This is a genomic window from Gelidibacter sp., assembly GCF_053579655.1.
This window is the reverse complement of sequence record NZ_JBMDWE010000007.1, coordinates 1-57,671: the sequence shown is the minus strand read 5'-3', so window position 1 is coordinate 57,671 and position 57,671 is coordinate 1. Positions and strand designations below refer to the sequence as shown.

The 57,671-nt window shown below is 36.9% G+C and carries 57 protein-coding genes and 1 pseudogene (1 of these 58 running past the window's edge); 28 read left to right on the top strand and 30 right to left on the bottom strand.

Going from position 1 to position 57,671, the window contains the following annotated elements; all coding sequences use genetic code 11:
- The 30 genes and pseudogenes from ACOH2D_RS05525 to ACOH2D_RS05380 all read right to left on the bottom strand — a co-directional run.
- On the bottom strand, positions 1 to 1,835 hold the 5' portion of the coding sequence (locus ACOH2D_RS05525; RefSeq protein ID WP_449534669.1) for a copper-translocating P-type ATPase. 271 nt of this gene lie to the left of the window's left edge; the window shows 1,835 of its 2,106 coding nt (coding positions 1–1,835); its start codon is at positions 1,833 to 1,835; its stop codon lies beyond the left edge, outside the window.
- 507 nt (positions 1,836 to 2,342) lie between these two features.
- A pseudogene (locus ACOH2D_RS05520) lies at positions 2,343 to 2,525 on the bottom strand (heavy-metal-associated domain-containing protein); the annotation flags it as partial.
- An 85-nt stretch (positions 2,526 to 2,610) separates the two neighbouring features.
- Positions 2,611 to 2,904 carry a phosphoribosylpyrophosphate synthetase gene (locus tag ACOH2D_RS05515; protein ID WP_449534628.1) on the bottom strand — a complete coding sequence of 98 codons (294 nt, stop codon included), beginning with the start codon at positions 2,902 to 2,904 and terminating at the stop codon, positions 2,611 to 2,613.
- A gap of 6 nt (positions 2,905 to 2,910) precedes the next feature.
- Positions 2,911 to 3,555 carry a hypothetical protein gene (locus ACOH2D_RS05510; RefSeq protein WP_449534627.1) on the bottom strand — a complete coding sequence of 215 codons (645 nt, stop codon included), beginning with the start codon at positions 3,553 to 3,555 and terminating at the stop codon, positions 2,911 to 2,913.
- Positions 3,552 to 4,445, bottom strand: a complete 894-nt coding sequence (locus ACOH2D_RS05505; protein WP_449534626.1) for a ribose-phosphate pyrophosphokinase — start codon at positions 4,443 to 4,445, stop codon at positions 3,552 to 3,554. The genes ACOH2D_RS05510 and ACOH2D_RS05505 overlap by 4 nt, the downstream gene beginning before the upstream one ends.
- Positions 4,446 to 4,770: 325 nt before the next feature.
- Entirely contained in the window at positions 4,771 to 5,172 is a 402-nt protein-coding gene (locus tag ACOH2D_RS05500; RefSeq protein ID WP_449534625.1) for a DUF6796 family protein, read from the bottom strand.
- Between the two features lie 32 nt (positions 5,173 to 5,204).
- Positions 5,205 to 6,707, bottom strand: a complete 1,503-nt coding sequence (locus ACOH2D_RS05495) for a thymidine phosphorylase family protein (protein WP_449534624.1) — start codon at positions 6,705 to 6,707, stop codon at positions 5,205 to 5,207.
- A 29-nt stretch (positions 6,708 to 6,736) separates the two neighbouring features.
- Positions 6,737 to 8,113 (bottom strand): MBL fold metallo-hydrolase RNA specificity domain-containing protein, encoded by a 1,377-nt coding sequence (locus ACOH2D_RS05490; RefSeq protein ID WP_449534623.1) that lies wholly within the window; start codon positions 8,111 to 8,113, stop codon positions 6,737 to 6,739.
- Positions 8,114 to 8,168: 55 nt separating this feature from the next.
- A complete protein-coding gene (locus ACOH2D_RS05485) occupies positions 8,169 to 8,423 on the bottom strand; it encodes a hypothetical protein (RefSeq protein WP_449534622.1) in 255 nt (84 codons plus the stop codon).
- A 42-nt stretch (positions 8,424 to 8,465) separates the two neighbouring features.
- Positions 8,466 to 9,308, bottom strand: coding sequence for a restriction endonuclease (locus tag ACOH2D_RS05480; protein ID WP_449534621.1), 843 nt, complete (start codon positions 9,306 to 9,308; stop codon positions 8,466 to 8,468).
- A gap of 2 nt (positions 9,309 to 9,310) precedes the next feature.
- Complete coding sequence (locus tag ACOH2D_RS05475) at positions 9,311 to 10,141, bottom strand: universal stress protein (RefSeq protein WP_449534620.1); 831 nt, start codon at positions 10,139 to 10,141, stop codon at positions 9,311 to 9,313.
- 26 nt (positions 10,142 to 10,167) lie between these two features.
- A complete protein-coding gene (locus ACOH2D_RS05470; protein ID WP_449534619.1) occupies positions 10,168 to 10,941 on the bottom strand; it encodes an SDR family oxidoreductase in 774 nt (257 codons plus the stop codon).
- Between the two features lie 168 nt (positions 10,942 to 11,109).
- Complete coding sequence (locus ACOH2D_RS05465; protein ID WP_449534618.1) at positions 11,110 to 13,494, bottom strand: phosphoketolase family protein; 2,385 nt, start codon at positions 13,492 to 13,494, stop codon at positions 11,110 to 11,112.
- Positions 13,495 to 13,511: 17 nt separating this feature from the next.
- Positions 13,512 to 14,696, bottom strand: coding sequence for an acetate/propionate family kinase (locus ACOH2D_RS05460; protein ID WP_449534617.1), 1,185 nt, complete (start codon positions 14,694 to 14,696; stop codon positions 13,512 to 13,514).
- Positions 14,686 to 16,938: a glycosyltransferase gene (locus tag ACOH2D_RS05455; RefSeq protein WP_449534616.1), complete on the bottom strand. Its 2,253-nt coding sequence runs from the start codon at positions 16,936 to 16,938 to the stop codon at positions 14,686 to 14,688. The genes ACOH2D_RS05460 and ACOH2D_RS05455 overlap by 11 nt, the downstream gene beginning before the upstream one ends.
- Before the next feature lie 80 nt (positions 16,939 to 17,018).
- Positions 17,019 to 18,086 (bottom strand): glycoside hydrolase family 130 protein, encoded by a 1,068-nt coding sequence (locus tag ACOH2D_RS05450; protein WP_449534615.1) that lies wholly within the window; start codon positions 18,084 to 18,086, stop codon positions 17,019 to 17,021.
- Between the two features lie 117 nt (positions 18,087 to 18,203).
- Positions 18,204 to 19,265: a class I fructose-bisphosphate aldolase gene (locus ACOH2D_RS05445; protein WP_449534614.1), complete on the bottom strand. Its 1,062-nt coding sequence runs from the start codon at positions 19,263 to 19,265 to the stop codon at positions 18,204 to 18,206.
- Positions 19,266 to 19,276: 11 nt separating this feature from the next.
- The gene (locus tag ACOH2D_RS05440; RefSeq protein ID WP_449534613.1) at positions 19,277 to 20,290 is read right to left on the bottom strand and encodes a type II glyceraldehyde-3-phosphate dehydrogenase; all 1,014 of its coding nucleotides are present in this window, start codon (positions 20,288 to 20,290) and stop codon (positions 19,277 to 19,279) included.
- 123 nt (positions 20,291 to 20,413) lie between these two features.
- Positions 20,414 to 20,668 (bottom strand): heavy-metal-associated domain-containing protein, encoded by a 255-nt coding sequence (locus ACOH2D_RS05435; RefSeq protein ID WP_449534612.1) that lies wholly within the window; start codon positions 20,666 to 20,668, stop codon positions 20,414 to 20,416.
- 12 nt (positions 20,669 to 20,680) lie between these two features.
- The gene (locus tag ACOH2D_RS05430; protein ID WP_449534611.1) at positions 20,681 to 22,030 is read right to left on the bottom strand and encodes an APC family permease; all 1,350 of its coding nucleotides are present in this window, start codon (positions 22,028 to 22,030) and stop codon (positions 20,681 to 20,683) included.
- Between the two features lie 231 nt (positions 22,031 to 22,261).
- Positions 22,262 to 22,723, bottom strand: a complete 462-nt coding sequence (locus tag ACOH2D_RS05425) for a universal stress protein (protein WP_449534610.1) — start codon at positions 22,721 to 22,723, stop codon at positions 22,262 to 22,264.
- A gap of 299 nt (positions 22,724 to 23,022) precedes the next feature.
- Complete coding sequence (locus tag ACOH2D_RS05420) at positions 23,023 to 23,301, bottom strand: DUF5676 family membrane protein (protein WP_449534609.1); 279 nt, start codon at positions 23,299 to 23,301, stop codon at positions 23,023 to 23,025.
- A gap of 17 nt (positions 23,302 to 23,318) precedes the next feature.
- On the bottom strand, positions 23,319 to 23,537 hold the full coding sequence (locus tag ACOH2D_RS05415; RefSeq protein WP_449534608.1) for an SHOCT domain-containing protein: 219 nt from the start codon (positions 23,535 to 23,537) through the stop codon (positions 23,319 to 23,321).
- A gap of 296 nt (positions 23,538 to 23,833) precedes the next feature.
- The gene (locus ACOH2D_RS05410; RefSeq protein WP_449534607.1) at positions 23,834 to 24,220 is read right to left on the bottom strand and encodes a DUF302 domain-containing protein; all 387 of its coding nucleotides are present in this window, start codon (positions 24,218 to 24,220) and stop codon (positions 23,834 to 23,836) included.
- Positions 24,221 to 24,225: 5 nt separating this feature from the next.
- Positions 24,226 to 24,315: an SHOCT domain-containing protein gene (locus tag ACOH2D_RS05405; RefSeq protein WP_449534668.1), complete on the bottom strand. Its 90-nt coding sequence runs from the start codon at positions 24,313 to 24,315 to the stop codon at positions 24,226 to 24,228.
- Positions 24,316 to 24,617: 302 nt separating this feature from the next.
- Positions 24,618 to 25,178, bottom strand: a complete 561-nt coding sequence (locus tag ACOH2D_RS05400; protein ID WP_449534606.1) for a hypothetical protein — start codon at positions 25,176 to 25,178, stop codon at positions 24,618 to 24,620.
- Positions 25,179 to 25,240: 62 nt separating this feature from the next.
- A complete protein-coding gene (locus ACOH2D_RS05395) occupies positions 25,241 to 25,444 on the bottom strand; it encodes a membrane or secreted protein (RefSeq protein ID WP_449534605.1) in 204 nt (67 codons plus the stop codon).
- 95 nt (positions 25,445 to 25,539) lie between these two features.
- Positions 25,540 to 26,013 (bottom strand): hypothetical protein, encoded by a 474-nt coding sequence (locus ACOH2D_RS05390; protein WP_449534604.1) that lies wholly within the window; start codon positions 26,011 to 26,013, stop codon positions 25,540 to 25,542.
- 75 nt (positions 26,014 to 26,088) lie between these two features.
- Positions 26,089 to 26,670: a helix-turn-helix domain-containing protein gene (locus ACOH2D_RS05385; RefSeq protein WP_449534603.1), complete on the bottom strand. Its 582-nt coding sequence runs from the start codon at positions 26,668 to 26,670 to the stop codon at positions 26,089 to 26,091.
- A 170-nt stretch (positions 26,671 to 26,840) separates the two neighbouring features.
- On the bottom strand, positions 26,841 to 27,239 hold the full coding sequence (locus tag ACOH2D_RS05380) for an HYC_CC_PP family protein (RefSeq protein WP_449534602.1): 399 nt from the start codon (positions 27,237 to 27,239) through the stop codon (positions 26,841 to 26,843).
- 298 nt (positions 27,240 to 27,537) lie between these two features.
- Between ACOH2D_RS05380 and ACOH2D_RS05375 the strand changes: the two genes are divergently transcribed.
- From ACOH2D_RS05375 to ACOH2D_RS05240, 28 genes are all read left to right on the top strand, one after another.
- Positions 27,538 to 27,954 carry an HYC_CC_PP family protein gene (locus ACOH2D_RS05375; RefSeq protein WP_449534601.1) on the top strand — a complete coding sequence of 139 codons (417 nt, stop codon included), beginning with the start codon at positions 27,538 to 27,540 and terminating at the stop codon, positions 27,952 to 27,954.
- A gap of 135 nt (positions 27,955 to 28,089) precedes the next feature.
- Entirely contained in the window at positions 28,090 to 31,875 is a 3,786-nt protein-coding gene (locus ACOH2D_RS05370; RefSeq protein WP_449534600.1) for an efflux RND transporter permease subunit, read from the top strand.
- Complete coding sequence (locus ACOH2D_RS05365; RefSeq protein ID WP_449534599.1) at positions 31,872 to 33,101, top strand: TolC family protein; 1,230 nt, start codon at positions 31,872 to 31,874, stop codon at positions 33,099 to 33,101. Before ACOH2D_RS05370 ends, ACOH2D_RS05365 begins: the two co-directional genes overlap by 4 nt.
- A 119-nt stretch (positions 33,102 to 33,220) precedes the next feature.
- The gene (locus ACOH2D_RS05360) at positions 33,221 to 33,646 is read left to right on the top strand and encodes a hypothetical protein (RefSeq protein WP_449534598.1); all 426 of its coding nucleotides are present in this window, start codon (positions 33,221 to 33,223) and stop codon (positions 33,644 to 33,646) included.
- Between the two features lie 702 nt (positions 33,647 to 34,348).
- On the top strand, positions 34,349 to 34,981 hold the full coding sequence (locus tag ACOH2D_RS05355; protein WP_449534597.1) for a DUF3347 domain-containing protein: 633 nt from the start codon (positions 34,349 to 34,351) through the stop codon (positions 34,979 to 34,981).
- On the top strand, positions 34,982 to 35,434 hold the full coding sequence (locus ACOH2D_RS05350) for a heme-binding domain-containing protein (protein WP_449534596.1): 453 nt from the start codon (positions 34,982 to 34,984) through the stop codon (positions 35,432 to 35,434).
- 57 nt (positions 35,435 to 35,491) lie between these two features.
- A complete protein-coding gene (locus ACOH2D_RS05345; protein ID WP_449534667.1) occupies positions 35,492 to 35,956 on the top strand; it encodes a DUF3347 domain-containing protein in 465 nt (154 codons plus the stop codon).
- 683 nt (positions 35,957 to 36,639) lie between these two features.
- Positions 36,640 to 37,227, top strand: a complete 588-nt coding sequence (locus ACOH2D_RS05340) for a DUF2911 domain-containing protein (protein WP_449534595.1) — start codon at positions 36,640 to 36,642, stop codon at positions 37,225 to 37,227.
- A 258-nt stretch (positions 37,228 to 37,485) separates the two neighbouring features.
- Positions 37,486 to 37,965, top strand: a complete 480-nt coding sequence (locus ACOH2D_RS05335; RefSeq protein WP_449534594.1) for a DUF305 domain-containing protein — start codon at positions 37,486 to 37,488, stop codon at positions 37,963 to 37,965.
- A gap of 11 nt (positions 37,966 to 37,976) precedes the next feature.
- Positions 37,977 to 39,719, top strand: a complete 1,743-nt coding sequence (locus ACOH2D_RS05330; RefSeq protein WP_449534593.1) for an efflux RND transporter periplasmic adaptor subunit — start codon at positions 37,977 to 37,979, stop codon at positions 39,717 to 39,719.
- 261 nt (positions 39,720 to 39,980) lie between these two features.
- Positions 39,981 to 40,547, top strand: coding sequence for a helix-turn-helix domain-containing protein (locus ACOH2D_RS05325; RefSeq protein ID WP_449534592.1), 567 nt, complete (start codon positions 39,981 to 39,983; stop codon positions 40,545 to 40,547).
- Between the two features lie 426 nt (positions 40,548 to 40,973).
- Positions 40,974 to 43,232 (top strand): heavy metal translocating P-type ATPase, encoded by a 2,259-nt coding sequence (locus ACOH2D_RS05320; RefSeq protein ID WP_449534591.1) that lies wholly within the window; start codon positions 40,974 to 40,976, stop codon positions 43,230 to 43,232.
- A 23-nt stretch (positions 43,233 to 43,255) separates the two neighbouring features.
- Positions 43,256 to 43,468 (top strand): heavy-metal-associated domain-containing protein, encoded by a 213-nt coding sequence (locus ACOH2D_RS05315; protein ID WP_449534590.1) that lies wholly within the window; start codon positions 43,256 to 43,258, stop codon positions 43,466 to 43,468.
- 15 nt (positions 43,469 to 43,483) lie between these two features.
- On the top strand, positions 43,484 to 44,263 hold the full coding sequence (locus ACOH2D_RS05310) for a M90 family metallopeptidase (protein WP_449534589.1): 780 nt from the start codon (positions 43,484 to 43,486) through the stop codon (positions 44,261 to 44,263).
- A gap of 125 nt (positions 44,264 to 44,388) precedes the next feature.
- Entirely contained in the window at positions 44,389 to 44,763 is a 375-nt protein-coding gene (locus ACOH2D_RS05305) for a hypothetical protein (RefSeq protein WP_449534588.1), read from the top strand.
- A 103-nt stretch (positions 44,764 to 44,866) separates the two neighbouring features.
- Positions 44,867 to 45,745, top strand: a complete 879-nt coding sequence (locus tag ACOH2D_RS05300; RefSeq protein ID WP_449534587.1) for a DUF3347 domain-containing protein — start codon at positions 44,867 to 44,869, stop codon at positions 45,743 to 45,745.
- A gap of 32 nt (positions 45,746 to 45,777) precedes the next feature.
- The gene (locus tag ACOH2D_RS05295) at positions 45,778 to 48,060 is read left to right on the top strand and encodes a multicopper oxidase domain-containing protein (protein ID WP_449534586.1); all 2,283 of its coding nucleotides are present in this window, start codon (positions 45,778 to 45,780) and stop codon (positions 48,058 to 48,060) included.
- A 247-nt stretch (positions 48,061 to 48,307) separates the two neighbouring features.
- Positions 48,308 to 48,745 (top strand): hypothetical protein, encoded by a 438-nt coding sequence (locus ACOH2D_RS05290; protein ID WP_449534585.1) that lies wholly within the window; start codon positions 48,308 to 48,310, stop codon positions 48,743 to 48,745.
- A 94-nt stretch (positions 48,746 to 48,839) separates the two neighbouring features.
- The gene (locus tag ACOH2D_RS05285) at positions 48,840 to 50,024 is read left to right on the top strand and encodes a TolC family protein (RefSeq protein WP_449534584.1); all 1,185 of its coding nucleotides are present in this window, start codon (positions 48,840 to 48,842) and stop codon (positions 50,022 to 50,024) included.
- Between the two features lie 18 nt (positions 50,025 to 50,042).
- Positions 50,043 to 50,330 (top strand): hypothetical protein, encoded by a 288-nt coding sequence (locus ACOH2D_RS05280; protein ID WP_449534583.1) that lies wholly within the window; start codon positions 50,043 to 50,045, stop codon positions 50,328 to 50,330.
- Between the two features lie 110 nt (positions 50,331 to 50,440).
- A complete protein-coding gene (locus tag ACOH2D_RS05275; RefSeq protein ID WP_449534582.1) occupies positions 50,441 to 51,943 on the top strand; it encodes an efflux RND transporter periplasmic adaptor subunit in 1,503 nt (500 codons plus the stop codon).
- A 12-nt stretch (positions 51,944 to 51,955) separates the two neighbouring features.
- Positions 51,956 to 55,066: an efflux RND transporter permease subunit gene (locus ACOH2D_RS05270; RefSeq protein ID WP_449534581.1), complete on the top strand. Its 3,111-nt coding sequence runs from the start codon at positions 51,956 to 51,958 to the stop codon at positions 55,064 to 55,066.
- Between the two features lie 120 nt (positions 55,067 to 55,186).
- Positions 55,187 to 55,480, top strand: a complete 294-nt coding sequence (locus ACOH2D_RS05265; protein WP_449534580.1) for an MFS transporter — start codon at positions 55,187 to 55,189, stop codon at positions 55,478 to 55,480.
- A gap of 51 nt (positions 55,481 to 55,531) precedes the next feature.
- Positions 55,532 to 55,699, top strand: coding sequence for a hypothetical protein (locus ACOH2D_RS05260; protein WP_449534579.1), 168 nt, complete (start codon positions 55,532 to 55,534; stop codon positions 55,697 to 55,699).
- A gap of 57 nt (positions 55,700 to 55,756) precedes the next feature.
- A complete protein-coding gene (locus ACOH2D_RS05255; protein ID WP_449534578.1) occupies positions 55,757 to 56,317 on the top strand; it encodes an MFS transporter in 561 nt (186 codons plus the stop codon).
- A gap of 42 nt (positions 56,318 to 56,359) precedes the next feature.
- Positions 56,360 to 56,608 carry a (2Fe-2S) ferredoxin domain-containing protein gene (locus tag ACOH2D_RS05250; RefSeq protein ID WP_449534577.1) on the top strand — a complete coding sequence of 83 codons (249 nt, stop codon included), beginning with the start codon at positions 56,360 to 56,362 and terminating at the stop codon, positions 56,606 to 56,608.
- A gap of 513 nt (positions 56,609 to 57,121) precedes the next feature.
- Positions 57,122 to 57,268 (top strand): hypothetical protein, encoded by a 147-nt coding sequence (locus ACOH2D_RS05245; protein WP_449534576.1) that lies wholly within the window; start codon positions 57,122 to 57,124, stop codon positions 57,266 to 57,268.
- 4 nt (positions 57,269 to 57,272) lie between these two features.
- Positions 57,273 to 57,671 (top strand): DUF2231 domain-containing protein (locus ACOH2D_RS05240; RefSeq protein ID WP_449534575.1); only part of this gene is annotated, 399 nt, incomplete at its 3' end.

Sequence of the window (57,671 nt, the reverse complement as noted above, 5' to 3'; positions counted from 1 at the left end):
GCTACATCTGTACCCGAACCAACGGCTATACCAACGTTTGCTTGCGCTAATGCTGGTGCATCGTTTACACCATCTCCCGTCATAGCCACAAACTCGCCTTTTCCTTGTAATTCTTTAACTAGCTCAACTTTCTGATGAGGTAAAACCTCTGCATAGTAGCCGTCTAAACCAAGCTTATCGCTCACTGCTTTTGCCGTGATCTCATTATCTCCAGTTGCCATTATGACTTTGATATTGTTCTTTTTGAATATTTTAATAGCTTCAGCAGATTCTGGTCTTATTTCATCAGCAAGAGCAATATATCCAGCTAGTTGCCCATCAATTAATACAAATACAACAGTTTCAGCAGCATCACTAAAAGCATCTTTTGGAATTTCTATTTTTTCATCCCTTAAATAACCAGGACTAACCACTTTTACTTGCTTCCCTTCTACATTTGCCTCCACACCTTTACCAGTAATCGCATTAAAGTTTTCAAGTTTTGGGATGTCAATTTTGTCTTCTCTGACTTTTTTTATAATTCCCACGGCAATAGGATGTTCTGAACTTTGTTCCAAGGCACTGGACAGTCTCAAAATTTCTTCGTTTGAATAGGAATCATTTACAGATTCAATTCTGGTAACACCAAAATCTCCTTTGGTCAATGTTCCTGTTTTGTCAAAAAGCAGCACTGAAATTTTACGTGATTCTTCAAAAGCCGTTCTATTACGAATCAATAATCCATTTTGTGCAGATACTGAGGTAGAAATAGCAACTACTAGAGGAATTGCAAGACCAAGTGCGTGTGGACAAGCAATGACCATAACAGTAACCATTCGTTCCAATGCATATACAAATGGGAAGCCTAAAAGCAACCAAACTGCCAATGTTCCAAAACCGATACCCAAAGCAATATATGTCAACCATTTTGCAGCCCTGTCCGAAAGGTTTTGCATTTTGGACTTGGTTTTTTGAGCTTCCTCAACCATTGTGATTACTTTGTTGAGGTAACTGTCTTTACCTGTATGTTCTACTTTTACCTTTATGCTGCCATTACCGTTAACTGAACCGCCAATTACTTTATCTTTTTCATCTTTTTTTACTGGTTTCGATTCTCCGGTAAGCATAGATTCGTTTAGATAACTTGAGCCTTCTATTATAATACCATCAGCAGGAACCTTCTCTCCGGGTTTTACCAATATCACATCGTCTTTTAATAAATCTTCAAGTGAAATATCTTCAATAGTATCTCCTTTTACCCTATGAGCTTCAGCAGGCATCATGCTTACGAGAAGCTGTAATGCTTTAGAGGCTCCTAAAACACTTTTCATTTCTATCCAATGGCCAATAAGCATAATTGCGATTAGAGTCGCCAATTCCCAGAAAAAGTCAACACCTTGCAGACCAAATACAGTTGCAGAACTATAGAAATAAGCGACACTTATGGCCATAGATATAAGCGTCATCATTCCTGGTGCACCATTCTTTATTTCTGAAACAAAACCTTTAAGAAATGGCCATCCACCATAGAAATACACAATAGTAGAAAGAGCAAAAAGTATATATGGATTACCCGGAAGTAAAAATTCATATCCGAAAAATCCTTGGATCATTGGCGAGAATATCAATATGGGAATTGTAAGTGCAACCGTTACCCAAAAGCGTTTCTTGAAGTCGGCAATCATCATTTTATGATGGTCATGGCCTGCCATTCCCATAGGAATAGCATCGTGATCTCCATGATCCATCTTTGAATGGTCCATTTTAGAATGGTTCATCTTACTATGATCGTTTGATTTTGGATCTTTCATTTTCGAGTGGTCCATCTTTGAATGATCCATTTTTGAATGGTCCATTTTACTTTGATCGATACCAGCATTATCTGCCTCTTTCTTCTCCCCAATTGTTGTTGATTTGACTTTAGGTTTGTCCTTTTCTTCTTGTTGTAAGGTTGCAGATGATTTCTCATCATCTTTTAATTTTTCAGATTTACCTGCCGTTTTACTAGATGGAGTAACATCGAGATTTTCGATCTCTGAAGTTGGTTTGACTTCAGGTTTGTCATTTTCTTCTGGTTGTACGGTTACAGATGATTTTTCTTCATCTTTTACTTTTTCAGATTTGCCTGCCGTTCCACTGGGTGGAGTAACATCAAGATTTTCGGTCTCTGAAGTTGGTTTGGTCTCAGATTTGTCCCTTTCTTCAGTCTGTTTTATCTCAGATGAGTTTGTTTTCTCTTCTTTTTCGGTTGGTAAATCTGCTGAAGCGGTGGGCGAAATGGTATCAGGATTCTCCTCCTTTTCAATCGGTTTGGTTTCAGACTCCTCTTTTTCTTTTTGATCGAAGGACTCATAGCTTCTTTGCCGCACAGCGGTTTTGATATCCGCAACATCCAGACGGGTTTCGTCATAACGAACTGTGGCGGTTTTTGTATCGTAATTCATTGTGACACTTTCGACACCGGGTACCTCGCTGATGTGTTTTTCCACTTCTTCTACACTCCACACAGATAGCATGTCGTGTACATTAATATTGCTTGTTTTCATATCTTTAGTTGTTTTACTGTTTTAAATATTTTTTAGTCTCAGTGCTATTTGGGTGTGATTTTCCATATATAATAGTGTTTAAGTGTTATCGTAATTTTTTTCGCATTGCTTCTGAAATGTTTTCTGCATACATACCGTAGGCATCTACCAAAAGTCCTTTAATTCCATCTTTAGAAGATATTGCATAAAGAATGCTATTGTCATCAGTGCTGCTCATTCCCTCAAAGCGATAGGTTTTATCTACTTTAAAATCTTCAGGATGAATCTCAATTTTCAGCGAAGCACATTTCAAACATTCAGGCGTTAAATTGAAGTCGTAGGGATATTCGTTCGCCTGTAAATCGTTAATAGCTTCTGAAAGGGTGTCGTAACTTTTCATTTGTTTTTATTTATAGTTGATTGTAAAATAACTACCATCGGCTTCGGTAAATTTCTGAAAGGTCAATAAATCATTTTCATTCAATTTCTCGTTAACGATATAGTTGAGTTGCTTAATGCGAATTCCCCACGCATACGCCTTAATATTGATTTTTGATTTAATATTGTTTTTGTTATCCGCTAATTTTCGGTCGTAAATCTTGATACTGCTTTTTGAACCAAAGAAATTTAACAAACCCGAATCAAAACTCATTTCCAATTCAATATCCTCCAGATTATCCAAATCGTATAGTTCTTTAAAATTTTTAGAAGTGGTGTTGATTTCGGTTTCCTTTGATTTTGGGTTGGAAAACGGAAATGCCATTACCATTATACTGGCTTCATCTGGTTTACAGCGATACGTCGTTGTGTATTTGTCAGTAGATATTTTGTCTTTATCAAATAGTTCTGTGATTACTTCGATTTCATAAAATCCATTCTTCTCAATAATTTTTCCCGCTTTAAAGGTTTGCTTGTTCAAAAAAGCACCTTCATCATCAAAATTTTCCCGAACTACAACTCTGCCTGAAATCTGCCCAATGAGCATTTCAGTTTGTCCATTCATCGTGAGGTTGAATAGGATGAAAAATAGTATGAAGCTTTGTTTTCTCATATATGGTGCATTAATTTCTTTACTTCTTTTGCTATTACGTCGCTCAAATCAATAGCATTTGAAGGATGCGGAATGGTGTTGCAGGTTACTATTTTTTCTACACCGGAATCCAACAAATCCTGATAGGCATTACCCGAAAAAACTGCGTGAATGCCAACGCATATTGGTGGTTTCATTCCTGCTTTTTTTAGGTGTTTCACAGTTTCAATCATTGTGCGCGCAGTTGAAATAATATCATCTACCAAAATAGGTGTGGCATCCTTGTATTTATCTACATCAGGAACCGAGACCTCTACATCACGGTCACCGTGACGCACTTTTTGCAATACCGTAAATGGTACTCCTGCATTTTTAGCAACTTCTGAAACCCATTGTTCGCTTTCAGAATCGGGACCGATAAGAACAGGGTTTTCAATGTTTTCTTTTATCCAGTTTGAAATAGCATCAGCTGCGTGGATTACTTTATTGGGGATATGATAGACTTCCCCCAAAGAACTTATCCTATGCAAGTGAGGGTCAACAGTTGTAATGCTATCGGCGAAACCTGAAATCAATTTACCGAAGAAGCCTGAAGTAACGCCTTCACCTTCATTAAATACTTTGTCCTGACGCATATAGGCGAGATATGGTGCTACCAAACAAGTACACATCGCTCCAAGCGATTTTGCCGTATGGCTCAAAAAGTAGAGTGGTAACAATTTTTCGTCTGGTTCGTGCAAGGTGCAGACCAATACCACACATTTATCCTTTACATCAGATAATATACGTGTATAGGATTCTCCATCAGGGAAGTTGCGCAAAGTAGCTTTGCCTACTTCGGCATCCATTTTCGTTGCTAAAAGTTCTGTGAGTTTTTCGTTTTCAGGAAGACTGAATAATATTGTTTTCATAATTTTTAATTTAATAGTTAAGGGAAAATCAAATCCACTTTTTTTTCTTTCAACAAATATTTTGTTGTTATAAAATAAAAAATAGCTAAAGGCAGGTTTAGTCCCGTTACGGTTAAAAAGGTTTTTATACCAGACATACTACTTGGTAAAATGAAATTAATAATAGTCGTTATTACGATTATGCTTAATGGACTTAAAAAGGCAACCCATTTAGGAAATATCGATTTCTTCTTAAGGATTAAGGCAAATGCATAAATTGACAATATTGAGTAACCCACTACTAAAAACGCACCCCAGTATAACCAATAATCCAACATTTTAAGCATCAAGTCTTCATTGCCCGATTGAATAATGTCAGCAACAAATGCATAAGTGCCGTGATAGCCAGACCAAGTACGGCAAGATATGCCGCAGGATAAAAATAGAACTTCGCATATTTTTCATTAACGGGTCTTAAAGCGAGGTATATCAGATAAGAACCTATAATATGAAACGGTAGGAAAAAAATCGCCAAATAATTTCCGAGTATATAAGTCCAACGAGGCTTATACTCAAATAATCCCCTTATGTTCTCCAAATTAAGGGAAAAGGCAGTAGTCATAGCGTTTGTATTATCGGACCAACCGGAAAAATAATCCGCTATTACACTTATTATCGCTCCGATAACCGCCAAACTACCCAACAGCAAAATGCCACGGTCATTTCTTGTATGTTTTTTATTGTTCATATTCTTTTCTCTTTTCTTTCTTACGTCTTATATTAATTTATTTTAATTATGTCATTGTGATTTTTGTAGTACTCCATAGCATAATTAAGTTCGCCTTTGGATTCTGCATAAAGCGTGTACAGTAATTGGTCTTTTTCAATTTTGTCGTTCAAATGTACATTCAATGAAATCCCTGCCGATTTAGATTGCGGTGCACCCGAAAGCTTGGCGAGTTTAGCAATCTTTCTGTTATCGATTCTTTTTAAAACTCCTGATTTTTCTGCTTTAATTTCGATTTTATAGGGTGCTAAAACTGGTTTTGAAAAGCGACCTTGGGCTTTACAAATGGCGATAAATTTTTCATAAGCTTTTCCAGATTCGAGTACTTTTTGTGCAGTTCTCCTTCCTTTTCCTTTTTCAACTTTTCCAGAAAGCTCCAATAGTTCCCCTGCCAAAAACAACGCTCTTTCCAATAGGTCTTTGGGTGCATTAGCTTCATTTTTTAAGACCTTTAATATATCGATGGCTTCTAATGTTGGACCAATACCTCTTCCAACTGGCTGCGTACCATCGGTAATAACAACTTTTACTTTTAGACCAACAGCTTTGCCCACCGTTTCCATATGTTCTTTTAATTGCTGTGCCATTTCCGTACTACGTACCTTGGCGGTTTCTCCTACAGGAATATCAATAACAACGTGTGTGGAACCTGCCGCAGCTTTTTTTGATAGTACCGAAGCAATCAATTGCCCTTCGCTATCAATATCCAAAGCTTTTTCAATTTTTATAAGCACATCATCCGCAGGGCTTAATTGCGCCGTTCCTCCCCACACGATGCAAGCACCTTCATTTTCTACTACATTTTTTATTTCTTCGGAAGAAAGCGTAACATTGGTCAATACTTCCATTGTATCTGCTGTGCCTGCCGGCGAAGTGATGGCTCGGGAAGAGGTTTTTGGCATTGTAAGTCCATAAGCGGCAACGATAGCAACTATCAATGGCGTCGTTCTATTTCCAGGTAATCCACCAATACAATGCTTATCGACTACGATTTCTTTGTTCCAATTCAATTGCTTCCCTGAAGCGATCATCGCTTTCGTGAGATCGGATATCTCATTAATATCCAATCGGTCACCTGCGCAGGCTGTTATAAATGCGGAAAGGTGTATGTTGGAATAATCACCTTCAACGATATCGGTTATTATTTCGCTAAAAGCTTTGTAATCGAGCTTTTGATTATAGATTTTCGCCCGAACGTGGCTTAAGGATTCAATTGGCTCCAAGTGTGAAACGTATAAGGTTTCATTTGGGGAAACATTTAGTTTTTCGGCAGCTGAATCTGAAAGTCCAATTTCATTGGGCATCAGAATATCTGAATTTAAAATATTAAGACTTGCAACTATCGAAGTGCTTGTATTGGATATTCTAATTCGGGTCAATGCTTCAAAACCTTCTGAAATACAGACGTGGCAATCTTCTCGCATATATACCACATTCTCATTTTGCGTATAAATTCCGAGATGTTTATATTTTAATATGTTTGAGTGTTGTTCCATATCTTTCTGAATTATTAAGGTTTTATGATTTATTCTATTTCTTCAATAGTGTACAATTGTGGTATTTGAGCATCCCAACCATAGGTTTCTTTGATGCCTTTTTGAAGAGCTTGCGCACCTTCATTTTCGCCGTGAACTATGAAAATCCGTTCTGGCTTGTTTTTTATCTTACTCATCCAATCCATAAGTTCTGCGTGGTCTGCGTGTGCCGAAAGACCTTCAATTTCTGCTACCTGCATTTTAAAAGACACCCATTTTCCGTACACTTTTAGTTCCTTTTCGCCTTCCAGCAATTTTCTTCCGCGAGTTCCTTCAGCTTGGTAACCCACAAAAAGCAACGTATTATTAGGGTTTTGTGCCTGTGTTTCAAGATAATTGAGCATTCTGCCTCCTGTGAGCATTCCGCTTCCGGCAATCACGATTTTTGGTTTATTATCAGTTCGCAATTCCATTGTTTCACGATAACTGCTTACAACGGTAAAGTTCGAGCACATTTCATCACATTCGTTGTCTTCCAATCTGTGCCAATCCCTTGTTCGATGGAACAGCTCCAATACACTTGCACCCATTGGGCTATCCATTATCATTTGAACTTTTGGAATTTTCTTTTCTTTCAATAATTTCCAAAAAATCAGCATCATTAGTTGGGCGCGTTCTACTGAAAAACTTGGAACGAATAAACTTCCTCCTTTATTAATGGTGTCGTTGACCAATTTTTCAATCTGTGGAAGTGCTTCCACTTCATCTGGATGAAACCTTCCACCATAAGTGGATTCAATGAAAAGTACATCGGCCTTTTTTGGTTTTAGAGGTGGATACAATAGTAAATCGTTCGTTCTTCCAATATCTCCTGAAAAAACAAAACGTTTTCCGTGTACATCCAACTCGATGTAAGTAGCACCCAGAATGTGTCCGTTATATTGAAATCGAGCCCTTATACCATCAAACAATGGAATCCATTGAGCTTGCGGAATACCCTTAAAATGTGGAATGGTTTTTTCTACATCTTTTAAATCGTAGAGTGGTTCTGCTGGGCTATGCTTTGAATAACCTTCCTTATTGGCACGTTCAGCTTCCTGTTCCTGTATTTTGCCACTATCATTAAGTATGATTTTTGCAATATCCAAAGTGGGATTAGTACCGTAAATGGGTCCTTTAAATCCTTGTTTGACCAGTCTTGGTAAATATCCAGTATGGTCCAAATGGCCGTGTGTTAGCAAAACCATATCAATTTCTGAAACTTCAACTGGTGGATGTTCCCAGTTTTTAAGACGCAATTCCTTTAACCCTTGAAAAAGTCCGCAGTCTATGAGTATCTTTCTCTCTCCCGTATCCACTAAATATTTTGAGCCGGTTACAGTACCTGCCGCCCCTAAAAAGTGGATGTTTATTTTATTGTTTTTCATTTGTAGTTATTTTTAGGTTGCTGTATTTAATTTGCACCAAAAGGCAATTCACCAGTTAGTGACCACCACAACAAGAAGTGGCATTACTTTGGTCTTTTTCAGTTGTGTGTAAAGCCACAACTTCCTTATATAAGCCGTGAAAATCTTCTTTAATAAGTTGCGCTATTTTCTTGGCAACTTTTGGGTCGGTACTTACCATCTCCAAAACTGTTTCAAAAGCCTCTTCCAGTAATTTGGTATCATCTTCCAAGGCTTCGTAAAATGGTTCGAAATCTATGTTGCTCTGTTGTTTTAATTCTTCAGTTTTCATAAGTTTTGTTTTTAAAATTGTTAAACTTTTTATCTTTAATTGTTACGTGCTTTTACATAGCGCTTCTGAATCTTCTAAAATCTTTTTGTGTCTTGTTTTATCTATTCCGATTTGATTTAATAGAGTAGGTGTTTCGTGAAGCTCTTTGCAGAGCACGATACCTTTATCCAATAATTTTGTTTTTTCGGCTTTTGTGAGCGTTGTTAAAGCGGTTAGTGGGTGGGAGCCAGACTTATCTATTTGTTCTTTAAGGCCATTCCCCTTTGGATAATCCCAACTTGTCAATAACAATCCCACACACTTACCGTATTGTATCGCATCTGATGTAAAACGAGTATTGGTGTACAAACCTCCTTTATGAAGTTTAGACTCGTGCCCTTTTTGATTTTCCCACTTCGCTTTTACATCCAAAAATCTCGACTGGATATAGAGTGGTATTTTTACATTACAAGTCCTTCCTTGGTCGCTATGATATTTACACTCAATCATATAATGGTGGTTATCTTTTTGCCCTATCACATCTATTTCGTGCTGCACACAATTACCCTGTACGATTACACCAACTTGTGTCTTATATCCTTCATGCTCAAATAATTTTCCCACCAATTTTTCAAAAGGAAAACCAGATGGTCCCAATTCCATCAGGGCTTTTTTGAGTTTGTACTTTGAAGCACTTACTCTGGATTTGCCTTTTAGCATTTTAAATGCCATTTGATAGATTTCTTTTGTGGTCATTCCTTCTTCGAGTTGCTCTTGTACCTTATAGGCAATATCCTGAACAATATCTTCCTTTGCTTGTGAGCGCCGTAAGGAGTTGATGAGTTTGTTGATGTCAAAGGTCTGGAGCTCACCGGAATATTTTTTTATTAGGACTGATTTATTCATGGTTATATTTTAATGGTCATCACAGGCAATTCTGAGTGATTAGTTACACCTTCAGCAATACTTTTGGAGAAGAGGCTTAAAAACCCAGTGCGTCCGCTGGTGCACATAGCAATCAAATCAGCATTTTTGTACTGTAGGAAATTGTTTATACCGGTTTCCACGTCAGGCTCATTATATACATTCATAGAGTAGTTATCTAAGGCAGGGAAGTTTTTCAAAAATTTCTTGATGGGATCAAGACCTTGTTCAATACTATTAAAGTCTGTGTCAGTATTGACTCTTAATAAGTGAATATGTCCTCCACATTTTTCGGCAATTGAAATTACTTGCTTAAATGCTTCATTCACATCTTGAAGAAAATCTGAAACAAATACGATATCCTTAAAAGGAAAGGATACTTCTTGGTTCTTAACGACAATTACTGGGACATCAGCATTTCTTACAATGTTTTCTACATTACTTCCAAGTAACTCACGTACTCCGCCACTGGTGCCGCTACTTCCTGTAACAATAAAATCGTGATGAAAATGACCAGAATGTTTAAGGATATTAGTTTGTCCACCATCAAATTCCAGAAAGATTCTGCATTCAAGGCTTTCATGTTCCGCTTCTTTTTCCAGTTCGCGTAAAGCAGCTTTAGCGCTCCCAATTTGTTTCACTGTTTCGGGATACTGCATTTCTTTTTGTTTATCTAACTTTATCCAGTCAACAGGGGTTTTCATCAAATGAAAAAAATGGATTTCGGATTTATAAAGCTTAGCCAATTTAATTCCGAGTTCTGCTGCTTTATTGCAGTTTTCTGAGAAGTCTGTAGGTACGAGAATGTTTTTCATAGTTTTTTTAATTTTAGATTTGACTTTTATTGGGCAGTATAACCACCATCGATTACCAATTCTGAACCGGTCATAAACTTTGATTCATCTGAAGCTAGATACACGACTCCATAACCTATATCATCTGGCTCTCCCAAATGCCCTATAGGATGCAGGCTTTCTAATTGCTTTTTACCTTCCTCAAAATCACCTTGGGCTTTAAGGAGACTTTCAACCAATGGCGTCCATATATAGGCAGGATGAATTGAATTGACCCGAATGCCGTAACCTTGTTTAGCACAATGAAGTGCAGCGGACTTGGTAAATAGAGTTATACCTCCTTTACTTGCATTATATGCCGCTAAATTGGGATCGCCAATAAGGCCTTCAATCGAAGAAAAGTTAATGATTGAACCACCTTCTCCGGATTCTTTCATTGCCTTAATAGCGTATTGAGTACCTAGGAAACTGCCATCCAAATTGATGCTTAAAAGTTTTTTCCACTCTCCAAGCGTGATCTCTTCTACGTTTTTACCGATTGCTATACCAGCAGCATTGGCCAGAATATGTAGCTTTCCAAATGTTTTAAGCGTAGTCTCGATTACCTTTTTCCATTGATCTTCTTTGGATACATCTTGTTTGCTGAATATTGCCTTACCGCCATTATCTTTGATTTGTTGGACTACTTTATTTCCGTTTTCTTCATCCAAATCTGTAATTACAATTTTAGCGCCTTCGCGTGCCAATAAAATTGCACTTGATTTTCCTAGGCCAGAGGCACCTCCTGTGACAATGGCTACTTTATTTTTTACTCGGTCCATAATTTTCAATTTTTAGTATTTATTAAAGTTTCGCTCTATTATTTGATTATAAAATTTCCTTTCTTGAAACTTTATTTTTTTCCAGACAATCGGAAAAAAGCCATTTAGGGAAGGCTCTGTTTACCTGATTCTCCCCACTTCTAATCTTGTCTATTGAATGCTCCATCCTCAATTTTTCCATTTCCAGTTTCTAATTTCAGGCATATCAAGTCCGTTTTTGCGGATATAGTGTTTATGCTCGATCAACTTGTCCTGCATTTCCTGTTTGAGATAAGCTACTTCGTCACCCAGATTTGGCAAGCGATCCAGAACATCCTGTACCATGTGAAAACGATCCATATCGTTAAGTACCGTCATGTCAAAAGCGGTAGTGATTGTGCCTTCTTCTTTGTACCCGCGTACGTGAAAGTTAATATGGTTACTGCGATTATAGGTGAGTCTGTGAATCAACCATGGATATCCATGAAAGGCAAAAATGACCGGTTTGGTTTTCGTAAACAACATATCAAAGTCGGCATCATTCAACCCATGTGGGTGTGCTTTCTCGGATTGTAACTTCATTAAATCGACCACATTGACGACTCTTATTTTTAGATTTGGCAATTTTTCACGTAATATGGATACTGCTGCCAAAGTCTCCAAGGTAGGCACATCCCCCGCACAGGCCATCACCACATCAGGTTCTGAATCTTTATCATTACTTGCCCATGTCCAGATACCAATTCCTTTGGTGCAATGGATGACCGCTTCCTCCATTGAAAGCCATTGTGGGGCGGGATGCTTTCCGGCCACAACCACGTTCACGTAGTGTTCACTCCGAAAACAATGATCCATTACTGATAAAAGACAATTGGCATCTGGTGGCAGATAGACTCGTATAACAGATGCTTTTTTATTCATTACCACATCGAGAAATCCTGGGTCCTGATGGGTAAACCCATTATGATCCTGTCGCCAGACGTGCGATGCCAAAAGAATATTCAGGGAGGCAATCTTCCTGCGCCATGGAAGTTCTGCTGTAACTTTCAGCCATTTTGCGTGCTGGTTAAACATAGAATCAATGATGTGGATGAAGGCTTCATAACAATTAAACAATCCATGTCTTCCTGTTAAAAGATATCCTTCCAGCCAGCCTTCGCACTGATGCTCACTGAGCATTTCTATTACCCGGCCATCTTTCTTTAAAAATTCATCTGTTTCAATGACTGGTGCTTCCCATTGGCGGTTAGTCACTTCAAACACTGCATTCAATTTGTTTGACAATGTTTCATCAGGGCCAAACAACCTGAAGTTTCTTTGCTCTTTATTCTCAAGCATCACATCTCTTATAAACTTTCCTAAAATTTTTGTATCACCTGGTCCCGTTTCACCGCGTTCCTTTTGTTCAAAACCATAATTACGAAAATCAGGTAGCCGCAACTCCTTTAGCAACAGGCCTCCGTTGGCATGTGGATTGGCACCCATTCTTTTATTTCCTAATGGTGCTAAATCTTGTAGTTCCCGTAAAAAATGGCCTTGCTCATTAAAAAGTTCTTCGGGCTTATAGCTTTTTAGCCAGTCTTCCAATTGTTTTAAATGTTCAGGATTTGAGATAGGGTCTGTTATTGGAACTTGGTGGGCTCGAAAAGTTCCTTCTATGGGTATTCCATCTACGAACTTTGGCCCTGTCCATCCTTTGGGGGATTTCAAAATAATCATAGGCCAAATGGGACGTTCAGCATCAGTGTTTTCAACAGCGTTGTTTTTTATCGCTTTGATTTCTTCGATCACTTTATCCATCAATTGCGCCATTATTTGGTGCATTTCCATGGGGTCATCGCCTTCAATTAAATAAGGCTTCCACCCATAACCTTTAAATAGCTGCTCCAATTCTTCAGTACTGATGCGAGCAAGCACCGCTGGGTTGGCAATTTTGTACCCATTCAAATGCAGAATAGGTAGTACGACACCATCTGTGACAGGATTTAAGAATTTATTGGAATGCCAAGCAGTGGCTAACGGCCCTGTCTCGGCCTCGCCATCGCCCACTACACAGGCCACAATCAAATCAGGATTATCAAAAGCGGCCCCGAAAGCATGGCTAAGAGAATATCCCAACTCACCACCTTCGTGGATAGAACCAGGACACTCCGGCGAAACATGGCTGGGGATACCACCTGGAAAAGAGAATTGCTTAAACAATTTTTGTAAACCTTCTTCGTCCTGACTGATTTTCGGGTAAATCTCACTATAAGTTCCCTCTAGATAAACATTGCCCACGATCGCTGGACCACCATGACCAGGTCCCGAAATATAAATCATATCCAGATCATATTTTTTTATGATACGATTAAGATGGGCATAAATAAAATTCTGTCCCGGCGTAGTGCCCCAATGACCCAATAGCATGGGTTTGATATGCTCCGGTTTTAGCGATTGTCGCATCAGCGGATTGTCCCAAAGATACATTTGGCCTACAGAGAGATAATTTGCTGCCCGCCAGTAGGCATTTATTTTTTGCAATAACTCAGCCGACAGGGTTTCAGCTGCTGTATTTATAGTTTCTGTTTTCATAATATTTATATTTATAATTATTTTAAAAAATTGTCAACCAGTTTTGCAATCATCAATTCCTCATTAGTTTTAATTACATATACCTTTACTTTACTTTTGTTAGAGGAAATAACTATTTCATTATTCATATTGTTTACCTCGTCCAGTTCTATTCCCAGAAATTCAAGACCGTCACATATTTTGCTTCTCACTTCGGGGGAATGTTCCCCAATTCCTCCTGAGAACACTATTATATCCAAGCCTTCAAGTGCCGCTGCAAACGAACCGATCCATTTTTTTGTTTGATAGCAAAACAGCGCGATGGCCTCGGCGGCACGGTTGTCAGTTTCTTCATAATTCATTAGTTCACGCATATCTGAGCTGGTTTCTGAAATACCGAGCAAGCCAGATTCGTGATTAATAAGATTACTAAACTTCTTTGGCGTCAAATTTTCATGATGCATTAAATACCAAGCAACCCCTGGATCCAGATCGCCCGTGCGTGTGCCCATGGGCAATCCGGATGTTGGCGTAAAGCCCATACTCGTATCTATACTTTTTCCGTCTTTTACTGCTGCGAGACTTGCACCGTTACCGAGATGTGCTAAAATTATTTTGCTTTTTGCAGCTTCTTTTCCAGCGATACGTTCAAGTTCCTCCAATAGGTACGCATAAGAAAGCCCATGGAACCCGTATCGGCGGATTCCCATTTCGTAATAACGACGCGGAATAGATAATAACTTTGCGACCACTGGCATGGAATTATGAAATGAAGTATCGAAACAGACTATTTGTTTTATGCCGGGATGGCGCTTCTTAAATACTTCTATGAGTCTTATTTCTTCGGGCAAATGTTCAGGGTCAAAGTCGCTGATTTTTTTTAATTCATTCAACAACTCATCTGTAATTATTTCTGGTTCGGTATGTTGCATCCCATGAACAATGCGATGCCCTATTGCTGAGACTGAAGTAAAGTCTTGCTGCTTCTCCAGCCAGTCAACCAAATGGTTCGCCGCTTGTTCGTGATTTTTAGCTTCAATATCATAACTGCTTTTTTGTGAATTATGAGCAGTAGTAAAATTGAATTTAGTCTTTTTGGCGCCAATATTTTCTATCGCTCCATACAGCAACCTCTCAAGTGGTTCTTTCATCCTGTACAAAGAAAATTTGATACTGGAAGAGCCACCATTAATAGTAAGAATATATGACGTTTCAGGATTCATAGCTCATAATATTAAAGGTTTCGGATTCATTTTTCGTCTCCCATTTATCAATAACTAATCTCGCCAGAAGGAAACAAACTGTTGATTCTGCACCTTGGTTAATATTTATACTTTCCTTTTCCAAACCGTCATAACTTCCGCCGTTAACAGGATTATACATTATTTGAGTCAGGTGATTATTGCCAAGAAACCAACTAAAAGCAATTTGCAACTGTTCTTTATATTTAATTTTTTGCGTTACCTGATAAAATAATTCAAGTGTGAACATAGTGTAAGCTACCTCTATAGGTTGTTCTCCAAAAAATGTGCGTTCATTTCTTTTGTGAAACCAGCCTTTGTTAGGAATTACCTGAATTTTTCCTTTCATGAAATATTGAGACAGAAGAAAATCAAAAGTGACTTCTGCTATTTCTTTGTATTTTTTATTTCCTAAAATTAAGTACGCATACATCATGGCTTCAGGCAGAACGCTATTTGCGTAGGTAAGATAATCTTCATACCAGTTCCAGTCCTGATCAGATGTGACTTCATAGTAGCGCAATAATTTTTGCACCAGTTTTTCTGATAATTCTTTAATGCTTTTATCAGAAGTGGTATTGAAATAATACAGACCCTTTAATGCGAAACTTATTGCTCTCGGTGAGTTAAGTGCAGCAATATTTGGCAAGGCTTTTACAAAACAATTTTCAGCCGTTGCAATCATATTTATAGGTAGCAAAGGTTTTTTTGACAAAACATAGCCTAAACTCCAAAGTGCTCTGCCATTTGCATCTTCCAGATTGACCTCAAGATTTTGAGCGGTAATTTCACCATTAATGTCTACATAATTTTGAAACCAGCCATCGTCCTGCTGAACGAAATCCATAAAATTTAGATATCTCGCTGCCAAAAGCAAAGAATCTTTTTTATTAAATTTTTCATAGTGCATAATGATCGCAATCAGAGCCCGGGCATTATCATCTAAAGTATAGCCGGAAGCAGGATCAGGTGTATCAAATTTAGCAAACTGAAGCATTCCAAAATTGGTCGTTAATTCTTCAAAATGCAAGGTTTTTATTTCAGGTAACTGATAAATCAAGTCTTCATTTTTGTTGGTGATCTTTCCGAAGATCCGTCCATATCCTATTGCTACATTTTCCCAACAGGTAGCGCGCATTTTGGAAAATGCATTTCTACCCATTTCTGTTCTTTTTTCATTATTTTCTAATAAACAGGTAATGGCATCTTGGAATTGCTTTGGATTGTTAAAATCATTTAGTAGAATACCATTAGAATCATTTATTAACTCTTTTGCATGCGGAAAAGGTGTAGAAATAACGGGACAACCTGTACTCATGGCATACGCTAATGTTCCGCTCACTGCCTGATTAGGATCTTTGGAAGAAAACAAATACAGGTCTGAAAGGTTTAAATATTCCAAAACCTCTTCAAGTTCCAGATATTTATTAACAAATTGAACGTTTGCTGTGAGATTCAGGTTGGTAATAATATCTGTCAATTTTTGACGGTATTTTTCGCCCTCATTTTTGATAACTTCGGGATGGGTTTTGCCTAAAATGAGATAAATAACATTTGGATGTTTTTCTACAATTTCTGGTAAAGCATGGAGAACAGTTTCAATATTCTTATTTGCGCTCAAAAGCCCAAAAGTCGATAGTACGATGTTCTCCGTATATCCATATTTAGTTTTTAGTTTTTCCTTATCTTTCCAAAGTACACTGTGCGTTCCGTGAGGTATCACTTCTATTTTTTCTGTGATTATTTTGTATTCATTTCTCAAAATTTTTCGAGAATTCTCTGTGAGGACAATTACTTTTTCAGACAGATCACAAAGAGCCGTTACAATACTTTTTAATTTGCTTTCGGGATTAGGAAGCACTGTATGAAAAACCAATATTATTGGTTTATTAACAGCCAGCATAAATGACAGAATGTTTTCGCCAAAGTCTCCGCCGAAAAGACCAAATTCATGTTGAATACAGATCATTCCTACATCATCACGTTCATTTATGGCATTAGCAACTCTTCTATATTCAGCTAATGTTGGTGTATGCAAAGTATCTGTTACGTTATCTCTTTTTCCACATTTTTCCTGATCATTTTCCAAAGAATAGATCTCTACAGGTAATGTATGCCCGTAAATTTGGTGTATTGCATTAGAAAGATCCTGCGAGAATGTCGCAATGCCACATTCCCGTGGAGGAAAGGAAGAAATGAGTATCATTTTTAAATTCTTCTTCATAAGTCATATTTTTAAAATTGTGTCAGCGTTTTAATTCTGAAGGTATTTAATAACAAATTGCCTTCTATCATTTATAAATTTTATACTTTATTTAGTAGTAATTCAGTGATCAGTATCTTTAAACTAACTTTCGCTACAGCAATATACTTGTCTGCTGCTCCATAGTAGATGTAAAGATCGTCGTCGAACAAAGCGGTTCCTGTCGGAAATACAACATAATTGACTACGCCTTCTATTTCATATTTTTCTGAAGGGGAAAAAAGAGGGTAAGGTAATCTTCCAAGTACTTTTGTAGGATCATCTATATCTAAAAGGGCAGCAGCAGCATGGTAAGTTTTTCCAATATTTGTTTCACAAACCCCGTGATAAATTAACAGCCAGCCATATTCTGTTTCTATTGGTGGGCAACCCGCTCCCAGATAATTTACTTCAAAATTGTAGAGCGGATCCATAAGAATATGATCTGTAAGATTCATTATGTGATCTTCCCAAAATTCTTTGGTAAGGTCTTCCCACTTATCAAACTTAACGATTTGTATCCCAGGCCATATACGGTGTAGCATTACAAACTTATTGTCTATCTTTTTGGGAAAGAGTACGATATCCTTATCCCGTAACAGCCTGTGTTTTTCATCGACAACTCCTATTTCCGCAAACAGGTTATAATAATGGTAATATTTTGGGTTCAACTTGTCCTGGTTGCAATATTCAAGATGATATTCATACTCTTTATAGTTAAGAGGCGGCGTGATGATTCCTTTTTTTTCAAAGCATTTCATGTCTTTGGAAGTCGCCAAAGCTCCCATGGCATTTATGCCATCATAGGCTGTGTATGTTAAATAAAAAGTGTCTTCGATTTTAACTATCCGTGGATCTTCTACGCCGATTTTTTCGTATTCAAAATCACGCGTTATCAAAGGGCTCGTCTTCCTTTCTAAAAGATCTAAATGTTCATTAGTTTTAGCATATCCAATGGTGGAATAGTTGCCATTTTCCACGGCACGGTAAAAGATATGCACTTCTTTACCCTCTTGGAATATCCCTGGATTTAACACGCCATTATTCTCAAATCCCAATTTGCTTGGACTAAGTATGATCCCTAGTTTTTCTATGGATATTTTAGTGTTAATCTGATTTGTATGATCCATCTTGCCTCATTTATTTTAGTTCTCTCTGATTGTAGTTGTTCTTTAACTTTTAGCTTTAAATATGACAATGTTTTAATTTTTGATTCCTAATTATTTCTTTCAATATTTATAAATAAGTTAAGCCACTGTTATACTCTTTTCCAGATATACTTGTTGCACCATTTGCAATAATCCAACGCCTTCCCCAAAGGGTTTTTGAAACGCTTTTCTTCCAACAATTAAACCCGAACCTCCAGCTCTTTTGTTGATGACGGCTGTTGTCACAGCTTCGGTCATATCTGATTCGCCTTTGGAACCTCCGCCGGAATTGATTAATCCTATTTTTCCCATATAGCAATTGGCAACTTGCAACCTGCATAGGTCAATGGGATGGTCTGTGGTAAGCATTTTGTACATTTCATCATCATATTTTCCAAACCCTATTTCCTTAAATCCGAAATTATTGGTTGGTAATTTTTGTTTGATGATATCTGCCTGAATGGTTACGCCCAAATGATTTGCTTGTCCTGTTATATCGGCCGCTGCGTGATAATCTTCATTCTCTATTTTGAAAGCTTCATTTCGTGTATAGCACCATAGAATGGTAGCCATCCCCAGATTGTGTGCTTCTCCAAAAGCTTCGGCTATTTCGTTGAGTTGCCTGTTGCTTTCTTTGGAACCAAAATAAATGGTGGCCCCCACGGCAACGGCTCCCATATCCCATGCATTTTTTACTTTTCCAAATAATGTTTGGTCATATTTATTGGGGTAGGTGAGCAATTCGTTGTGATTAATCTTTACAATAAACGGGATTTTATGGGCGTATTTTCGAGCGTTTAATCCCAATACCCCAAAGGTTGATGCCACACCATTGCACCCTGATTCTATTGCCAGTTTTATAATATTCTCGGGGTCAAAATAGTCAGGGTTTTTATAGAATGAAAAGGCTGCGCTATGTTCAATGCCTTGGTCCACAGGCAGGATGCTCAAGTAGCCGGTACCGGCCAGATTTCCGTGGTTATACAATTGGGCAAGACTTCGTAGTACCTGTGGATTTCTGTTGCTATTGCCAAATACCTTGTCAAGACTATTCTTACTTGGGGTTTGCAATTCATCCTTTGTTATTTTTTCACAAACGTGATCTAAATAGAAGGCTGCTTTTTCCCCTAAAAGTTCTGTAATATTTATATCTGTTTTCATTTTAGATGAATTTATTTGATTCCAAGACTTTCATTGGTCTTTTCGATAGATTTGTTTGGATCGGTTTCGATTCCAGTAAGTGCGCGAATGGCATCAATGGTTTCAGGAATAACAATAGCCTGGTTATCTACCACATAGGCATAGAAAAGTTCATCGCCCACCACCTTCAACATATCTTCCCAGAGGACCACTTCATACATATCGCCCCAAGGTCTTCCCATATCCAAAAACATTTCCTTAATAGTGTTGTTGGAAACCAAACCTTGATCATATTGTATTAGTTTGATGCGACTGGAAGTTTTAAAGGCATTCAGCACTTCTTCCTTCGAGGCCTGTTTTTTTAACTTCACGTTCCAGTAATGTAAATGGCTTAAGGTTTGGGGTACCTTTATTGCTGTAGTAATGACATCAAGATCGGGGTCAACACTTTGCGCATCGGGACCTTGATGGCTCGGAATATCTCTTTCGGGAACCATTGTGTTCATAATGCCTCCTAAATGACTTTCCCAAGGATCTGTAGCTCTTCTTAAAAGTGTACCTCTAGCATAATCCAATAAATCGACTCTTTTTAAAGCGGTCAAAGTTCTTAAGATAGAGGTGGTGTTGCAGGAAACAACCCTTGTAGCATTTAGGTTTATAGCTGATTCATAATTGTTTTCTGCACTAAAGGAATGTCCTGTGGTTTCGTGTTTTTCGCCACCATGTAGAATAAATTTGATATTTTGCTCCTTGTATATCGCCACGTTTTGAGCTGCAATTTTTTTAGGCGTACAGTCCACAACAAGATCTGATTTTTCTAAAAGCTCCTGCATATTACCTTTTACTGTAATCCCTGCGGACTCCATTTTATCAGCTGCCTCTTCGGTAGCTGCGTAGATGTTATAATTTTTTCTTACGGCATTTTGAATGCGCCAATCGCTGATGACATCGCAAACCCCGACCAGTTTCATATCGTCTTGTAAATTAATGGCATCGGCCACTCTTTTTCCAATGACTCCGTATCCTATAACTGCTATATTTTTCATTTTTTTTGTTTAATTAGTTTTTATGTTCGTATTTTAATACGTTTTTTTCTGATGAATTTCGATTTTAAGGCATATTTACCAGCCTCTATCAATATAAAGACTGAATTTTTCTAGCACCCACAATTACCCACAACATCCACCACCAGATTTTTTTGGTTCATTTGTCTCTTGAGTTCCTACAATACCATAATTGCCTGCTTTTGATAATACCGCCTGTAATTGTGCCGTACTTATAGCGCTATCTGCATGAATCACTGCTTGTGGTGGTGAAAGACTTACCGATACCGCTTTTACGCCTTCTATTTGACTCAATGCTTCTTCAACGGTCTTTACACAACCTCCACAAGTCATTCCTTTAATTACTACTTCTTGTTTCATAATCTTATATTTTTAATTGTTATTATTGCTCGTAATTTTCATTTCCATCGGCATATTACCTTCATCGTCTGTATGCGAAATCATAAATAGACGTTCTGCAGCAATTATTAAAACAATCCCGATAGCTGCAACGATAAGTACAAATGGATCGTTTAAGTATTTTAAATAAAGAAAGGCAGTGAGCACTGCGATATCCATTACTATGGCTATTAAGGGAATGAGAGGTTGAAATTTCACTTCTTTTTTTAGGTGGCGGAAAAGTCCCCAGTGAATTGCAATGTCCATAATGAGATAAAATATAGCTCCTATGGAAGCAATCCTTGTTAAATCGAGTAGTGCAGTGAGTAAAATGGCAAGTGATACCGTGAATATGAGGGCGGGCTTTTTAAAGTTCCCCATTCTTTTTAAGGACGGCACCTGTTTCATATTGCTCAACATAGCCAACAGGCGCGATGCTGAAAAAACACTGGCTATAACACCAGATACTGTGGCAATTATTGCAATACTAATGGTAAACCAAGTACCCCATTCCCCAAAAGCAGGTTTCGCGGCCGCCGCAAGGGCATAATCTTTTGCAGCAATAATTTCAGGAATGGTTAAGCCTCCAGCCACTGCCAAAGCCAGAGCTACATAAATGATCGTGCAGATTAGAATAGAAATAATAATGGATCGTCCCAGGTTTTTATGTGGGTTGTTAATATCCCCGCCCTGATTTGTAATGGTTGTAAACCCTTTATAGGCGAGGATTGCCAATGCTAATGCGGCTACAAAGCCTAATCCCTGTGGTAAGGCTTCGGTGTTTTGAGGGATATAATTTCCTGTAATATCTGCAAATCCCGAAGCTATAAGACCTGCAACGGCGAGCACTGCAATACCGACCACTTTGATAATTGCTGTAAAGGTGGCTGTTACTCCAATTACTTTATTGCCTGAAATATTCACGATATATGCAGTTACCAAAAGCAAAATACCAAGAACGGATGCGAAACCAGCAAAACTCTCTGGGAACAACCGAAGCGTATAGGCGCCAAAAGTGCCTGCTACCAGGCTTTCTGAGACAACCATTGAGACATACATCAACAAGGAGAAAACACCAGTCGTAGTTCCTGGGCCGTAGGATTTATTTAAAAATTTCACGACCCCTCCAGAGGATGGAAAAGCATTTGAAAACTTTACATAGGAATAAGAACTGAAACCCGCCACAACAGCACCTGCAATAAAAGCAATCGGGAATAAATCGCCCACTAACTCTGCTATTTGTCCCATAAGCACGAATATGCCAGCACCAATCATTACGCCTGTACCAAGAGATATGGAACCTACTAAGGAAAGCTTCCTGTTTTTATCTTTGGTGTTTTTCATCTTTAAATTATTTCTTCGTGTAATAAATTGATGGTTTTAGCTTAAAATTTCAAATAATCACGCGGTTGCCTTTTTTGGACCTGAAATAGCTCATCGGATTTGGAATCCATAAGAACGATTTCATCGTTGACCTTGCAACCAGATTCTTTTAAACTATTATTTGAGTGGTTAGCGCTCATAGCTCCTTTTAATACTATTAACCTTTTTCGGTCTATAGGTGTTCGTTATATGCTACTTCACATCTTTTTCTTTTACGATCATTACCGAACACTTTGCATGTGTTGCTAAATATTGCGAAACAGAACCCAACAAAAAGCGTGAAAAAGCTCCTTGTCCTTGGGAACCAACAACAATTAGATCAGCATCAAAAGATTCTGCTTTTTCTAAAATTTCTCTTATTGGAACACCACTAACAACGGCTGTTGTAATATTAAGTGAGTGATTTTTATCTTTTAATACTTTCACAGCTTCCGAAATGATTTTTTCTCCTATTTTTTCTGCATTTCTTATAAACTCTTGATAATAGTTTTCAAGAGACCCTGTAGTTGTAATGAGTTCTGGGGTCAGCATTGCGGGATGCTCATATACGCTTATAACACTAACTTCACAGTCATTTGGCAAAGGCAGTTTTGCAAGTTCTGTAACGGCTGATTTACTAAAATCTGAACCATCTATTGCTAACACTATTTTCATAATTTAAATGTTTTATTAATTATAGTTTTTATAAATACAAACTTTATTGTTTTTTAAAAGTTCTGGATAGTCTATATATAGAGAGGATATTATTAGACTAACTACTTCTTAACCTGATTTTTATGCCATATCAAACTAGGTAGGTGTGCGGTTAAGTTAGATTAGTGGGTATAGCAATGAGGCTCATTTTGGATTTCTTTTCTCTAGCCTTTATTTGACAAATGAATTCTTTCATAAGGTGAAATAATGTTTAGTGATCATATTAACCAGACATATTGCGTAAATCTTAAATGGTCTTCCTATTTTTGAACTTTGATTTGAGCATTATAAAAAGCTCCGATACATGCTCCTATAAGCCAGCCCAGAATGAAAGTTTGGACAAAGCCAAAGAATGCCTCCAAAAGAGGTACATCCATTCTGATAATGCTTGAGGTATCCAAGCCATGTAAAAGATTATTAAAAAAGGTAATTGTACCTTCTTGACCTGCCGTTCTCATTACAATCATACAGCCCAAATAGAGTATTGCACCTGTAAACCCAAAAGCAAAACCGAGTTTTTTAACATTTAACCGATGCATAGTTTTAGGATTTTGAGTTAGTTTTCTGATTTTAAAATCTTTTTTGATTCTTCAAATTCTTCTTTGGATATTTCGCCTTTTGCAAAACGTTTCTTTAAAATTTCCAGTGGGTTCTCTTTCTTTGATTTTTGATATGGTATACCTCCTGGGATGAAGAAAATCCAAACAAGAAAAATAATCCATATTATCCACCATATTAGGTGCATACCTCCAAAATGTCCGTCGTAATAATGCATAACTTTAATTTTTTAGTTGTTAAAAAATATATTTTGATTTTTGAATTGTAAGTGATACTTACTGTTTTTCGCGCTATATGATTAAATTTTTTTTTTAATGATGATCTTTATGGGTATCCTTCACAGTTGAATATAGAGTGTTGGCCTTTTTCATCCCTTCATATTCATATTCATATCCATTCCTTTTCCGCCATCATTGTTGTGCAGGATTTCATGCAATCTCTGCTCATCATACGTTTTTCGTGCAGTTATATATTTAGATTTAAGTTTGTGATTATATCCTATTTTTTGAAGTATTATAATTTTGCAATCACATTCTCTAGCATGGATGATATTTCTTGAGCAATCTCATTCAATTTTTCATTTTCTACAGCTTGCATTGATGCTATTGGATTGATAGCGGCTACTTCAATAAGCCCTTCTTCAATTTCTTGTACAATTACATTGCATGGCAACATGGTCCCAATCTTATCTTCTGCTTGCAAAGCTTTATATGCATAGGGTGGACTACAAGCTCCAAGTATCCTATACTTTTTAAAGTCTATATCCAGTTTTTTCTTCAAGGTTGCTGTTACATCAATTTCTGTTAGTATTCCAAAACCTTCTTCTTTCAATTCTTTTGTCACTTTCTCGATTACCTCTTCAAAAGTGCCTTTGATTATTTTATTAAAATAATAGTTCATTGTTTTTAATTTTTAAGGTTCATCGTTCGTTTTTGTTCTTCAAATTCTTCTTTGGATATTTCACCCTTGGCAAACCGGTTGTTTAGAATATCCATGGGATTTCCCATGTTCGTGTTATTTTGTCTGTTTCTTCCTTTGTAGAGAAACACGACCAATAAAAAAACAACTGGTATCAGTAGCCACCACCACATCATCATCATAATCGTATAGTTTTAATTGTTAAAGACTCTAGTTTAAATTAGCTATTAAAGTTGAGTCCCTGATTTTTAAGTCATTAAGCTTGTTGAATATGAAAGCTTATTTCCATAATGCCAACACATCAGCATATCCTAAAATTATCGACGACGGACTAAACTAGAGTCTTGTTAAATAATTATTATCCTTCCGAGTCAGGAATTTACTGTTTTTCATTCTTCATTTTCCCGTTCATCTTCTTCATCATTTCAGGATTTTTTTCCATCATTTTCTGCATCATTTCTTCCATCATTTCAGGGTTTTCATTCATCATTTTCATCATCTTTGCTTTCATTTCCATTTTCATCATTTCATTGTTATGGATTTTATCCATCAGCATTTTACGTCCCTTTTCGCTCTCCATCATTTTAGCGAGCATTTTGGATTGCATCTTTTGCATCATTTCCGGGTTTTCTTCGATCATCTTCTGCATTTTGGATTGCATTTTTTCTTTCATTTCAGGATTTTTTTCCATCATCATTTTCATATTTCCAGATTCCATTTGTTCCATATGCGCTTTCATCAAAATCATTTTGGCCTCTTCACTTTTTTCTGCCTCACTGATGAAATTGGTCAACTGGACAGGGTTTGAAATGATTTCTTGATAAATGGCATTTCTATTTTCTGTTACCTGCATTGTCTCGGTGGCATTGAAGGATGATTTGCAACTGAACATTGTTGCCAACAATCCGATTGTCATTAAAATTTTTACTGTTGTTTTCATGATTTTCATTTTTAGAATATTAAATATTATGTTAAACTAATTTTATACTTGGAACTTGACGGTTAAGAATTTTGAGATTCGTCACAATCTTTAACCTGATCGGGAGTTCTGCCACAAAATCCACATGGCTCTCCATTTTTATTGAGCATGGGGTTTTGGCTGGCACACGTTCCTGAAAATTTGCCATCCTTTTTAAGCCAAAGTTTTATGGCTATTCCTGCAATACCTAATCCTAAAAGGATAAATGTGATTAATATGATTTTCATATGTTATCTATTTTTTGTTTTAAACCACCAAATTGCCAGAAGGATAAATGGTATAATCCATAAATACATCATACTTGCTTGATTTTAATATTATGTTATTTGTGAATGTCTCCCAAGTTCATTCCCTTATCGCCCATCATCTGCATACTGGATTGCATACAATCTTTACTCATCAAGCCTTTTTCGTGCATCATTTTCATCATAGTTTCCATCATTTTTCCGTCATTCATCATTCCGTTCATCATTGATTGGCTGCCTTCCATGTTGCCCATCATTCCGTGCATCATATTTTTCATCATCATGCTGTCTTTCATCATCATTTGCATGCCTTCTCCCTTCATCATAGAGCCCATCATTTTTTTATTGCCTTGCATCATTTGCATTGTGTGCTCGTTATTATGCATGCTTTCCATAAACTCGTCCATATAATCGTCATTCTGGGTTATGGCATTAAAAACCTCTGAGCGGGTTTCAGGACTTTCCATAAATGCTTGAGGATCTGTCTCTTGTTTGCAACTGTTTAAGCTTAATAGCCCAATCATCGATAAAATAATTGTTAGTGTTTTCATAATTATTTGTTTTATATTTATTAGTTAAAATTATTTGTTTTGCATTTTTATTGTCTGCATAACTTTCGTTATTACTTATATAATTTCATCATAAAAATTCCGCTTCCAATTTTCTGTGTTCTTATAATCAGTCATACTCACCCCGACTACTTCTTTAAACTGCCTGGACAAATGGTTGACACTACTGTAGTCTAATAAGTATCCTATTTCTGAAAAAGAATGTTGTTTAAGCTGAATAAGCTCTTTGACTTTCTCGATCTTCAATTTGATAAAGTATTTTTCTATGGTTGTCTGTTCACTGGCAGAGAATAATTTGCTTAAAGTCTTATAGTCCCTATGAAGACTTGATGCCAACAGTTCAGATGTTTTTACCATGATATGAAATGGTAGCTCTTGCAATTGTTCAATTAGAATCAGCTTGATTCTTTCAGCTATCATTTCTTCTTCATTGTGAACGATTTCAAAATCATTGGCGTGTATTATGGTCGTTACCGCATTGACAATTTCGTCGTTGGTTTTATTTGGTGCTTCTACCAACAATCTTCCTAATTCTAACGAAAGTACTGTTACCCCAAGTTCCTGTAGTTCCTGTGTAATTACTTTTAGGCAGCGATTACAGACCATATTTTTAATCCAAAATTCTTTTGGCTTACGCATAGCACATAATGTTTTGTCATTGAGTTTAACTCTATGATCTGAAAGGCAAAAGCCTGTCAAGGTTAGTGATGAAGGTGTCGTCGAGAATAACGTACGACAAATGTTAGCCAGAAGGGAAACTGTGGCTATAGCTGTGACGCAGATTAAGTTTTAAACTGCGATATGGAATTCTAAATTAAAAAGGTCTCGTTGAGAATTATTATATCAAATGATAGTAGAGGTGGTCTATAGGCTTGAAATGTGAGTTCGCTATTTTCTAGTAATTCAAATAGGTCGATAAAGGAATCGATAAATGTACTTAGGAAGGCTAAAGTCTCAACTTCTAAAATAACGGTTGATTTTTTGAATGAATCATCTCCTGGCTTTACCAGAGTTTGACTATCGCAACAGTCTTTTTCTTGTATCGAAGTGCAGTGCTTAGAATTATCGTCCTTTTCCTGAGCCATGACCGTACAGGTTCGTGCTTTACCAAAAAAAGCCATATCCACTAATTGATTACAGCAAAAGTGCATATCTACTGTAAAAGAAGTAGTGGTAAACAGAATAGTCACTGCTAAAAAAAAGGACAATATTTTAGTGGAAAAAGTTTTCACATCCTAAAGGTAAGCATTAATGTTTAATAAGTATCTGAAAGGTTTTGTAACATTAAAGTGCTAATTATTAAATTAATAATATTATGGTATACCCCAAAAATAATTTTTATAGTTGAAAATAAAAATGATATATATCATGTTATCACATTGATCGACTTTTATTGTTCCTTATAGAAAAATCGTCGTGGGGTCTTGAGGTATTAATTCAACTTTTAAAATCCGAAATATTTGTTAAAAGCATAAATTGTAATTGATTTTTTATATGTTTGTAGCAATGAAAAAGATTTTTCATAAAATATCGTCATTCAGTTTAGCGCTTATTGTGTTACTTTCAACCGTTTCTTTTACTGTTGAAAGTCATTATTGTGGTAATATTTTAGTGGATTCTTCTTTTTTCGGTGATGTTGAAACTTGCGGTATGGAAGTCCACGACCATTTGCCGTCATCAGAATGTGATATTTCAAAAAAAGATTGCTGTAATGATGTGAAAGATACCGTTGAAGGACAGGATGATTTAAAAATGTCGTTTCATACTTTAGATAAAGTCCAACAAATTTTTGTTGCTGCTTTTATCCATTCCTATATTAATCTTTTTGAGGATCAAGATGCAGATATCAATTCTTTTAGAGATTATGTTCCTCCGTTCCTCATACAGGACATACAAAAGCTACACGAGACTTATTTAATTTGATTTTAAACAGTTCCGATTTTTGATCGGAAAGATTAGCCCTTTGGAAACAACCCAATTGGGCTCATTTTGTTGTTTTTAATTTTCTGATGTTTTCAGGATTTTATTCAATGTTTAACTGTTTAACAATCAATACAAATGCTAAATAAAAGCATAAAATTTCTCATAGAGAATAAGCTAGTGGCGGTCTTAATGCTCGCACTCTTTATAGGTATGGGGGTGGTAAACGCACCTTTTAACTGGGATACCGGTTTTTTACCTAGCAATCCTGTCGCCGTTGATGCCATTCCTGATATTGGCGAAAACCAACAAATCGTTTATACCCAATGGGAAGGTCGCTCCCCACAGGATATAGAGAATCAAATAAGCTATCCACTTACCACCACTTTACTGGGCATTTCAGGGGTGAAGACGATCCGTAGCTCTTCCATGTTCGGATTTTCGAGCATCTATATCATTTTTGAAGAAGATGTGGAGTTCTACTGGAGTCGAAGCCGTATATTAGAAAAGCTAAATTCCTTACCATCTGGTTTGCTGCCCGATGGAGTAAATCCGTCTTTAGGTCCAGATGCCACAGGTTTAGGGCAAGTTTACTGGTACACTCTGGAAGGGCGCGATAAAGATGGCAATGTGACGGGAGGATGGGATCTACACGAATTGCGGAGTATCCAGGATTACTATGTGAAATATGCACTGTCATCAGCCAGTGGTGTTTCTGAAGTAGCTTCAATTGGTGGCTATGTTCAGGAATATCAAATTGATGTAAAGCCAGAGTTGATGCGCCAATATAATATCAGTCTGTCTGAAATTGTCAAAGCGGTCAAAGAAAGCAATAAGGATATCGGTGCCCAAACGATGGAAATCAATCAAGTAGAATACTTGGTTCGGGGTCTGGGATATATCAAAACTGTTGCGGATATTGAAGATGCCGTTGTTACTTCAGAAAATTATACTTCGATTCGGATTAAGGATATCGCAAATGTAAGCTTAGGACCTGCACCCCGAAGAGGAATTCTGGATAAAGAAGGTGCTGAGGTTGTAGGTGGGGTTGTAACTGCGCGATACGGTGCAAACCCGATGGAGGTGATCAATAATGTCAAGGAAAAGATAGAGGAACTTAAAGCCGGTCTGCCTTCCAAAGAACTTTCGGATGGCACCCTGTCACAACTTACCGTCGTCCCATTTTACGACCGATCTGAACTTATTCAGGAAACGCTGGACACGCTTGACGAAGCATTAAGCCTGGAAATACTCATTACAATATTTGTTATTATCGTAATGGTCTTTAACTTAAGAGCCTCCATTCTTATCTCGGGACTCTTGCCTGTGGCAGTACTGATGGTCTTTATTTCGATGAAGTTCTTTAATGTGGATGCGAATATTGTTGCTCTATCCGGGATTGCCATTGCCATCGGTACTATGGTGGATATAGGGGTTATACTTACAGAGAATATAATCAGGCACCTGGATGAGGAAAAGGAACGTTACACCGCAACCGGCATAAAACAACATATTAATACAGTGGTTTATGAAGCAAGTGCTGAAGTCTCAGGAGCTATTACTACCGCAGTATTGACCACTATTATCAGTTTTGTCCCAGTGTTTACAATGCTTGGTGCTGAAGGTAAATTATTCCGTCCCTTGGCATTTACCAAAACAATGGCGATTACAGCCTCCTTTATCGTTGCGTTATTTCTTATCCCTCCATTTGCTGCTTATCTGTTCCGAAGAAAAAGCATTAGAAAAGTTACTAGCTATCTTTTAAGCGTAGGCCTTATTCTTTTAGGAATTACAGCAATAGTCTTTGGATATTGGTTAGGCTTGATTTTAATAGGTTTTGGCATAACAGGCTTATTAAAGGACGAGAAGATTGCATCTAGGATATCAAATAAAATTACATTGTCTGACAAGCGAGCCAATAATATCAACATATTTATTTCTGCTTTTGCAGTGGTCTTCCTATTGGCAGAATTCTGGCGCCCACTTGGAGTGGATAAAAGTATATTTTGGAACCTGTTATTTGTTGGCCTTATCTGTTTTGGCCTATTAGGGAGTTTCTGGTTGTTTCAAATTTACTACACACGAATTCTCCGTTGGGCATTACGTAATAAGTTGTTATTTCTATCGCTTCCAACTCTTATAGTTGTTTTTGGGGTCTTGATTTGGCAGAATACGGGTAAGGAATTTATGCCCTCCTTAAATGAAGGGTCATTTTTATTGATGCCAACCTCGATGCCCCATTCTGGCGTTGAGGAGAATAAACGGATACTGCAACAGATGGATATGGCAGTAGCGAGTATTCCAGAAATTAAAACAGTTGTTGGGAAAGCTGGACGTACCGAGTCTGCTCTTGACCCGGCCCCATTATCGATGTATGAAAATATCATTCTTTATAAGTCTGAATACGCACTAAATGAAAAAGGGAAGCGACAGAGATTTAAAGTGAATAAGGATGGGTTATTTGTTCTTAAAGACGGTAAACTCGCTCTAAATCCCAATAGTAAAGTAGCTAAGGAAAATAATAATGACGATTCTGACACCGCAGATACATTTTTTGTGACAGACCAAGATCTTATTCCCGATGATGATGGAGAATTTTATAGAAACTGGAGACCAGAAATAAAATCGCCTGATGATATATGGAATGAAATAGTGCGGGTAACAAAACTCCCTGGCGTGACATCTGCTCCTAAATTACAACCTATCGAAACTCGGTTGGTAATGTTGCAGACAGGAATGCGGGCCCCAATGGGGATTAAAGTCAAAGGTCAGGATCTTCGGAAAATTGAAGCTTTTGGAATTGAATTGGAAGAGATTTTAAAGCACGCGGAAGGTGTGAAAGTATCGGCTGTTTTTGCGGATCGTATTGTCGGGAAGCCTTATCTCCTCATAGATATTAAACGTGACCGACTTGCCCGTTATGGTGTTACCATTGAGCAAGTACAGGAAATTCTACAAGTTGCAGTTGGCGGGATGCCATTGACGCAAACGGTAGAAGGAAGAGAGCGTTATGGCGTACGCGTTCGATATCCACGTGAGTTACGTGCTGATCCCGAAGATTTAAAAAATATTTATGTGCCCGTAGAAAAAGGTAATCCAGTGCCGTTGGGAGAACTTGTAGACATCCGTTACGAGCAAGGCCCATTGATGATCAATAGTGAGGATACTTTTCTGATAGGACACGTTTTATTTGATAAACTTGACGGTTATGCCGAAGTCAATGTGGTGGAAAATGCCCAAGCCTTGATTAAAGAAAAAATCGCGAATGGAGAACTCACAGTTCCTAAAGGTATAAATTATCAGTTTACGGGAACTTATGAAAACCAACTACGGGCGGAAAAAACGCTCTCTGTGATCGTGCCATTGGCGTTGGTGGTCATTTTCTTAATTCTTTATTTCCAATTCCGTTCGGTGACAACCTCGCTGATGGTGTTTTCTGGTATCGCCGTAGCTTTTGCTGGTGGCTTTTTAATGATTTGGTTCTATGATCAGGATTGGTTTTTGAACTTCAATTTTTTTGGAGAAAACTTACGGGAGATGTTCCAGATGCACACTATCAACTTAAGTGTCGCCGTTTGGGTTGGTTTTATTGCCCTCTTCGGAATTGCTACCGATGATGGTGTTGTAATGGCTACTTATCTTACCCAAACCTTTGACAAAAACGAGCCGGATAATGTAGCTGAAATACGCGAGTCAATAGTAGAGGCAGGAATGAAGCGGATACGCCCTTGTTTGATGACTACGGCAACTACCATATTGGCACTATTACCAATTTTAACGTCGACCGGACGAGGAAGTGATATTATGATTCCTATGGCAATTCCAAGTTTTGGAGGGATGCTCATCGCATTGATCACCTTGTTTGTAGTTCCAGTATTATTTAGCTGGAGAGCCGAAGTTAAACTTAAAAGAGCAACAAAATGAAACAGATTAAATCACACATAAAAGGCCTCTTAATGCTTTGTACCTTGAGCTTTGTTCTTTCAGTTCAAAGTCAAGATTTGCAGAGCCTCATAGACGAAGCGTTAACCAATAATCCCGAGATTCAAAAGTTTGATTTTCAGTATCAGATTGCTTCTGAGAAAGTGAATGAGGCCAACAGCTTACCAAATACCGAATTTAACGCTGGCGTTATGGCAATAGCACCGGAAATGGATATGCCGATGGAGCGTTTTAGAGCATCCGTCATGCAAATGTTGCCGTGGTTTGGAACGATAACAGCGCGGGAAAGTTATGCGTCATCCATGGCCGACGCTCAATATATTGAAGTGACCATTGCCAAACGAAAATTGGCACTTTCTGTTGCGCAATTCTATTATCTGCTCTATGAAATTAGAGCCAAACAAGTAGTACTTGATGAAAATATAGCACTCTTGGAAACCTATGAACGTCTTGCACTCACTTCCTTAGAAGTGGGTAAGGCTTCGGCAGTAGATGTATTACGGCTACAGATTAGGCAGAATGAGCTAAAGCAGGAGATAGACGTTTTAATTCAACAAAACAAAGGCATCCAAGCGGCGATGAACAGTTTAATGAACCGTCAATATGATAAAGATGTCTCCGTGGTTTCAGCTCTTGAGATTCCAGAAAACGACAATTTTTTTAGCTACGACGCCTTGTCTGTAAACCCAGAGTTGCTCAAATATGATAAACTTTATGAATCGGTTGAACAGTCTGAGTTGTTAAATCAGAAAGAAAGTAGCCCGATGGTAGGTTTTGGACTGGAATATATCAATCAAGAAAATAGCCCGATGATTACCAGTTCTTACAAAGATATGATAATGCCAATGGTGTCTTTGTCCATACCAATTTTTACTAAAAAGTATAAATCTCAAACGAGGCAAAACGAATTGCGTAAACAGGAGATTCGATCCGAAAAAGATGAACGCTTAAACATGCTGACCTCTGAATTATCAAAAGCAATATCGGAACGTAATCAGTCGCGAATTATGTTTAATACCCAAGAGAAGAACCTGAAACAAGCTGAAGATGCTGAAGCTATTCTTATTAAGAACTATGAGACTGGGACAATTAATTTTCGTGATGTATTGGATATTCAAGAGTTACAGCTGAAATTTCAAATGGGACAGATTGAGACATTAAAACTTTACTACGTGCAACAATCACTAATAAATTATTTAATCCAATAAGAATAATAAAGAACATTAAATAAAAAATATGATTTGTTATCAGTACGTCAGAAAACAAAAATTAGAATAAGATAACACAATACTAACAATAAGATAAATTCCTTTAAACAATTGAAATCATGACAAAACAAATAATTATTACAGTAGTTGCAGCCATTGCTTTAATGAGCTGTAAATCCGAGGCTAAGACACCTGAAGTTGCAGAAACGATGATTGAAACCAAGGTTGAAGTCAATAAAATAGAAACAACACAAGACTATCAAGTAGGTTCTCAAATCCCAAATGAATTGGTGTGTATGGTAAATAACGCATATATGGGGAAACCACAGATGCCCGTTCCCGTAAATGGTAAGACCTATTATGGCTGTTGCCAAATGTGTGTAGGCCAATTAAATGACGATGAAACGGCGAGAATGGGTAAAGACCTTTTTACCGGCAAATCCGTTGATAAAACCGAAGCATATATTGTGCTTATGGATAAAGATGGTAGAGTGGATTATTTTGAGTCCAAAGAAAACTATATAAATTATATAAAAGAGTCATAAATTAAATTTCTGTTGAGTTAAAAGGTTGAAATGAAAACAAGAAAAGTGAAAAAGTCAAGATAAGTTCAAATCTCAAAACTATTTAATCAAACACGCACGATGTATAAAATTTTCATACATAAAGAACATGGAGTGCGATTGTTGCATAAAAGCGCTCAAAAACGAAATTGATGCACAGCAAATAGAGTTGCAAGAAACTGACTTGGGCACGTGAAATTGCATATTAAGAGTGAAGAGGAAATGGAAAAACTAAAAAATAGTATTGAAAGTAACGGTTTTACGCTAATAGATTCTGCTGCAGATAAATTCGTCCAAACAGGTTAAGATTCAACTCATCAAAATCTTGGATAAGAATTTCAGGAATACTTTAAACCAAATTACATAAGTATAAACCGCAATTATTAGATAAAAAATTAGAATAAATATAATTTTTTATTTTAAAAGGAAACACTATTATCGGCACTTTTTTCTAGCCTCGTTTTTTTCGGGGTACAAGCACAAAAGGTAGATGAAATATCCAGCGAAGAGTATGACGAGATCAAGCAAATAATACTCTCAAATAAATAAATGTACGAAGCAGTTCAGAGGTTTAAAAGGCATATAATTAGATCTATAGGAAATAAATAAGTTTTATAAACAATTAAATCAACGAAGTAAACAATTAATTTAAATCAAATATTACCAATTATAATTTAAAACAAAATGAAGAAATTAAAAACAACATTAGGTATAGTTGCGATTGCATTTATAACCTTAACAGTAGTGTCTTGTAAGAACAGCACGAAAGAACAAAGTAGTAATGATGGAAACCATTCTGAAATGGGTGCTGATGAAGATCATTCAATGATGGATCATGACAATAGTGATGGTCATCATGATGGCGATAAAAAAGAAATGGCAATGAGCGGAGATGATAAATCACAAGCCGTTTTAAACGACTACTTGAATCTTAAAGATGCTTTAGTTGCAGACGACAATGCCAAAGCAAAAAAACTTGGTGCAACCTTGGTAACAAGTTTAGGAAATCTTGAAGCTTCAACAAATTTTTCAGATGCGCAAAGAGCCAATTTGAAAGATATAATTGAAGATGCAATAGAGCATGCGGAACATATTTCTGAAAGCGACATAGATCATCAGCGAGAACATTTTAAAATCTTGAGTAAGGATGTAATTGATATGGTTGCTATTGCGGGGACTAAAAACACGCTATATCAACAGTTTTGCCCAATGTATGATGGAGGTAGCGCTTGGTTAAGTATGAGTAAGGACATTAAAAATCCTTATTACGGAAGTAAAATGCTGGATTGCGGTGAAGTGCAAAAGGAGATTAACTAAATGAAGATTGTAAAAATCATAGTGTTAGTATTACTGGTGGCGTTTGTGGGAATTCAATTTATTCCCACTACTCGCAACCAAAGCGATACTGTTCCGTCAACTGATTTTATGCTAGTCAATAATGTTCCAGAAACTATTCAAAAGAAGTTACAGGTATCCTGCTATGATTGCCACAGTAATAATACCCAATACCCTTGGTATAATAGGATTCAACCAGCTGCTTGGTTTTTGGAAGCTCATATCAAAGATGGGAAGGCTGATCTAAATTTCAGTGAATGGGATTCCTTATCCAACCGAAGAAAAGCAAGTAAGTTAAAGTCTATTATTTTGCAGATTGAAAGTGGCGAAATGCCTTTGTACTCATACACCTTTATTCATGGAGACGCTAAGTTTTCAGAGGTAGAAGCAGAAGAAATGATCAATTGGATCACAAAATTAAAAGATAGTCTATAATTAATAATTAAAATTAAAATGAAAAAAATGAAAAAATTAAAAATGAGTATAGCAGCAATGCTATTGTTAGTAGTTTCTTTTGCCAATGCACAAAATAGTGACATAAAAACAGAAGCTATATTAAGTGATTACTTCAGTTTAAAAGACGCCTTGGTAGGAGATGACGCTAAAAAAGCCGCACAATCCGGAACCAAATTGGTAGCCTCTCTAAAGGCGTTTGATTTGAGTAAGTATTCAAAAGAACAGAAAAAAGATCTAGCCGATATTATAGAAGATGCTACAGAGCATGCAGAACATATTTCAAAAAGTCCTATAGATCATCAAAGAGAACACTTTAAGACGTTGAGTAAGGATATGACAGATTTAGTTGCCATTACGGGAACAAAAAGCACCCTTTATGAGCAGTTTTGCCCAATGTATGATAAAGGTAGTGCGTGGTTAAGCACAAGTAAAGAAGTGAGAAATCCGTATTACGGTAGTGGAATGCTTAAATGCGGAAAAGTTCAAAAAACTATTCAATAGATATCGATTCCTGAAAAAGTCTTATCAATATTCTGGTTTATTAGTTAACAGTAGGTTGTAAGATGATAAAGATATCTGAATAGTGAAGTCCTGTAGTGGGAAGGAAAACAAGATGGCTAGTTAGTGTTAAATCCTTCCCGGTTCAGGCACAATGAAATTTGAAAAAGAAAAGTTGATTGGTTAATAGCAGCCTGAACATGGGAGAGAGAGATTAAATCCCTAAAATATAATGTCTCTCTTCCAATGTCAGGCAATTAAAAACTTATGATGAAGAGAAGTTTAATGTAGAGTACTTGATATAGAGAGGTGAGGCTTTTGGCTAGTTGGTTAGTAGGGGGGGACTTCTCATTTCAAGTGTTTTGAGTATTTCATATGAGACTGTAAATATTAGAAATAGTAAGCGATTGTAAAAAAGAAAGGAAATCAATATGTATTGTTGTACTAGGTTCTTTCCAAATCAGGAAAAAATTTAAGTCCTAATAAGAGAAAGGGAATATCTGTTTTGTTGGTTGGATAGTAAGGCTCTTTCTCTTAATTAGGCACAACGATGGCCAGGCTTGTAACTCATGTATTTACAACAAAAAGTTGTGTTTATATTGTTGTATTAACCACTAGTAAAAAAGGGAATATTTTCAAAGAAAGAAATATCTGCTTTAATTAAATTAAAATAAATAAAAGATCTTATGAGACTATGCGTCCAATTTATTCTATTGTTATGCACTTTTGTTTTTGTGGCCTGTAATCAGGAAAAAAAGCAACCTGAAATAACTCCTGAACAATCTCAAGCTAAATCTGTACCGAAACCATTACAAAAAGTATTAAGTCCACACGTTTCAGCTACGGTAATAATAGGTGACACACAAATTCATATAGATTATTCATCACCTGGGGTTAGAAATAGAATGATATTTGGTGGTCTTTTGGCTAATGATCAGGTGTGGCAAGCTGGTGCGCATATGGCTACTTGGATAGAAACCAACAAGGACATAATTATTGACAATAAAGTCTTACCTGCTGGGAAATATGGTTTTTTCACCATTCCCTCAAAAGATGAATGGACTGTCATTTTTAATTCTAATTGGAATCAACATGGCAAAGATGAGTATAATGAAAACGAAGATGTTTTGCGTTTTAAAGTTAAGCCAAAAGCTTCAGATGAAATAATAGAACACTTAAAATATGAAGTTGTCAAAGTTAATGATAAAGAAGGTACTATCTCACTAGGGTGGGAAAGAGTATTAGTTACTTTTAACTTTCAATGCACGCCATAATGGTAAATAGGCACACAGCTCAAAAAATAAGAAGAACACATCGGTAACCGTAGGACGCGTTGGTTCGACCTTTTTTGAATGACACACTTTAAGGGCTATGAAGGTAGAAGTAATTTTAACACCATAATATTGCGAGTATTTTCACTGTTAGGATTAATAACAGTATTAAGTGGTTTCTACTTTGGTAAACGTCATCACCAACGATTAGAAAAATGATTAAGAAGAAACGAAAATAGAGAACTCTAAAATCAATATAAAATGGAAAAATCAAGTCAACACAAGAAAAACAACTACACAAAATTTGTTGGAATGCTCGCAGCATCCTTCGTAGCAATGTATATTACAATGTACCTAAACACGTATCAACTAGATCACGTCTATTTTAGTCTTACTCGTTTTTATATGAGTTGCTTAGGTATTTCTGCAATGGCTATAATAATGTTTGTGACTATGCGTAACATGTACCAGAACAAACGGAAGAATATAGCAATTGTTTTGGGAAGCATTATTCTTTTTACTGGTGCGTTAGGCCTGGTAAGGGTCCAGGCTCCAATTATTGGCGATGTACTCTGGATGAAAGCTATGATTCCACATCACTCGATTGCTATTTTAACGAGTGAAAGTGCAGCAATTAAAGACCCAGAAGTTAAAAAACTGGCCAATGATATTATAAAAGCTCAAAGAAAAGAAATTGAAGAAATGAAAGCAATGATAAAAAGATTAGAGAATAATAAATAAAAAAATAAACAATGAAAAAGAATATTATTTACATAGGTGTTGCCTTAATTATTGGCGTTCTGGGAGGTTTTTTGCTATTTGGTGGTCAGACGTCAAATAATGGCAAGGACAACCACGACCATTCAAAAGAAATTGCTTCTAACCAAATGTGGACTTGCTCCATGCATCCACAAATCATGCAACCAGAACCAGGAGATTGTCCTATTTGCGGAATGGACTTAATTCCTGCAGAATCGGGAGGGGAAGGTCTCGCGCTAAATGAAATTAAGATGACAAATAACGCAATGGCTTTGGCGAATATTCAAACCGTTGTTGTGGGCAATGCAAATAGTACGGATGGCAATATCTTGTTGCTCTCAGGGAAAATTATGGCTAATGAAGAAGCCAATGCAGTACAAGCCAGTTATTTTGAAGGTCGAATAGAAAAGCTGAATGTCAATTTTACAGGAGAAGAAGTTCGCAAAGGTCAATTATTGGCAACCATTTATGCACCAGAACTTGTTGCCGCACAACAAGAGCTTTTAACAGCAGCTTCTATGAAGGAATCACAACCAGGCTTATATAATGCCGTGCGTAATAAATTAAAACTGTGGAAGGTTTCAGAAGACCAAATTAATCAAATCGAGACTTCTGGAAAAGTACGGGAAAATTTCCCGATTTACGCGACTGTTTCTGGTACGGTTTCAGAAAAAATGGCAGAGCAAGGCGATTACGTTAAACAAGGACAACCGATTATTAAAGTCAGTAATTTGGGAACGGTATGGGCCATGTTTGATGCTTATGAAAATCAAATTTCACAGCTAAAAAAAGGTCAGAAGATAATTGTAACCACTAATGCGTATCCAAATAAAGAATTTGAAGCTACAGTTTCCTTTATCAACCCAACGTTAAATACAGCATCCAGAACCGTTTCAGTAAGGGCGACATTAAATAATAAAGACGCTATTTTGAAACCAGGAATGTTTGTGACTTCCAAAGTAGAATTGTCAAAAAGCACAACCACTGAACCACAAATAAGTGTGCCGGCATCAGCAGTCCTATGGACGGGAAACAGGTCTTTAGTTTATGTCAAAACAAATCCTAACGATCCTATTTTTGAGATGCGAGAAGTTGGATTAGGAGCCAAGAATGGCGATATGTACACTATTATCGACGGACTAAATAATGGAGAAGAAATCGTTACTAATGGCACTTTTACTGTAGATGCTGCAGCACAGCTTCAGGGCAAAAGAAGTATGATGAACGCAGGAGGACAAACGGAATTAGATCCTGAAAATCATCTCGCTGAAAATGAAAGACTAGAAGTATCCTCAAAGTTTCAAACACAGCTGAAAGCGGTTTTTGATGATTACATCCTTTTAAAGGATGCATTAGTTAATGACAATAGTAATGACGCTCAAACAGCTGCAAAGAAAATAGAAGAAAATTTGGCAAAGGTAGATATGAAGCTGCTTAAAGATGAAAAAGCACATGATCATTGGATGACTATTCAAAATGAATTAAATAGCTCAGTTAATGCCATTGGAAAAAGTTCGGAAATAGCAACACAAAGAGGTCATTTCAATCATCTTTCCGCTCATATGATAAATAGTGTGCAGCTTTTTGGGGTTAACGAAAAGGTGTATATTGAATTCTGCCCTATGGCAGATAGTAATAAAGGAGCTTATTGGTTAAGTCTAGAAAAGGAAATTCGTAATCCCTATTATGGAGAATCAATGCTAAAATGTGGTGAGGTAAGCGGGACTTTAGAGTAAGAGAATTCTGGATTAATCGTGTAATCTGAATAAGATCATAAAATCATCTTGGTTTTAAAAAGGAGAGCGATGATGAGTGAAAGCAGAAGAAAAAGAAGGCAAAACACAAAGTTAAGGAATCAACCGAAAAGTGATATTACAAAAAAAGATACTATCATAGCCATGCTCGTGATGCTGTTAATTTTCGTAGCTACGGCTATTGCTGCTATATACTTAACACTTGATAGAACAGGGGTGAATTTTTTTTGAGGCAAATAGATTATGAGTCATATTATTCACATTAAAAATATGGTTTGTCCAAGATGCGTATCAGCGGTATCGCAAATTTTGGTAGAATTGAACATTGAGTACAAAACAATCAAATTAGGAGAGGTAGAATTGGTTTCAAAACTCAATGAATCGGAAAAAGAGATGGTTTCTAAAAAGCTCCAAGATGCAGGTTTTAGTTTCATTAGCGACCGGAAAAGTCAACTAATTGAACAAATGAAAAATCTAGTTGTAAAAAAAATACATCATTCCAGTGAAGTAGTCGAGGTGAAATGGGCGGAAATTATAAGTAGAGAGCTCAATCTAGATTATAAATATTTAAGTTCGCTTTTTTCATCGGTTGAAAGCATCACCTTTGAGCAATATATCATCAATCAGAAAATTGAGCGCGTTAAGGAATTTCTGGTTTATGACGAATTGACATTGAGTGAAATAGCATATAAATTAAATTATAGTAGCGTGTCTTATTTGAGTAATCAATTTAGAAAAGTAACTGGAATGACCCCGACACAATTTAAAAATGCAGGGGTTAAGAACCGGAAATCATTAGACAACATCTAAGTGCTAAGAACTATTGAATTGAAGCGTTAAACAATGGTGTAATGTATTTTAGTTATTGCGCAGATTCTTATGTGGATTTCGACGATATTCACAATGATGTTATCTTATACCAGGATAGATGTAGTTTGTGCAGATGTCTGTAGAATATATGTTGGAGCTTGTGAAAAATATCCATAGTGCAAAAAGTCAATTTTATTATTAGATAAATGAGATGCCTCCACCTCGAGTTTTTCAAAGACCACAGCTGAAAACTGTGGTCTTTTTGTTTTAAGTATGTATCAAGGGTGTTTATTGGCATAGGAAACTCGGTAAATTTTTAAAGTGGCAAGCGTAATCAAGAAAATATTACACATTATTCAGCATATAACGTAACACATTAAGAGCCATTATTCCTGAAATTTGTAATCTGCTTATATTATTAAGATTATGGAAACAGTTAATATATTTGAAACAAAACAAAAACCTCATAAGCCCGGAGTGAAAAAATCATTTCCGGTAACAGGCATGACCTGTGCATCCTGTGCTTCGAGTGTTGAATCCATCCTTTCGCATATTGATGGTGTAAATAATGCCAGCGTCAATTTTGCCAGTAGTTCGGTTCTTGTAGATTACGATGCGACGATAACAGATAAGGAATTACAAAATGCTTTACGTGAAGTAGGTTTTGACATTATTATAGGTGCAGAAAACCCTTCAGAAATACAACAAGAACTTCAGCAAAAGCATTATCAAGATATAGAAAATCGCACTATTTGGTCTGCTGTTTTGACCTTGCCAATCTTTATATTCGGAATGTTCAATATGGATTGGGTGCCTGGAAAATGGATTTCTTTGGTCCTAACGTTTCCGATACTTTTTTGGTTTGGGCGCAGCTTTTTCATCAATACTTATAAGCAAGCCAGACACGGTAAGGCCAATATGGATACCTTGGTAGCTTTGAGTACTGGAATCGCTTTCTTGTTTAGTGTATTCAATACCTTTTTTCCTGAATTTTGGTTGAGTCGTGGTATCGAGCCTCACGTATATTATGAGGCTGCTACGGTTATTATTACTTTTATTTCCTTAGGAAAACTATTGGAAGAAAAAGCAAAATCAAACACCTCTTCCGCTATCAAAAAATTGATGGGCTTACAACCTAAAACGTTAAAGATTATTGAGAATGGAGAGGAAAAGGAAATCCCAATTTCATCCGTTCAAGTAGGGCAAACTATTCTTGTTAAACCTGGAGAGAAAATTCCTGTTGATGGGTTGGTCTCTAAAGGAAGCTCTTATGTAGATGAGAGTATGATTACGGGAGAGCCTGTTCCCGTGGAGAAGACAAAGGATGAAAAAGTATTCGCAGGAACAGTAAACCAAAAAGGTAGCTTTCAGTTTACTGCTGAAAAAGTAGGAAGCGAAACCTTGTTGTCACAAATTATAAAAATGGTTCAGGAGGCGCAAGGTAGCAAAGCACCTGTTCAAAAACTGGTCGATAAAATTGCGGGAATATTTGTGCCTGTGGTAATGAGTATATCAATTATAACGTTTATTGTTTGGATGTCAGTTGGTGGCGAAAATGCATTTTCGCAAGCCCTATTAACTTCAGTCGCCGTATTGGTTATCGCCTGTCCTTGTGCCTTGGGATTGGCAACACCTACCGCCATAATGGTGGGCATTGGGAAAGGTGCAGAAAACAATATCCTTATAAAAGATGCTGAAAGTTTAGAACTCGGTTATAAAGTGAATGCCGTCATCCTTGATAAAACAGGAACCATTACAGAGGGAAAACCATTGATAACGGATATATTATGGAAAGAGAACTTTGAAAATAAAAGTGAATACCAACAAATTCTCTTGGCTATTGAGTCACATTCAGAACATCCTTTAGCGGATGCGGTTGTTAACCATTTGAAAGAGCAAAACGTAAAGCCAGCAGAAATTGATTTATTTGAAAGTATTACAGGGAAAGGTGTAAAAGCTCAAACAGAAAATGGGTCAAATTTTTTTGTTGGTAACCAAAAGTTGATGCTTGAGAAAAATATTCAAATCGATGGTTCTTTAATGAGAACAGCAGAAGGATTAGAAGACCAAGCAAAAACGGTAATTTTCTTTGGTAATGAAAAACAAGTGATGGCAATACTGGCCATTGCAGATAAGGTTAAGGAAACTTCAAAAAAAGCCATAGCAACGCTTCAAGAAAGAGGTATCGAGGTCTATATGCTTACGGGAGATAATAGTAAAACCGCATCTGCTGTCGCAAAACAAGTTGGTATAACAAATTACCAAGGCGAAGTAATGCCTTCAGAAAAAGCAGATTTTGTTGAAAAATTACAGACGGATGGAAAAATTGTAGCGATGGTTGGAGATGGTATCAACGACTCTCACGCTTTGGCGCAGGCCAATGTGAGTATCGCTATGGGTAAAGGTTCAGACATCGCCATGGATGTCGCAAAAATAACCTTGATAACCTCAGATTTGCAATCCATACCAAAAGCATTGGAACTCTCAAAAAGAACCGTATTGGGAATACGTCAAAACCTATTTTGGGCATTCATTTATAATATCATTGGTATTCCCATTGCAGCAGGAGTTCTTTATCCTATAAATGGATTTTTATTGGATCCAATGATTGCAGGAGCTGCAATGGCTTTCAGTAGCGTCTCAGTAGTTGCCAATAGTTTAAGACTTAAACGAATAAAACTTTAATATTAATTATAAATTCAAATACTATGAAAACTTTAAACTTTAAAACAAATATCAATTGCGGTGGGTGTATATCAAAAGTAACACCTTTCCTTGACAAGCAACAAGGAATTGAAAGTTGGGAAGTGGATACTGCTAATCCTGATAAAATTTTAACCATTAAAAGCGATGGTGTTACCGAAGAAGAAGTAAAGGCTACATTGCAAAAAGTTGGATTTAAAGCTGAAGCTATAGCTTAATACTTAATTTTTAATATGGTTTATATTATAATTTTGGTTGTGATTCTGCTGTTTGCTGTTCATTTTTATAAAAAAGCGAAACGGCAGAGCGTACAGCCTTTTCCAAAGCATTGGCACAAATTACTAGTGGAGAATGTTCTTTTCTATAGAAATCTTTCGAAAGATAGGCAGCTTGTTTTTCAAAAAAAAATGATGCAATTTCTAAGTGAGGTTTATATAGATAGTGTGCAGTTTGAATTAGAAGAGTTGGACAAAATTTTAATTGCAGCAAGTGCCGTAATTCCTGTTTTTGGTTTTAAAGAATGGCATTACACTAATTTAAGTGGAATCCTCTTATATCCAGATAATTTTAATGAAGATATGGAATTTAGCGGAAAGGATAACTCGCGTAATATTGGTGGCATAGTGGGGAATGGACGTTTTGAGAAACAAATGATCTTATCCAAAAAAGCATTGTATCACGGCTTTAACAACGTTACCGATAAAAGTAACACAGGTATTCATGAATTTGTACATCTTATTGATAAGCTAGATGATAGAACAGATGGGGTGCCAGAGCGGCTTTTAGAACATCAATATGTGCTACCCTGGTTAAATTTAATTCATAAGGAAATGGAAGCTATAAATGATAATCAGTCTGATATCCGAAAATATGGAGGCACAAACCAAGCAGAGTTTTTTGCGGTAGCTTCAGAGTATTTCTTCGAGCGTCCGCATTTGCTTAAAAGGAAACATCCTGATCTATATAAAATGTTGGAAAAATGTTTCAATCAAAAATTAGTCAATCATAACTAAAGCTTTGCATTTAATTGAAAGCGAAGTGCTATAAAAATCATAAATAAAACTTAAACTTTAGTACAGAACACATCAAATAAAAAAACAGATTGTTTTTTATATTACATTTATGTGATTATTTAAAAATGGGAAAAAATCTTCAAATAGTGATTATGGTAATGACACTTGGCATAATTTTAATGCCAACGAGTGTATTTGCACATATTGATTTTTCTCATCAGTCAGAAAAGAGCTGTTGTTCCAATATCACTGAACATTCCTCTAGTGATTGTTGCAAAAATAATAAAAATCAAGACACCAAAACAAAAGATTGTGACGGCACTTGTGGAAATCTTTCTTGCCACTGTCCGTCCACTACAAGCTTACCTATAAATTACTCTGCAGTTTCAGAAGAAACAAACACCGTTGTTATTGTTGGTTTCAAAAGTTTATGGAACTACGCCAAACAACAACCAAAACCTATTTATTTCCAGATTTGGTCTCCTCCAAAATTAGGCTAATACAGCACTCCTGATAGCCATAGGTCTGTCAAATTGAAAACAAACACCTTGTTTTCAACATTCAAAATAATAATAATTTTAATTCTTTTTATAAATGAAATCAATGTTTAATATATTGATAGCGCTATCGTTGGTGCTATCTGTTACCTCGGGCTACGCCCAAATTAAAAATTCGCAAACAGAAACCATAAAAATATTAGGTAACTGTGAGTTGTGCAAAGCCGCTATCGAAAATGCGGGAAGCATTAAAAATGAGGCCATTGTAACCTGGAACAAGAATAGCAAAATGGCCACAATAACTTTCGATTCAAAAAAAACAAATCGGAACGAAATACTAAAACGAATTGCCTTGGCAGGTTATGACAGCGACCAATATCTCGCACCGGATAATGCGTATGCACAACTTCCAGACTGTTGCAAATACCAAAGACAGAAAAAAGAAGCGGCAATAGCAATGGATCACACCATGATGAAGATGGAAATGTCTGATTCAGTAATGGATATGCCATCTACTGAAAATCATACAGATATGGCTATGTCTGAAACGATGGAACCAAATGCTTTGGACGCGGTGTTCAATAATTATTTTGCTATAAAAGATGCTTTGGTAAGAACCAATGCTGCAGTAGCGGCTACAAAATCGTCTGAATTGTTGACGGCGGTAATGGATCTAAGAATAGAATCACTAAAAGCAGAAGAGCAAACTGCTATAACCAAAGTGATGACATCAATAATGAATGCAGCAAAAAGTATTTCGGCAACCAATGATATTGCAAAGCAACGGGAAACGTTTAAGGCGCTTTCAAAAAATATTCACGAAATCTTACCTTTTTACAGTGCCAAGGAAACCCTTTACTACCAATATTGCCCAATGCAGGATGCCAATTGGTTGAGCAAAGACAAGACGATCAAAAATCCCTATTACGGCTCACAGATGTTAAGCTGTGGCTCCACTGTGGAAACCATTGACACTAAAAACTGAAAAAATAATAAAACACAATTTTTAATACCTAAATGAAAAAAATAATCTTGGTGCTTTTATTTCTGGGAACAGGTTCCCTACAGGCACAAAATATAGTGCGTTACGATCTTTATGTGCGCGATACCATTGTCAATTATACTGGCAAAGAAAAACGCGCCATTGCCGTAAATGGACAAATACCGATGCCAACGCTCGTGTTTACCGAAGGCGATATTGCCGAAATTTATGTTCACAATGAATTGGACGAAGAAACAGCCCTACATTGGCATGGTCTGTTTTTGCCCAATAAAGAAGACGGTGTTCCCTACCTTACCCAAATGCCCATTCCGCCCCACACCGTTCATAAATATACCTTTCCTATCATACAAAACGGGACCCATTGGTATCACAGCCATTTTGGACTTCAGGAACAGATAGGAATGTATGGTTCTATGATTCTGAAAAAAAGACCGGATGATAAAACCTTCAGAAAAGGGATAGACGATTTGCCGACCATTCCGATAGTCCTGAGTGAATGGACCGACATTAAACCCGAAAATGTACACAGAATGTTGCACAATGCATCAGACTGGTTCGCAATCAAAAAAGGAACAACTCAAAGTTATTCAGAGGCCGTAAAGTCTGGACATCTAAAAACAAAACTTCGGAACGAGTGGAAACGTATGAACGCGATGGACGTAAGTGATGTTTATTATGACAAATTTCTTATCAATGGTAAAAGTGAAAATGAAGACACATCTCTTAAAGGCTTGAAAGCAGGGGATAAAGTGCGTCTACAAATTTCAAACGGAGGTGCTTCCAGTTATTTTTGGCTCACGTATGCCGGCGGAAAAATAACAGTGGTTGCCAATGACGGTAATGATGTGGAGCCAGTGGATGTGGATAGAATGCTTATTGCTGTTTCTGAAACCTTCGATGTAGTGGTCACTATTCCAGCAGATAACACGGCCTTTGAATTTTTGGTAACGCCGGAGGACCGCACGAAATCGGCTTCCATCTATTTGGGAGATGGCATAAAACAACTCACTTTGCCACTGCCAAAACTGAAATATTTTGAAGGTATGGAAATGATGAACGGCATGATGAAAATGAACGGCGACCTGGACCAAATGGGGATGACTATGAGTATGCAGCAAATGGATATGAATGTGGTGATGTATCCTGAAATAACAGGTGCTTTGGATACCGGAAAAGATAAGAAAATGAAAATGGAACCCGACAAACCTTCGGTTCATAATATGGACCAAATGGATGGAATGAAGATGAGCGAAGATATGTACAAAAGCAATGAGCTTTCAGAAATAACGACACTCAACTATGCTATGCTGAAGTCTCCTACCGTGACCACGCTTCCCGAGGATGCGCCAGTCAAGGAACTACATTTTACACTTACGGGCAATATGAACCGTTACGTTTGGAGTTTGGATAACAAAGTAATCTCTGAAAGTGATAAAATCCTGATAAAGAAAGGCGAAAAAGTAAGGATTACCATGTACAATAATTCTATGATGCGCCATCCCATGCATTTACACGGCCACGACTTTAGGTTGCTCAATGGGCAAGGCGACTACGCACCCCTAAAAAATGTAGTGGATATTATGCCTATGGAAACCGACGTCATCGAGTTTGAGGCAAACGCTGAAGGCGATTGGTTTTTTCATTGCCACATCCTGTATCATATGATGAGCGGAATGGGTAGGGTATTTAGCTATGAGGATCAGGAACCTAATCCATTGATTCCAAATCCAAAACTTGCATTAAGGAAATTAAAAGCGGATGACAGGGAATTCCATCTAATGGCAGAAAATGATTTTGCGACCAATGGAAATGATGGACAACTGATGATTCAAAGTACACGATGGAGTTTTGGTACCGAATGGCGTTTGGGATATAATAATATGCACGGATACGAAACAGAAACTCATATTGGTCGGTATATTGGAAAAATGCAATGGCTAATGCCATTTGTGGGTTTTGACTGGCGCTATAGAAAATTGGGTCATAATGAGGTCGAGAAAAATATTTTTGGTCAAAGAAACACAAAGGACAAACGTGCCGTAGTAAGTGTAGGGGTTAATTATACTTTGCCAATGCTCGTGATGGCACAGGCCGAAATATTTTCTGATGGTAATGTCAGATTGCAATTTGAGCGTACTGATATCCCGTTGACTCAGAGATTGCGTATGAACCTTATGTGGAATACGGACAAGGAATATATGGGAGGATTACGATATATCGCAACGCGAAATGTGGGAATTACCGCCCATTACGACAGTGATATGGGGTTTGGTGTTGGTGCAATGCTAAACTATTGATGAATAATATTAATTCCATAAAATGATAACAGTCTTAAAATTTTATTCTGTTCAATAGATTATTTAAAATGCCGGAAGTTATAAAATCTTTCGGCATATTCGAATTTACAATTATATTGGTGATGTAGTCAAAAGTAAATGCACAGTCCTAATTTTAGAGTCGTGATAGAGGCAATTGTATTATATACTGAGAAAATTCAATAAAAAGCTTCTTTTTAGTCTATAAATTATTTAATTTCGTCAGATAATGCAAAAGCACACCAACATAAAAGCACTTTTCTTTTTAGGCGTATTTAGCCTATTGCTATTGCATAACATAATTCCTCATACCCATCATCAGCACAAATCTGAACACTCGCATAAAGCAGTTGCACATTATGATGGTCATAGTCATCATCATGGTATTTCAGAAAACGAAAATTCTCAAGAAGGATTTTTAGGATTGTTTTTGGAGGTGCACGAACATTCTGTATCGTCTAATGAAACAGTAGTAACGCACGAAAGTAGTGTCAAACAGATCAATGTTAAAAAGGATGTAAAAACATCTATTTTTCTTAATCGTTATAGTATTTCTATAAACTATGATGATGAAGACGAAAAGATTACGGGGTATCATACACCCAATAATTATTTTAATTCTTATCTCTCTTCCCTCGACTCAAGAGGCCCACCATCTTTAGGTTAATCGCTAAGGAATACAATTACTATGGTATAGTATTCCATCTTAAAAATTCAGGCCTGTCTGCCGATAGGCAAGATTAAACCTAAAATTTCAAACAATGAATAAACACATCGTATTCGCAATTTGCGGATGCCTGTTCTTTGTCACTGGTTTTTCACAAACTAAAAATGTAGAGGAACTGCTAAACGAAATTGAACAGAACAATACAGAGTTAAAAGGTTATCAAACGTTTATTGAAAGCCAGCAACTCGAAAACAAGAGTATTAACAACTTGCCTGACCCGCAGTTATCTGGGTATTATATGCCCTTTGGCGATAATATAACTGGAGATTATACCGAATATGAAATTTCTCAATCCTTTGAATTTCCCACGGTATATGCATCGCGTAACAAATGGAACAAGTCTAAATCGCAACAGTTATCGTCAGCCTATTCGGCTAAAAGACAAGACGTCTTATTGCAAGCAAAGGGTATTGTTTTAGAAATTGCTTTTTTACAAAAACAAAAAACGATTGAAACCGAAAGGAAAATCCAGAGCAAACAAGTTTTTGACCAGATACAAGAACTTTTTGAAAAAGAACAAGTAGGCATTTTAGATTTGAATAAGTCCAAAATTGCTTGGATACAAGAGCAATTTGTTGTTAAACAGATAGAAAGTGATATCCAGATTCAAATGTCCAAACTCAAAACTTTGAATGGTGGAAATCCTATTGATGGCATTTCATCTGAAATAGTTTTGCCTATTGAAATTGGAACATTTGAAAATCTTTGGCAGGATAAATTGGCAAAAGATCCTCAATTGCAAGAATTGAAAGCTAATGAAGACGCTTCGCTTCAAAAAATAAAATTGGAGAAAAATAAGGTGTTGCCCAATTTGGCACTTGGCTATAATTACCAGGGTGTTAGTGGAAGTAATTATTCAGGGATTTACGGTGGTGTTTCAATTCCGCTATGGAGTAGCAAGAATAAAGTAAAAGCTGCCGAGGCAAATTATGAGTATCAGCAATCCAATACCCAAGTAGTCACTACTTCGCTTTACACACAATTTCAAGAAACCTATAATCAATACGAATTGATGCTCGAAAAATTTCATGAGTATCAAATCACAATGGGCAATTTAGATAGTGAGCAATTACTATTTAAGGCGTATCAATTGGGTGAGTATTCATTTATGGATTATTATTTGGAGCTTCAGTTTTACCGAACAGCAAAAGATAGAAAGCTGGAAATGGAAAAGGAACTACAACTGCTTCAAGCACAATTATTAAAACATCAATTATAACATTTAAAATACAGAAAAATGAAAATTTCAAAAATATTATTCGCAATAGTAATCGCATCAACTCTATTGGTAAGCTCTTGTAGAGATACAAAAACTAAAGCAACAGACGACCACGGTCACGAACATGATGCGGATGGCGGTCATATGCACCAGGAAAACGTTGAACAAGAAGAGTTTCAGGTAGGAAAAGATTCTATGGGAAATAAGACAGAGGAGCACGGCCACGAACACGATTCAGACGGTAATCACACAAATGATCCTGAAACTCACAAACACGACGATGGCTCTGAACACCACGACCATTAAAAAAATAAAAAATATACATAATGATCCATCCACAACTAAAACGGGAATAGCAAAATCGTATGATTATATGGATGCAACATTTGACTGATAAAAATAATACATAGAAACAAATGAAATATATACTAATAGTGCTCGCCTTTTTGGCAATGTCTTGCAACAACAAGGCCGAAGACGCACATGCACATAATCCTGATGGAACGCACGCTGGAGAAGAAATGCCACGTTTAGACCATACCATTTGGACGGATAAAACAGAGTTATTTGTAGAGTTCCCTGCATTGATTGTTGGTAATTCAAGCAGGTTTGCAGCCCACTTTACGGTATTGAATAAACACCAACCCGTGCGTGAAGGTTCTGTTACAGTGAGTTTAGTTAAAGGCGACAAGGGATTGCGCAATACGGTTGATGCACCATCATCACCAGGGATATTTGCGCCAACCATACAACCAAAAGAAGCGGGAACATACCAACTTGTTTTTGAATTGAAATCACCTGAATATTCCGATAAGATTACGATTGATGACGTTACCGTTTACGCAAGTACTGATGAAGCAATAAAAGCATTAGGTACAGCCGAAGAAGATGAAAGTGTTTCATTTTCAAAAGAGCAGGCTTGGAAAATCGATTTTCAAACGGCACCTGTAGTTTCGGGTAAGATTTTCGATGTCATCAATACCTCTGGAATTTGGATGCCGTCATCAGGATCTATAAAGTCTTTGGCGGCAAAATCTAATGGTGTGGTTGATTTTAAAGTAAATAATCTCACGGAAGGTACAGCGGTAAAACAAGGTCAGCTATTGATGAGTTTAAACAGTCAAGGTCTGGCATCTAACAATTTGAGTACTGAAATAGCCAATGCACGTTCCAATTTTGAACAAGCAAAATCTGAATACGAGCGTAAAAAGGAATTGTACAATTCTAAAATTATTCCGAAGTCAGATTTTGAAAAAGTAGAAAGTAATTTTTCAATAGCGAAATCTAACTATCAATCCTTGACATCAGGAGTTTCAGGCGGTAGCAAACAAATTGTCGCACCTTTTGAAGGCTTTGTTCAATCTATTGCAGTTACAAATGGCGATTATGTAGAACAAGGAGTGGCATTGGTATCAATTGGCACACAAAAATCCAAAGTACTAAAAACCCAATTAGCACCAAGTTATGGACTAACATTGGAAAATGTACAAGGTATTTGGTATCAAACCAAAGACGGAGAATGGAAAAATGTAACGGATGGCGAAGGCTCAATACTTTCTATCGGAAAAGTTGTGGAATTTGAAAAACCATTGATTTCAGTTTTTGCACAAGTAAATGCAGATGTGGATATGCCAGAAGGAAGTCTGACCCAAGTGCAAATAGCGATGGGTAATGCAACACAGAACACAATGATTCCTGTAAATGCTTTATTGGAAGACTACGGAAGTTATTCGGTTATCGTTCAGCTTTCAGGCGAAAGCTTTGAAAGACGACCTGTAAAAATCGGAAAACGCAATGGCGAAAATGTAGAAATTCTTCAAGGTTTAGAAGTAGGCGAAGTGGTTGTTACTACAGGTGCTTACCAAGTAAAAATGGCTTCAATGTCGGGTTCAACACCTGCTCATGGTCACGAACATTAAAAACGAAGCGGAATGTTAAATAAAATATTATCAATTTCACTTCACAATAGATTGCTCATTCTGTTAGGAGCGGTAGCGTTGAGCGTGTTGGGTATTTATTATGCCCGAACAATGAACGTAGACGTATTCCCAGATCTTACAGCACCAACGGTAACCATACTTACCGAAGCGCACGGAATGGAATCTGAAGAAGTAGAAAAATTAGTAACCTATCAACTGGAAACAGCCTTAAATGGTGCGCCAAATGTGAGACGAATCCGTTCATCATCGGCAGCTGGAATTTCCATTGTTTGGATAGAATTTGAATGGGGAACCGATATTTATCGGGCCCGACAAATTGTTAGTGAACGCATTCCAATGGTTCGTGAGAACTTGCCTGAAGGAATAGGAGCACCAACAATGGCGCCTATTTCATCCATTATGGGCGAAATTATGCTCTTGGGTGTAACGTCCGACAGTTTATCACCAATGGAGTTAAGAACCCTTTCCGATTGGACAATCAGACCACGTATAAAAGCGATTGGCGGTATTGCAAATGTGGTGGTCATTGGAGGCGATTTCAAACAATACCAAGTATTTGCCAACCCTGAAATGATGAAGCATTACAATGTAAGTCTTTCTGAATTGGTAGAAAAGGTTAAAGAATCGAATGTTAATGCGCCCGGCGGAATTATCAATCAATATGGTAATCAATATATCATAAAGGGAAGTGGTAGAGCTCATGCCTTGGAAGATTTGCAAGAAGCAGTTTTAAAGCAAGTCAACGGGCAAACCATCAAGATAAAAGATGTGGCAACTGTTCAAATTGGTGCTGCCGATAAAATTGGCGAGGGTTCTTTAAATGCCAAACCGGCAGTTATTTTGACCATTGCAAAGCAACCCGATGTCAACACCTTAGAGTTGACAGAGCGACTGGATGAAGCCATTGCCGATTTAGAAAAAACCTTACCAAAAGGCGTTCAGATCAAAAATCACATTTTTAGACAGGCAGATTTTATTAATGCTTCCATCAGCAATTTGAATCAGACCTTATTGGAAGGTGCATTTTTTGTAATGATTATTCTGTTCATCTTTTTAATGAATTGGAGAACCACTGTTATTTCCTTATTGGCGATACCTATTTCATTATTGGTGTCCATAATCATTTTAAAATGGATGGGTTATACCATTAATACAATGAGTTTAGGAGGTATGGCAATTGCCATCGGAGCCTTGGTGGATGATGCGATTATCGATGTGGAAAACGTGTATAAACGCTTACGTGAAAATATCCGAAAGCCAAAAGCAGAACGTGAACCAACATTAACAGTTGTCCTGAATGCTTCGGTAGAAATCCGGAGCTCTATCGTTATTGCAACCTTGATTATTATCGTATCGTTTATTCCATTGTTCTTTTTAAGCGGAATGGAAGGACGTTTGCTTCAACCTTTAGGGATAGCGTTTGTAACTTCGGTCTTAACGTCTTTAGTTGTTGCGGTAACGGTAACACCTATTTTGTGTTCCTATTTATTGAACAACGAAAAGCTGTTGAACAAACAGGCAGATGGTACACGTGTGGAACGTTGGTTACAGAAACATTATGGTAACCTCTTGGAGCGATCCACTAAAATACCAAAAACGATTATCGGCACAACTATTATCGCCTTTATGATAAGTCTTTTGGTTTTGACACAATTGGGAAGAAGTTTTCTTCCAGAATTTAATGAAGGTTCTTTGGTAATTAGTGTGGTTGGTCCGCCGGCGATGTCCTTAGAGGAAAGCAATAAAACAGGGAATTTAATAGAGACTATACTATTGGATCTGCCCGAAGTGGAAGTTGTTACCCGAAGACAAGGTCGTGCTGAATTGGACGAACACGCACAAGGTGTCAATGCTTCGGAAATTGATGTCCCTTTTGTTTTAAAAGACAAAACCAAAGAAGAGTTTTTTGAGGAAGTCCGAAATAAATTGAGTATTGCGCCAGGGGTTAATATAACCTTGGGACAACCCATTGCACACCGAATTGACCATATGCTTTCAGGTACTCGTGCCAATATCGCTATTAAGATTTTTGGTTCAGATTTGCAACGGTTATTTGAAGTTGGAAAAAGCGTGGAGCAAAACATCAAGGAAATCGATGGACTGGCTGACGTAGCAGTTGACCAACAAATTGAAGTGCCACAGATTCGTATTCAACCAAAGCGTCAAATTTTAGCAGCGTATGGAATGACGGTTGGTAATCTAATGCAGCAAATAGATATTGCTTTTGCAGGTGAAGAAGCAGGTGAAATTTATGAAGGACAGCAGTATTTTGATTTGGTGGTTCGGTATGAAAAACCATTTAGGGATAATATTGAAAACATTGGTAATGCCTTAATAAGCTTACCAAATGGCGCACAAACCACTTTGGGCGAATTGGCAACGGTAGCTTCTGTGAGTAGTCCTAACACCATTAATCGAGAAAATGTTCAACGTAAAATTGTAGTGGCTGCCAATGTTCAAGGCAGAGATTTACGAAGTGCGGTAAACGAAATAAAGGAAGTTGTTGCCAACAATGTGAATATGCCAGAAGGCTACCGTGTAGAATATGGTGGTCAGTTTGAAAGCGAATCGAAAGCATCACAATTGCTTTTGACAACAGCTATTATTGCAATAGCCGTCATATTTCTCTTGCTTTATTATGAGTTTAAAAATGTGAAATTAGCATTTGTGGTACTCATCAATTTACCTCTGGCTTTAATAGGTGGTATTTTGATTGTGTATTTTACTTCGGGTATCATCAGCATTGCAGCCACGATCGGCTTTATTAGTTTGTTTGGTATAGCCACGCGTAACGGAATCTTATTGGTTTCTCGTTATGAAGATTTGAGAAAAGAAGGTATGCAAGGATTTCAGTTGATCAAAAAAGGAGCATTGGATAGGTTAAACCCTATCTTAATGACAGCCTTTACAACAGGATTAGCGCTTATTCCTTTAGCTTTAAAAGGCGGCGAACCCGGAAGTGAAATCCAAAGTCCAATGGCTGTAGTTATTTTGGGGGGATTACTTTCGGCTACGGTTTTAAATTTGGTGGTTATTCCTTGTGTGTATCAATTGGTGATTCGTAAGAATCACGATTCAAATGAAGAAAATCTTATATCTTAAAAGAAGATGAAACTGTCAAAGCTATTAGAGCCGTTCCAAGCCCTTCGCAACAAATTAATTGCGAAACTATATTTGGCACAGACCATAAGTTTATTGTGAGATGCCTTTACGTGGGTCGGTTTGGCGCTTTTGGCATATCAGTTTGGTGAAGAGAGGGCTGCGGTTATATTGGCCACAGCTCTTACTTTACGAGTTACGGCATTTATTATTTTTTCACCTTTTGCTCGCGTATTGGCAGACAGAATGTCCCGAAAGAAAATACTTTATACCACTCATTTTATCAGAATGGGGATTGTGGGATGCTTGCTCTTTGTAACCGAAGCGTGGCAAATTTACGTCCTTGTCTTTTTGATGAATGTATTTAATGCTTTTTTTAGCCCAACCTACCATTCCATATTTCCGCAGATTGTATAGAAATCACTATATAGACAAGCTATTGGATTATCGGCAGCGACCTATCAATTATTGGGAGTATTAGGTCCAGGATTGGCAGGCATATTGGCAATATGGTTAGGTGCGAGGGAGATATTCTTTATAGATGCCGCTACATTTGTCATTGCGGGATTTTTATTATTGAGCCTTCCTAAAAGTCTGATGGATGTCACTCCAAAAAAGGACGAATCGTCGGTTTAACCTACCACTTGGCAGGATGTTTTAAAAGGCATTCGCTTATTATTTACTAATCAATATGTGCGCTTTGCATTACTAATAGAATTCGTTTCTGCTATTGCAGGTGCAATGATTTTAGTCAATACTATAGTTCTGGTTAAAGGAGGCCTTCGACTTATCGATAGAGATTATGAACTTATAATGGCAGCCTTTGGCGTTGGTGCTACTATTGCTGCGTTTGTGTCAGGAGCGGTGGATAAAACCAAATCAAGACGCATCTCGCTAATTATGGGTGCTTTAATATTAGGAGTCGCCATCAGCTTTGCTAATCATCTCAATTTTCCGATGCTATTTTTAGTGTGGATAGTTGCAGGACTTGGGCAAAGCCTTGCGGAAATTCCCTCTGAAACACTTATAGGCGAAACTGTTCCTATTGAAGAACAAGGTAAAGTCTATGGGTCACATTTTGCATTTTCACACCTATGGTGGGCATTCGCCTATCCGCTTGCAGGTTTTTTGGGAACAACATTCCTAAATCAAAGTTTTCTGTACGGGGGTATTATTACAATTGTATCACTGGTTGTGGTAGTGGGTTTTTTAAGACCAAAAAACAAACAGCAAACACCTTATTTAAAAAATTAAACCTTCAACTCATAAAAATTATTAACGGTAAACATTAACATTATGGAAGATTCTAAAAATAATAAACCTGTCATTTATCAGTGTAACGGAATAAACTGCCGAAAGAAAAAAGGAAAGCTTTTAGATTATTATATAAAAAAATACAAACTGAAAAACAAAATAGAAGTTGAACAAATGGATTGTAATAATAAATGCGAACAAGCGCCAGTCCTTCATCTTCATCCAGAGGACATCTGGTTCTCGGAAAAAGATTTAGGGACCATAGTTAAAAAGCATATTTTGAATAAATAAAATTTTACTTCTTGTAGAATAAAAAAGGTTCTAATTAAATAGAAACTATCCTGTCAGAAAAGCGTAGAAACAGACGGATCAAAAAACGAAAAAAATATCAATCCGAAAAAAGTAATATTTCTAAACGAAGTAAAATAGTTTGGATCGGGGTTATCGTTATTTTCATTTTGGTAATCTGTTTGTTTTTTTTTTTTCAATTATTAGAACACTTCATAACAATTGATTGATAATAGCATAAAAAACATTGAAATAATCGCTGTTGCCAGCAAGTTAAAAATAGTTTAACTCGAAAAGATAAATTGTATTTTATAAATTTGAATAACATTAAAAACGAAAAAAATGAAAAAATTAATTTTAGGACTAGTATTAGGATTTGCATTCTAACTAAACTCTTGTGGTGAAAATAAAAAAACTGATGTTGTAGATTCAGGAACTTATCAAGGGGTTGCAGAAAAAGTAGAAGCCGATGAAAGAGAAATCTATGTAAGAACTGCGAATGATAAACTCATTGAATTGTATTTTACGGATCAGACCAAAGTGATGACAAATGATGGACAAACTTCAACTTTTGATGCTTTAAAAGAAAATGGCAATGTGGAAATAACTGTTGAGAAAAAAGGTAATAAAAATGTACCTATAGCAGTTAAAATTTTAGATTAACTAAATGACTTATGAAATTCCTTCACTCTGGAGAGAAGAAGTATGGCATCCACTTTCTGTACACTTACCGATAGTCACATTGCTTTTGGCTTCTATTGCAGCTATCATTTGTTTAGCTGTTAAAAATAAAGTCTATCATCTGTTTGTAAAACAGATGACTTTTGTAATGTTGATTATTGGAGTGTTTAGTGGATGGCTTGCTATTTACACTGGTGAATTGGCATATTCAATAGAAGTTAGAAAAATTTGTGACCCTGAAGTTCTACAAGAGCATCAATGGTGGTCTTACGCTACTTTAATTGTCTATTCAGTTGCATTGAGCCTTATAATAATTCCTAAATTTATTTCTCTCAAATTTTTAAATGTAATTAAACCAATCTACTTTTCCTTATTAATAATTGCT

What these genes read in the sequence shown, in the direction of transcription:
- ACOH2D_RS05395 (WP_449534605.1), bottom strand. Translation starts at nt 25,444, where the DNA reads ATGAAAATCATATTAATCACATTTATCCTTTTAGGATTAGGTATTGCA.
- ACOH2D_RS05275 (WP_449534582.1), top strand. Translation starts at nt 50,441, where the DNA reads ATGAAATATATACTAATAGTGCTCGCCTTTTTGGCAATGTCTTGCAAC.
- ACOH2D_RS05370 (WP_449534600.1), top strand. Translation starts at nt 28,090, where the DNA reads ATGCTAAATAAAAGCATAAAATTTCTCATAGAGAATAAGCTAGTGGCG.
- ACOH2D_RS05455 (WP_449534616.1), bottom strand. Translation starts at nt 16,938, where the DNA reads ATGAAGAAGAATTTAAAAATGATACTCATTTCTTCCTTTCCTCCACGG.
- ACOH2D_RS05385 (WP_449534603.1), bottom strand. Translation starts at nt 26,670, where the DNA reads ATGCGTAAGCCAAAAGAATTTTGGATTAAAAATATGGTCTGTAATCGC.
- ACOH2D_RS05480 (WP_449534621.1), bottom strand. Translation starts at nt 9,308, where the DNA reads ATGAATAAATCAGTCCTAATAAAAAAATATTCCGGTGAGCTCCAGACC.
- ACOH2D_RS05350 (WP_449534596.1), top strand. Translation starts at nt 34,982, where the DNA reads ATGAAGATTGTAAAAATCATAGTGTTAGTATTACTGGTGGCGTTTGTG.
- ACOH2D_RS05390 (WP_449534604.1), bottom strand. Translation starts at nt 26,013, where the DNA reads ATGAAAACACTAACAATTATTTTATCGATGATTGGGCTATTAAGCTTA.
- ACOH2D_RS05400 (WP_449534606.1), bottom strand. Translation starts at nt 25,178, where the DNA reads ATGAAAACAACAGTAAAAATTTTAATGACAATCGGATTGTTGGCAACA.
- ACOH2D_RS05420 (WP_449534609.1), bottom strand. Translation starts at nt 23,301, where the DNA reads ATGCATCGGTTAAATGTTAAAAAACTCGGTTTTGCTTTTGGGTTTACA.
- ACOH2D_RS05440 (WP_449534613.1), bottom strand. Translation starts at nt 20,290, where the DNA reads ATGAAAAATATAGCAGTTATAGGATACGGAGTCATTGGAAAAAGAGTG.
- ACOH2D_RS05320 (WP_449534591.1), top strand. Translation starts at nt 40,974, where the DNA reads ATGGAAACAGTTAATATATTTGAAACAAAACAAAAACCTCATAAGCCC.
- ACOH2D_RS05295 (WP_449534586.1), top strand. Translation starts at nt 45,778, where the DNA reads ATGAAAAAAATAATCTTGGTGCTTTTATTTCTGGGAACAGGTTCCCTA.
- ACOH2D_RS05335 (WP_449534594.1), top strand. Translation starts at nt 37,486, where the DNA reads ATGGAAAAATCAAGTCAACACAAGAAAAACAACTACACAAAATTTGTT.
- ACOH2D_RS05465 (WP_449534618.1), bottom strand. Translation starts at nt 13,494, where the DNA reads ATGAAAACAGAAACTATAAATACAGCAGCTGAAACCCTGTCGGCTGAG.
- ACOH2D_RS05410 (WP_449534607.1), bottom strand. Translation starts at nt 24,220, where the DNA reads ATGAACTATTATTTTAATAAAATAATCAAAGGCACTTTTGAAGAGGTA.
- ACOH2D_RS05310 (WP_449534589.1), top strand. Translation starts at nt 43,484, where the DNA reads ATGGTTTATATTATAATTTTGGTTGTGATTCTGCTGTTTGCTGTTCAT.
- ACOH2D_RS05365 (WP_449534599.1), top strand. Translation starts at nt 31,872, where the DNA reads ATGAAACAGATTAAATCACACATAAAAGGCCTCTTAATGCTTTGTACC.
- ACOH2D_RS05345 (WP_449534667.1), top strand. Translation starts at nt 35,492, where the DNA reads ATGCTATTGTTAGTAGTTTCTTTTGCCAATGCACAAAATAGTGACATA.
- ACOH2D_RS05505 (WP_449534626.1), bottom strand. Translation starts at nt 4,445, where the DNA reads ATGAAAACAATATTATTCAGTCTTCCTGAAAACGAAAAACTCACAGAA.
- ACOH2D_RS05470 (WP_449534619.1), bottom strand. Translation starts at nt 10,941, where the DNA reads ATGGACCGAGTAAAAAATAAAGTAGCCATTGTCACAGGAGGTGCCTCT.
- ACOH2D_RS05355 (WP_449534597.1), top strand. Translation starts at nt 34,349, where the DNA reads ATGAAGAAATTAAAAACAACATTAGGTATAGTTGCGATTGCATTTATA.
- ACOH2D_RS05415 (WP_449534608.1), bottom strand. Translation starts at nt 23,537, where the DNA reads ATGCATTATTACGACGGACATTTTGGAGGTATGCACCTAATATGGTGG.
- ACOH2D_RS05360 (WP_449534598.1), top strand. Translation starts at nt 33,221, where the DNA reads ATGACAAAACAAATAATTATTACAGTAGTTGCAGCCATTGCTTTAATG.
- ACOH2D_RS05515 (WP_449534628.1), bottom strand. Translation starts at nt 2,904, where the DNA reads ATGAAAAGTTACGACACCCTTTCAGAAGCTATTAACGATTTACAGGCG.
- ACOH2D_RS05510 (WP_449534627.1), bottom strand. Translation starts at nt 3,555, where the DNA reads ATGAGAAAACAAAGCTTCATACTATTTTTCATCCTATTCAACCTCACG.
- ACOH2D_RS05425 (WP_449534610.1), bottom strand. Translation starts at nt 22,723, where the DNA reads ATGAAAATAGTGTTAGCAATAGATGGTTCAGATTTTAGTAAATCAGCC.
- ACOH2D_RS05500 (WP_449534625.1), bottom strand. Translation starts at nt 5,172, where the DNA reads ATGAACAATAAAAAACATACAAGAAATGACCGTGGCATTTTGCTGTTG.
- ACOH2D_RS05285 (WP_449534584.1), top strand. Translation starts at nt 48,840, where the DNA reads ATGAATAAACACATCGTATTCGCAATTTGCGGATGCCTGTTCTTTGTC.
- ACOH2D_RS05270 (WP_449534581.1), top strand. Translation starts at nt 51,956, where the DNA reads ATGTTAAATAAAATATTATCAATTTCACTTCACAATAGATTGCTCATT.
- ACOH2D_RS05375 (WP_449534601.1), top strand. Translation starts at nt 27,538, where the DNA reads ATGAAAAAGATTTTTCATAAAATATCGTCATTCAGTTTAGCGCTTATT.
- ACOH2D_RS05340 (WP_449534595.1), top strand. Translation starts at nt 36,640, where the DNA reads ATGAGACTATGCGTCCAATTTATTCTATTGTTATGCACTTTTGTTTTT.
- ACOH2D_RS05330 (WP_449534593.1), top strand. Translation starts at nt 37,977, where the DNA reads ATGAAAAAGAATATTATTTACATAGGTGTTGCCTTAATTATTGGCGTT.
- ACOH2D_RS05485 (WP_449534622.1), bottom strand. Translation starts at nt 8,423, where the DNA reads ATGAAAACTGAAGAATTAAAACAACAGAGCAACATAGATTTCGAACCA.
- ACOH2D_RS05460 (WP_449534617.1), bottom strand. Translation starts at nt 14,696, where the DNA reads ATGAATCCTGAAACGTCATATATTCTTACTATTAATGGTGGCTCTTCC.
- ACOH2D_RS05495 (WP_449534624.1), bottom strand. Translation starts at nt 6,707, where the DNA reads ATGGAACAACACTCAAACATATTAAAATATAAACATCTCGGAATTTAT.
- ACOH2D_RS05430 (WP_449534611.1), bottom strand. Translation starts at nt 22,030, where the DNA reads ATGAAAAACACCAAAGATAAAAACAGGAAGCTTTCCTTAGTAGGTTCC.
- ACOH2D_RS05300 (WP_449534587.1), top strand. Translation starts at nt 44,867, where the DNA reads ATGTTTAATATATTGATAGCGCTATCGTTGGTGCTATCTGTTACCTCG.
- ACOH2D_RS05435 (WP_449534612.1), bottom strand. Translation starts at nt 20,668, where the DNA reads ATGAAACAAGAAGTAGTAATTAAAGGAATGACTTGTGGAGGTTGTGTA.
- ACOH2D_RS05290 (WP_449534585.1), top strand. Translation starts at nt 48,308, where the DNA reads ATGCAAAAGCACACCAACATAAAAGCACTTTTCTTTTTAGGCGTATTT.
- ACOH2D_RS05250 (WP_449534577.1), top strand. Translation starts at nt 56,360, where the DNA reads ATGGAAGATTCTAAAAATAATAAACCTGTCATTTATCAGTGTAACGGA.
- ACOH2D_RS05445 (WP_449534614.1), bottom strand. Translation starts at nt 19,265, where the DNA reads ATGAAAACAGATATAAATATTACAGAACTTTTAGGGGAAAAAGCAGCC.
- ACOH2D_RS05305 (WP_449534588.1), top strand. Translation starts at nt 44,389, where the DNA reads ATGGGAAAAAATCTTCAAATAGTGATTATGGTAATGACACTTGGCATA.
- ACOH2D_RS05280 (WP_449534583.1), top strand. Translation starts at nt 50,043, where the DNA reads ATGAAAATTTCAAAAATATTATTCGCAATAGTAATCGCATCAACTCTA.
- ACOH2D_RS05325 (WP_449534592.1), top strand. Translation starts at nt 39,981, where the DNA reads ATGAGTCATATTATTCACATTAAAAATATGGTTTGTCCAAGATGCGTA.
- ACOH2D_RS05450 (WP_449534615.1), bottom strand. Translation starts at nt 18,086, where the DNA reads ATGGATCATACAAATCAGATTAACACTAAAATATCCATAGAAAAACTA.
- ACOH2D_RS05475 (WP_449534620.1), bottom strand. Translation starts at nt 10,141, where the DNA reads ATGAAAAACATTCTCGTACCTACAGACTTCTCAGAAAACTGCAATAAA.
- ACOH2D_RS05490 (WP_449534623.1), bottom strand. Translation starts at nt 8,113, where the DNA reads ATGAAAAACAATAAAATAAACATCCACTTTTTAGGGGCGGCAGGTACT.
- ACOH2D_RS05405 (WP_449534668.1), bottom strand. Translation starts at nt 24,315, where the DNA reads ATGGATATTCTAAACAACCGGTTTGCCAAGGGTGAAATATCCAAAGAA.
- ACOH2D_RS05315 (WP_449534590.1), top strand. Translation starts at nt 43,256, where the DNA reads ATGAAAACTTTAAACTTTAAAACAAATATCAATTGCGGTGGGTGTATA.